This window comes from Citrifermentans bremense (assembly GCF_014218275.1).
Lineage (GTDB): Bacteria > Desulfobacterota > Desulfuromonadia > Geobacterales > Geobacteraceae > Geomonas > Geomonas pelophila.
This window is the reverse complement of record NZ_AP023213.1, coordinates 3,429,656-3,487,176: the sequence shown is the minus strand read 5'-3', so window position 1 is coordinate 3,487,176 and position 57,521 is coordinate 3,429,656. Positions and strand designations below refer to the sequence as shown.

General features: G+C 63.7%; 53 protein-coding genes (2 of these 53 running past the window's edge). 51 read left to right on the top strand and 2 right to left on the bottom strand.

The genetic code is table 11. The annotated features are described in order from the left end of the window. The 34 genes from GEOBRER4_RS15300 to GEOBRER4_RS15135 form a co-directional block, all read left to right on the top strand. Window positions 1-753: the end of an FAD-dependent oxidoreductase gene (locus tag GEOBRER4_RS15300; protein ID WP_185243035.1), read on the top strand. The gene continues 1,092 nt to the left of window position 1, outside the view; only the last 753 of its 1,845 coding nucleotides appear in the window; its start codon lies beyond the left edge, outside the window; it ends in the stop codon at window positions 751-753. A gap of 13 nt (window positions 754-766) precedes the next feature. Next, entirely contained in the window at window positions 767-1,510 is a 744-nt protein-coding gene (locus GEOBRER4_RS15295) for a cytochrome b N-terminal domain-containing protein (protein ID WP_085811805.1), read from the top strand. Window positions 1,511-1,544: 34 nt separating this feature from the next. Beyond that, window positions 1,545-2,066, top strand: a complete 522-nt coding sequence (locus GEOBRER4_RS15290) for a cytochrome b family protein (protein WP_085811806.1) — start codon at window positions 1,545-1,547, stop codon at window positions 2,064-2,066. A gap of 126 nt (window positions 2,067-2,192) precedes the next feature. After that, entirely contained in the window at window positions 2,193-2,696 is a 504-nt protein-coding gene (locus GEOBRER4_RS15285) for a QcrA and Rieske domain-containing protein (protein ID WP_085811807.1), read from the top strand. A 13-nt stretch (window positions 2,697-2,709) separates the two neighbouring features. Next, entirely contained in the window at window positions 2,710-3,648 is a 939-nt protein-coding gene (locus GEOBRER4_RS15280; protein ID WP_185243034.1) for a c-type cytochrome, read from the top strand. Between the two features lie 22 nt (window positions 3,649-3,670). After that, on the top strand, window positions 3,671-4,045 hold the full coding sequence (locus tag GEOBRER4_RS15275; RefSeq protein WP_085811809.1) for a c-type cytochrome: 375 nt from the start codon (window positions 3,671-3,673) through the stop codon (window positions 4,043-4,045). Next, complete coding sequence (locus GEOBRER4_RS15270; RefSeq protein WP_185243033.1) at window positions 4,042-4,461, top strand: twin-arginine translocation pathway signal protein; 420 nt, start codon at window positions 4,042-4,044, stop codon at window positions 4,459-4,461. The genes GEOBRER4_RS15275 and GEOBRER4_RS15270 overlap by 4 nt, the downstream gene beginning before the upstream one ends. 27 nt (window positions 4,462-4,488) lie before the next feature. Then, on the top strand, window positions 4,489-6,078 hold the full coding sequence (locus tag GEOBRER4_RS15265; RefSeq protein WP_185243032.1) for an FAD-binding oxidoreductase: 1,590 nt from the start codon (window positions 4,489-4,491) through the stop codon (window positions 6,076-6,078). Window positions 6,079-6,123: 45 nt separating this feature from the next. Next, complete coding sequence (locus GEOBRER4_RS15260) at window positions 6,124-7,680, top strand: FAD-binding oxidoreductase (RefSeq protein ID WP_185243031.1); 1,557 nt, start codon at window positions 6,124-6,126, stop codon at window positions 7,678-7,680. 31 nt (window positions 7,681-7,711) lie between these two features. Next, window positions 7,712-8,632, top strand: coding sequence for a SphA family protein (locus tag GEOBRER4_RS15255; protein WP_185243030.1), 921 nt, complete (start codon window positions 7,712-7,714; stop codon window positions 8,630-8,632). Between the two features lie 14 nt (window positions 8,633-8,646). Further along, window positions 8,647-9,723 (top strand): butyrate kinase, encoded by a 1,077-nt coding sequence (buk, locus tag GEOBRER4_RS15250; RefSeq protein WP_185243029.1) that lies wholly within the window; start codon window positions 8,647-8,649, stop codon window positions 9,721-9,723. Between the two features lie 94 nt (window positions 9,724-9,817). Continuing rightward, entirely contained in the window at window positions 9,818-10,585 is a 768-nt protein-coding gene (locus GEOBRER4_RS15245; RefSeq protein ID WP_185243028.1) for an SDR family NAD(P)-dependent oxidoreductase, read from the top strand. Window positions 10,586-10,689: 104 nt separating this feature from the next. Beyond that, window positions 10,690-12,417 carry an aldehyde ferredoxin oxidoreductase C-terminal domain-containing protein gene (locus GEOBRER4_RS15240; protein ID WP_185243027.1) on the top strand — a complete coding sequence of 576 codons (1,728 nt, stop codon included), beginning with the start codon at window positions 10,690-10,692 and terminating at the stop codon, window positions 12,415-12,417. Window positions 12,418-12,431: 14 nt separating this feature from the next. Then, window positions 12,432-12,659 (top strand): MoaD/ThiS family protein, encoded by a 228-nt coding sequence (locus tag GEOBRER4_RS15235; protein ID WP_085811817.1) that lies wholly within the window; start codon window positions 12,432-12,434, stop codon window positions 12,657-12,659. Window positions 12,660-12,807: 148 nt separating this feature from the next. Continuing rightward, window positions 12,808-13,704 (top strand): bifunctional enoyl-CoA hydratase/phosphate acetyltransferase, encoded by an 897-nt coding sequence (locus GEOBRER4_RS15230; protein ID WP_185243026.1) that lies wholly within the window; start codon window positions 12,808-12,810, stop codon window positions 13,702-13,704. A gap of 28 nt (window positions 13,705-13,732) precedes the next feature. After that, window positions 13,733-13,900, top strand: coding sequence for a twin-arginine translocase TatA/TatE family subunit (locus GEOBRER4_RS15225; RefSeq protein ID WP_185243025.1), 168 nt, complete (start codon window positions 13,733-13,735; stop codon window positions 13,898-13,900). Beyond that, window positions 13,893-14,315, top strand: a complete 423-nt coding sequence (locus tag GEOBRER4_RS15220) for a MarR family winged helix-turn-helix transcriptional regulator (protein ID WP_085811820.1) — start codon at window positions 13,893-13,895, stop codon at window positions 14,313-14,315. The genes GEOBRER4_RS15225 and GEOBRER4_RS15220 overlap by 8 nt, the downstream gene beginning before the upstream one ends. A 170-nt stretch (window positions 14,316-14,485) precedes the next feature. Beyond that, the gene (locus GEOBRER4_RS15215; protein WP_085811821.1) at window positions 14,486-15,352 is read left to right on the top strand and encodes an FAD binding domain-containing protein; all 867 of its coding nucleotides are present in this window, start codon (window positions 14,486-14,488) and stop codon (window positions 15,350-15,352) included. Between the two features lie 16 nt (window positions 15,353-15,368). Beyond that, window positions 15,369-15,884, top strand: coding sequence for a (2Fe-2S)-binding protein (locus tag GEOBRER4_RS15210; RefSeq protein ID WP_185243024.1), 516 nt, complete (start codon window positions 15,369-15,371; stop codon window positions 15,882-15,884). 10 nt (window positions 15,885-15,894) lie between these two features. Then, window positions 15,895-18,276, top strand: coding sequence for a 4-hydroxybenzoyl-CoA reductase subunit alpha (gene hcrA, locus GEOBRER4_RS15205; RefSeq protein ID WP_185243023.1), 2,382 nt, complete (start codon window positions 15,895-15,897; stop codon window positions 18,274-18,276). Window positions 18,277-18,288: 12 nt separating this feature from the next. Beyond that, window positions 18,289-19,050: an XdhC family protein gene (locus GEOBRER4_RS15200; protein ID WP_185243022.1), complete on the top strand. Its 762-nt coding sequence runs from the start codon at window positions 18,289-18,291 to the stop codon at window positions 19,048-19,050. Beyond that, window positions 19,037-19,864, top strand: a complete 828-nt coding sequence (yqeB, locus tag GEOBRER4_RS15195) for a selenium-dependent molybdenum cofactor biosynthesis protein YqeB (protein WP_185243021.1) — start codon at window positions 19,037-19,039, stop codon at window positions 19,862-19,864. Before GEOBRER4_RS15200 ends, yqeB begins: the two co-directional genes overlap by 14 nt. Before the next feature lie 183 nt (window positions 19,865-20,047). Continuing rightward, window positions 20,048-20,830 carry a selenium cofactor biosynthesis protein YqeC gene (yqeC, locus tag GEOBRER4_RS15190; protein WP_085811826.1) on the top strand — a complete coding sequence of 261 codons (783 nt, stop codon included), beginning with the start codon at window positions 20,048-20,050 and terminating at the stop codon, window positions 20,828-20,830. Further along, on the top strand, window positions 20,827-21,474 hold the full coding sequence (gene mocA, locus GEOBRER4_RS15185) for a molybdenum cofactor cytidylyltransferase (RefSeq protein ID WP_185243020.1): 648 nt from the start codon (window positions 20,827-20,829) through the stop codon (window positions 21,472-21,474). The genes yqeC and mocA overlap by 4 nt, the downstream gene beginning before the upstream one ends. A 93-nt stretch (window positions 21,475-21,567) precedes the next feature. Then, window positions 21,568-22,305 carry a sulfite exporter TauE/SafE family protein gene (locus GEOBRER4_RS15180; RefSeq protein ID WP_185243019.1) on the top strand — a complete coding sequence of 246 codons (738 nt, stop codon included), beginning with the start codon at window positions 21,568-21,570 and terminating at the stop codon, window positions 22,303-22,305. Between the two features lie 145 nt (window positions 22,306-22,450). Next, on the top strand, window positions 22,451-23,524 hold the full coding sequence (gene had / locus GEOBRER4_RS15175; RefSeq protein WP_185243018.1) for a 6-hydroxycyclohex-1-ene-1-carbonyl-CoA dehydrogenase: 1,074 nt from the start codon (window positions 22,451-22,453) through the stop codon (window positions 23,522-23,524). A 9-nt stretch (window positions 23,525-23,533) separates the two neighbouring features. After that, window positions 23,534-24,343 carry a cyclohexa-1,5-dienecarbonyl-CoA hydratase gene (locus GEOBRER4_RS15170; RefSeq protein WP_185243017.1) on the top strand — a complete coding sequence of 270 codons (810 nt, stop codon included), beginning with the start codon at window positions 23,534-23,536 and terminating at the stop codon, window positions 24,341-24,343. A gap of 106 nt (window positions 24,344-24,449) precedes the next feature. Beyond that, window positions 24,450-25,163, top strand: a complete 714-nt coding sequence (fabG, locus tag GEOBRER4_RS15165) for a 3-oxoacyl-ACP reductase FabG (RefSeq protein ID WP_185243016.1) — start codon at window positions 24,450-24,452, stop codon at window positions 25,161-25,163. Between the two features lie 19 nt (window positions 25,164-25,182). Then, a complete protein-coding gene (locus GEOBRER4_RS15160; protein WP_185243015.1) occupies window positions 25,183-26,379 on the top strand; it encodes a thiolase family protein in 1,197 nt (398 codons plus the stop codon). 22 nt (window positions 26,380-26,401) lie between these two features. Further along, entirely contained in the window at window positions 26,402-27,256 is an 855-nt protein-coding gene (locus tag GEOBRER4_RS15155; protein WP_185243014.1) for an amidohydrolase family protein, read from the top strand. A gap of 28 nt (window positions 27,257-27,284) precedes the next feature. Beyond that, window positions 27,285-28,262, top strand: coding sequence for a GTP 3',8-cyclase MoaA (moaA, locus tag GEOBRER4_RS15150; RefSeq protein WP_085811834.1), 978 nt, complete (start codon window positions 27,285-27,287; stop codon window positions 28,260-28,262). Between the two features lie 13 nt (window positions 28,263-28,275). After that, entirely contained in the window at window positions 28,276-29,043 is a 768-nt protein-coding gene (gene fdhD, locus GEOBRER4_RS15145; protein WP_185243013.1) for a formate dehydrogenase accessory sulfurtransferase FdhD, read from the top strand. A 150-nt stretch (window positions 29,044-29,193) separates the two neighbouring features. Then, window positions 29,194-31,011, top strand: coding sequence for a sigma 54-interacting transcriptional regulator (locus GEOBRER4_RS15140; protein WP_404813846.1), 1,818 nt, complete (start codon window positions 29,194-29,196; stop codon window positions 31,009-31,011). 567 nt (window positions 31,012-31,578) lie between these two features. Beyond that, complete coding sequence (locus GEOBRER4_RS15135; RefSeq protein ID WP_185243012.1) at window positions 31,579-32,892, top strand: acetyl-CoA hydrolase/transferase family protein; 1,314 nt, start codon at window positions 31,579-31,581, stop codon at window positions 32,890-32,892. A gap of 316 nt (window positions 32,893-33,208) precedes the next feature. Here GEOBRER4_RS15135 and GEOBRER4_RS15130 read toward each other — a convergent pair whose 3' ends face one another. Both GEOBRER4_RS15130 and GEOBRER4_RS15125 read right to left on the bottom strand, forming a co-directional pair. Beyond that, on the bottom strand, window positions 33,209-33,673 hold the full coding sequence (locus GEOBRER4_RS15130) for an Rrf2 family transcriptional regulator (RefSeq protein ID WP_085811838.1): 465 nt from the start codon (window positions 33,671-33,673) through the stop codon (window positions 33,209-33,211). Window positions 33,674-33,708: 35 nt separating this feature from the next. Continuing rightward, complete coding sequence (locus tag GEOBRER4_RS15125; RefSeq protein ID WP_185243011.1) at window positions 33,709-34,149, bottom strand: GNAT family N-acetyltransferase; 441 nt, start codon at window positions 34,147-34,149, stop codon at window positions 33,709-33,711. A 290-nt stretch (window positions 34,150-34,439) separates the two neighbouring features. Here GEOBRER4_RS15125 and GEOBRER4_RS15120 point away from each other — a divergent pair, with 290 nt between their 5' ends. From GEOBRER4_RS15120 to GEOBRER4_RS15040, 17 genes are all read left to right on the top strand, one after another. Further along, window positions 34,440-34,898 carry an acyl-CoA thioesterase gene (locus GEOBRER4_RS15120; RefSeq protein WP_185243010.1) on the top strand — a complete coding sequence of 153 codons (459 nt, stop codon included), beginning with the start codon at window positions 34,440-34,442 and terminating at the stop codon, window positions 34,896-34,898. A 106-nt stretch (window positions 34,899-35,004) separates the two neighbouring features. Continuing rightward, window positions 35,005-36,150 (top strand): 6-oxocyclohex-1-ene-1-carbonyl-CoA hydratase, encoded by a 1,146-nt coding sequence (gene oah, locus GEOBRER4_RS15115; RefSeq protein ID WP_185243009.1) that lies wholly within the window; start codon window positions 35,005-35,007, stop codon window positions 36,148-36,150. Between the two features lie 141 nt (window positions 36,151-36,291). Beyond that, a complete protein-coding gene (locus GEOBRER4_RS15110; protein ID WP_185243008.1) occupies window positions 36,292-38,313 on the top strand; it encodes an aldehyde ferredoxin oxidoreductase family protein in 2,022 nt (673 codons plus the stop codon). After that, complete coding sequence (locus GEOBRER4_RS15105; protein ID WP_185243007.1) at window positions 38,310-38,843, top strand: 4Fe-4S dicluster domain-containing protein; 534 nt, start codon at window positions 38,310-38,312, stop codon at window positions 38,841-38,843. The genes GEOBRER4_RS15110 and GEOBRER4_RS15105 overlap by 4 nt, the downstream gene beginning before the upstream one ends. A gap of 30 nt (window positions 38,844-38,873) precedes the next feature. Next, complete coding sequence (locus GEOBRER4_RS15100) at window positions 38,874-40,025, top strand: (Fe-S)-binding protein (protein ID WP_085811844.1); 1,152 nt, start codon at window positions 38,874-38,876, stop codon at window positions 40,023-40,025. Window positions 40,026-40,071: 46 nt separating this feature from the next. Further along, window positions 40,072-43,125 (top strand): CoB--CoM heterodisulfide reductase iron-sulfur subunit A family protein, encoded by a 3,054-nt coding sequence (locus GEOBRER4_RS15095; protein WP_185243006.1) that lies wholly within the window; start codon window positions 40,072-40,074, stop codon window positions 43,123-43,125. Window positions 43,126-43,205: 80 nt separating this feature from the next. Continuing rightward, window positions 43,206-43,973 (top strand): hydrogenase iron-sulfur subunit, encoded by a 768-nt coding sequence (locus GEOBRER4_RS15090; RefSeq protein WP_185243005.1) that lies wholly within the window; start codon window positions 43,206-43,208, stop codon window positions 43,971-43,973. 112 nt (window positions 43,974-44,085) lie between these two features. Next, window positions 44,086-44,544 (top strand): complex I 24 kDa subunit family protein, encoded by a 459-nt coding sequence (locus GEOBRER4_RS15085; RefSeq protein WP_015838062.1) that lies wholly within the window; start codon window positions 44,086-44,088, stop codon window positions 44,542-44,544. Window positions 44,545-44,553: 9 nt separating this feature from the next. Continuing rightward, window positions 44,554-46,464 carry an NADH-quinone oxidoreductase subunit NuoF gene (gene nuoF / locus GEOBRER4_RS15080; protein WP_185243004.1) on the top strand — a complete coding sequence of 637 codons (1,911 nt, stop codon included), beginning with the start codon at window positions 44,554-44,556 and terminating at the stop codon, window positions 46,462-46,464. Between the two features lie 160 nt (window positions 46,465-46,624). Continuing rightward, window positions 46,625-47,260 carry a 2Fe-2S iron-sulfur cluster-binding protein gene (locus GEOBRER4_RS15075; RefSeq protein WP_185243003.1) on the top strand — a complete coding sequence of 212 codons (636 nt, stop codon included), beginning with the start codon at window positions 46,625-46,627 and terminating at the stop codon, window positions 47,258-47,260. Window positions 47,261-47,634: 374 nt separating this feature from the next. Further along, window positions 47,635-48,792, top strand: coding sequence for an acyl-CoA dehydrogenase family protein (locus GEOBRER4_RS15070; protein ID WP_185243002.1), 1,158 nt, complete (start codon window positions 47,635-47,637; stop codon window positions 48,790-48,792). 140 nt (window positions 48,793-48,932) lie between these two features. After that, a complete protein-coding gene (locus GEOBRER4_RS15065) occupies window positions 48,933-50,690 on the top strand; it encodes an acyl-CoA carboxylase subunit beta (protein ID WP_185243001.1) in 1,758 nt (585 codons plus the stop codon). 135 nt (window positions 50,691-50,825) lie between these two features. Further along, window positions 50,826-52,901, top strand: coding sequence for a sodium-extruding oxaloacetate decarboxylase subunit alpha (oadA, locus tag GEOBRER4_RS15060; RefSeq protein ID WP_185243000.1), 2,076 nt, complete (start codon window positions 50,826-50,828; stop codon window positions 52,899-52,901). A gap of 276 nt (window positions 52,902-53,177) precedes the next feature. After that, window positions 53,178-55,517 (top strand): NADP-dependent malic enzyme, encoded by a 2,340-nt coding sequence (locus GEOBRER4_RS15055; RefSeq protein ID WP_185242999.1) that lies wholly within the window; start codon window positions 53,178-53,180, stop codon window positions 55,515-55,517. A gap of 13 nt (window positions 55,518-55,530) precedes the next feature. After that, complete coding sequence (locus GEOBRER4_RS15050; RefSeq protein ID WP_226377804.1) at window positions 55,531-56,382, top strand: class I SAM-dependent methyltransferase; 852 nt, start codon at window positions 55,531-55,533, stop codon at window positions 56,380-56,382. Between the two features lie 262 nt (window positions 56,383-56,644). Then, window positions 56,645-57,451 (top strand): enoyl-CoA hydratase-related protein, encoded by an 807-nt coding sequence (locus tag GEOBRER4_RS15045; protein WP_226377803.1) that lies wholly within the window; start codon window positions 56,645-56,647, stop codon window positions 57,449-57,451. After that, window positions 57,448-57,521: the beginning of an amidohydrolase family protein gene (locus tag GEOBRER4_RS15040; RefSeq protein ID WP_185242997.1), read on the top strand. Its footprint extends 823 nt past the window's final position; the window shows 74 of its 897 coding nt (coding positions 1-74); its start codon is at window positions 57,448-57,450; its stop codon lies off the right edge, out of view. Before GEOBRER4_RS15045 ends, GEOBRER4_RS15040 begins: the two co-directional genes overlap by 4 nt.

Below are 57,521 nucleotides of genomic sequence, written 5' to 3'. Positions count from 1 at the left end.
AACCCGAGCTACGTCCCGGACTCGGTGGAGGTGTTCCGGGTGGACTCGGTGATCCTCGCGGTGGGGCAGGCCTCGAACCTCTCCTCCCTGAAGGGGCTTGAGGGGCTGGAGATCACACCCGCCGGGCAGATCAAGGCGGGCGACGACATGTCGACCAGCCTCCCCGGGGTCTTCGCCGGTGGCGACGTGCGCTGGCGCTTCGCCCGAAACGCCACCGAGGCCATCGCCGACGGCCAGAAGGCGGCCCGCTCCATCCACGGCTACCTGCGCGGCGAGTCGCTCAAGGTAAGGCAGAGGGGGTACATGAGGGCGCTGCCGGTCGACTTCCAGAACACCCGCTGCGACACCATCGCCGCCGCCAAGATCCCCAAGAGGGAGGCGGGGGAGAGGGTGAGGACACGGGAGGAGATCACCCTGGGGTTCGAGGAAAAACAGGCCCGCGAGCAGGCGGCCCGCTGCCGGCAGTGCAGCATCCAGACCGTCTTCGACCGCTCCCGCTGCCTTTTGTGCGGCACCTGCGTCGACACCTGCGTGCAGGGGACGCTGAAGCTGGTGCGCCTTGAGGAGATCGAGGGGGACGAAAAGCTCGTGCAACTCACCGAGGCCCTGGAAAAGGGGGCCCCCGCGGCGAAGGCCAGGACCGCGATCATCAAGGACGAGACTAGGTGCGTCTCCTGCGGCATGTGCGCCCGGCGCTGCCCCGGCGGGGCCATCACCATGGCGGAGTTCAACCTGGACGAGGAATGGGAATAAGAGGAGAAAACCTATGAGCGCAACGGTCTACACCATCAGAGATTCCATCAAGAACCTTCCCAAGAACATCAGGACCTCCGTGGTCCGCCCCGTGGAGGGGACACCGGAGCAGGCGCGGGCGGCGGCGGTGTTCGGCAACGTCTTCTTGCACATCCACCCGGCGCGTGTGCACGAAAACTCCCTGCGTTTCGGCTACACGCTGGGGCTGGGGCTGATCTCCTTCTACCTGTTCCTGATCCTGGCCATCTCCGGGACGCTCCTCATGTTCTACTACACCCCGTCCACGCAGCTTGCCTACCACAACATGAAAGACCTGGAGTACGTGGTCTCCTTCGGGGTGATCCTGCGCAACATCCACCGCTGGTCGGCCCACGCCATGGTCGCCTGCGTCTTCCTGCACATGTGCCGGGTCTTCTACACCGGCTCCTACAAGGCGCCGCGGGAGTTCAACTGGGTGGTGGGGGTCTGCCTGCTCCTGATGACCCTCTTTTTGAGCTTCACCGGCTACCTCCTCCCGTGGGACCAGCTCGCCTTCTGGGCCATCACCGTGGGCTCGAACATCGCGGCGTACGCCCCCTGGATCGGGGAGAAGATCCGCTTCGTGATGCTCGGGGGGAACGAGGTGGGGCAGATGGCGCTGATCCGGTTCTACGTGCTGCACGTGGCCCTGCTCCCGGTGCTAGCGCTCATCCTGATGGGGGTCCATTTCTGGAGGATCCGCAAGGACGGCGGCCTCTCCCGCCCGGCGGCCGATTAGCGGCAGCGTTCAACAGATCAAAGGAGGTGCAGCCATGCACGTCGTGAAAAAAGAAGAGATTTTTCCGAGGGACCCCAACAAGACCTATTCGCTGATGGCCATCGTGGAAGGGGACTCGCTCCAGGTGGACAAGGACCCGGGCGACACCGTTTCCAGCTGGCCGCACCTGGTGCTGCGCGAACTGCTCCTGTTCCTGGTGGTGGGGATCGTCATCGTGGGGGTGTCGCTTCTGTTCAACGCGCCGCTCGAGGAGCCGGCCAACGCGCTTCACTCCACCAACCCGGCCAAGGCCCCCTGGTACTTCGTGGGGATCCAGGAACTGGTCAGCTACTCCGCGTTCCTGGGGGGGATCGTGGCTCCGGCGGCCATCGTGCTGTCGCTTTTGTTCCTCCCCTACCTGGACCGCAACCCCGCCGGCGTCGGCGTCTGGTTCGCCAGGGAGCGCAGGGTCGCCACCGCACTTTTCACCGTATTCGTGGTGACGATGCTGGTCCTGACCGTGATCGGGCAGTTCCTGCGCGGGCCGAACTGGACGCTCTACCTCCCCTGGAAGTGACCTGCGTTCCCCCCTTTGCGAAGGGGGGACAGGGGGGATTTGCCTCTCCGCGGTAAAACCAAATCCCCCTAAATCCCCCTTCTCAAAGGGGGACTTCAAAGCGAAAGACAACAAGGAGGATACGTCATGGAACTGAACAACTGTGGGGGCGCGACGACCATGCCCGGCGAGCTGGACGAAGGTCGCAGGAGTTTCGTGAAGAAGGTGACGGCCACCACCCTCGCCCTGGGAGTGGGGGGGATCGCGCTGCAGACCGGGCGGTTTCTGAAGCCCAACGTGCTCTACGAGCCGGCCCGCGCCTTCAAGGTGGGGGACCTCTCCATCTTCCCGATCGGCAGCCGCATCGTCATCGAGGGGCGCGGCGTCGAGATCGTCAGGGAGCGCGACGGCATCCACGCAGTTTCCCTGACCTGCACCCACCTGGGCTGCCTGGTGAAGCAGGTCGAGAACGACCCGGACGTGGCTTACGCCTGCCCCTGCCACGGCTCGACCTTCGCCCACAAGGGGGAGGTGCTGGGCGGGCCGGCCCCCAAGGACCTCCCCTGGTTCGAGATGTACATGGACCACACCGGCGCCCTCGTGGTGGACACCTCCAAGGTGAACCGCGAGCGGACCAAACTCGTCGTCTAAGGAGGACAAGCAGATGGAAAAAGCAGTCATACGTAGGCTCACCACACTCTGCATCGTCTGTGGGCTCGTCTGCCTGGTCCTCCTGGGAGTGGCGGGATTCCGGGATACCAACCGGGAATGGAAGTACTACCAGGAGGATTACCGGCAAAAGCTGTTGGGGAAGGTGGGACGGGACAAGAACCCGGCCATGTACCAGCGCATCGTGCAGATGAAGCCGGAGCTCAAACAGGTGGTGGTGGGCGAATGGCAGACGGTGGATCGCTGCGTCACCTGCCACATCTCCATCGAGGACCCGCTCTTCGCCCAGGCGGCCCAGCCGCTGAAGACCCATCCCCACCCGGAGCTGTTGAAGCAGCACCCGGTGGAGAAGTTCGGTTGCACCATCTGCCACGGGGGACAGGGGCTCGCCACCACCTACTACGGCTCCTCGCATGAAACGATCCACAACTGGCCGGTGACGCTCGTCTCCAAGGGGCTGATGCAGTCGCGCTGCGGCTACTGCCACAAGGACTTCGAGGCGATCAAGGCTGACAAGCTGATCCAGGGGCGCGCCCTTTTCCAGGAGCTGCACTGCGCCGGCTGCCACCAGATCAACGGCCAGGGGGGCGCCGTCGGTCCCGACCTGAGCGGCTTCGCGGACAAGGACCCGAGCAACTTCCCCATGGAGAACCTGAAGGGGAGCCGCTCCAAGCAGAACTGGGTCATCGAGCACTTCAGCGACCCGCAGCGGGTCTCCCCCGGCTCCTCCATGCGCGCCTACGCCATGAGCGAGCGGCAGGTCGAGGCGCTGGCGAGCTACGTGCTGAGCCTGAACCAGAGGGAGTTCACACGGAAGTACACCCCGAAGCTCTCCGCCGGCTTCGTGCCGCCCCGGGTGGACACGGTGCTCCCCGAGCCGGGACTGAACAGCTCGCAGGCGGAACCGGACGTGAAAAAGGAACTGCGCCTTTAAACGGAAGACACAGGAGCCAGACATGAAAAGAACCGTCTTAACCATAGCGGCGGCGCTCACCCTGGGGGCGCTCGCGACGCCGGCACCGGCCGCGCCGGCCCCCCCCAGGATGCCCTACGCCTTCGAGATGTACTGCGTCATGTGCCACCAGCAGGGTGTCCAGATCGGCCCCACCGGCATCTTCGACATGCAGAGTAAAAGCGGCAACCCGCTCCACGAGCAGTACATCCGCAACAACGTCCGCTTCGGGATGAAGGCGATGCCCGCCTTCAGGCTCTCCGAGGTGCCGCCCAAGGAGCTGGACGGATTCGTGGCGTACCTGAAGGATGTCGCCGCCTACCGCAAGACCAACCCGAATTACCGGCCGGCTCCGGCCAAAGGAGGGGCAAAGAAATGACCAGCCAGAACAGAAGGTCCTTTTTCAAGACGGTTTTCGCCGCCGGAGCGGCCATGGCGGTCTCCGGCACCGGCACTCTCGCCGGCCGCGCGCAAGCCGCGCAAGCCTCCGCCATCGACGGCATCTGCCTCTACGCCCCGGGGCTGGCGACGGCCCGCGACTTCGTGGAGGCGATGCGAAAGAGCGCGCCGGGCAACTGGAGCGTGCAGCCGCTCTCAGGCTCTCTCACCGACTGCTATTTCCAGGCGGCGCTTCTTTTCGATGACGCGCGGAGGGGGAAGACCAACACTTTCGTGGGGGTCCTGGACCAGGCGAGCTTCGCCGTCGTGCACGAGGCGATTCTGGATCGCGGGGGGCGCTTCCACTACGTGACTCAAGAGGGGCGGGACCGGGTCACCTTCTCCGCAGAGGTATAGGACGCCAAACCACCAGGAGGTATCAAGATGAGCCGTTTCGTTGCGCTTCCCAAGGGAGTATCGGAAGAAACCTTCGCCAGGGCGATCAAGGAGTACCGCGCGCTTTTGGGCGAGGGGAGGGTGAGGACCGACCCCGCTTCCCTGCAGTCCTATATGAAGATCATGATCCCGGAGTCGGAGGAGCTGCACAAGCCGTCGGCGGCGATCTACCCCAAATCGGTGCAGGAGATCCAGAAGATCGTCGCCATCGCCAACAAGTACAAGACGCCGCTTTGGACCGTCTCCACCGGGAAGAACATGGGGTACGGCACGGCGGCTCCGGCAACCCGCGGCCAGATCGTCCTGGACCTCAAAACCATGAACCGCATCATCCACGTGGACGAGGAGCTGGGGTACTGCCTGGTGGAGCCCGGCGTCACCTACTTCGACCTGCAGCAGCACTTCAAGAAGAACCGGATGAACCTCTGGGTCGACGTCCCGGCGCCGTCGGCGATGGCGAGCCCGGTCGGCAACACCGCGGACCGCGGCGTGGGGTACACCCCCTACGGGGAGCACTTCCTCTTCTCCTGCGGCATGGAGGTGGTGCTCGCCAACGGGGACCTGATCCGGACCGGCACAGGCGGGCTCCAGAACTCGACCTCCTGGCAGACCAACAAGTGGGGCAACGGCCCCTACGTGGACGGCCTCTTTACCCAGTCGAACCTGGGGATCATCACCAAGCTCGGGGTGTGGCTCATGAAGGGCCCCCCGCCGGGAGGGTACTTCCCGTTCCTGATGAAGTTCCCCAAGGTGGAGATGCTCCCGGAGATCATCAAGACCCTGATGCCCCTGCGCATGAACCAGATCATCCCCAACGCCTGCATCGTGGTCAACGCCGGCTGGGAGGCGGCCGGCTACTTCACCTACGACAAGAACGGCAAGGGGACCAACCGGGAGACCTTCTACAAGGGTAAGGACTCGCTCCCCCCCAAGGTCTTCCAGCAGATCATGGACAAGTACGACGTCGGGGCCTGGAACTTCTATGCGGCGCTTTACGGCTCCCCGGAGCAGGTGGCGCTCAACTGGAAGTACGTCTCCGGGGCCTTCAAGCAGAAGTTCGGCAAGGACGTCCGCATCATCACCGAGCGGGAGGCGAAAGACGACCCGATCTTCGAGTACCGCCGGCAGCTGATGATGGGGGGCTCCACCCTCCAGGAGTTCGGCCTCTACAACTGGCGCGGGGGCGGGGGATCGATGTGGTTCGCGCCTGTTGCGGCGGCGCGCCCCTCCGAGTGCGACCAGCAGATGAAGGTGGCGACGGACATCCTCAACAAGTACGGCTTCGACTACGTCGCCGAGTTCATCGTGGGGTGGCGCGACATGCACCACATCATCGACCTGCTCTACGACCGCACCCAGCCCGAGGAGATGAGGCGCGCCTACAAGTGCTTCGACGAGCTCCTCACCGTCTTCACCAAGAACGGCTACGGGACCTACCGCACCAACACCGCGTTCATGCAGAAGGTCTCCCACAGCTACGGAGAGGGGATGCGCGACATCCACCACAAGCTGAAGCGGGCGCTTGACCCCAACAACATCCTGGCGCCGGGCAAGTCCGGGATCAACCTCCAGGCCTAGCGCCGGGACCGGGCAACAGACCACCACAGTCGAGGAGGCATCTAGATGAGCAGCTTTATCGCACTCCCCAAGGGGATAAAGGAAGAGACCTTCGCCAAGGCGATCCGCGAGTACCGCTCCCTTTTGGGAGAGAACCGGGTCCGGACCGACGCGGCGGCCCTGCAGCAATATCTCGCCAACACGGTGGCCCCCAGCGCCGCCCCGAACCGCCCCTCGGCCGTCCTGTATCCTTCGAACGAGAGCGACGTGCAGGGGGTGGTCCGGATCGCCAACCGCTACAAGACCCCGCTTTGGACCTACTACGGCGGGGAGAACCGGGGCTACGGCTCCGCGGCCCCGGCAACAGACGGGCAGATCGTCCTTGACCTGCGCGGCATGAAGAAGGTGCTCGAGGTGGACCGGGAGCTCGGGTACTGCCTGGTCGAGCCGGGCGTCACCTATGACGAGCTGCAGCGCTACCTGGCCAAGAACAGGATCGACCTCTGGCTGGACACGCCGGCCCCGGCGGCGGGGGTGAGCATCGCCGGCAACATCCTGGAGCGCGGCACCGGCTACACCCCGTACAGCGAATCCTTCCTCTTCTCCTGCGGCATGGAGGTGGTGCTGGGTGACGGCAGCCTGATCCGCACCGGCATGGGGGGGATCCCCAGGACCACCAGCTGGCAGGTTTTCAAATGGGGCTTCGGCCCCTACGTGGACGGCCTCTTCTCGCAGGGGAACTCCGGCGTCGTCACCAAGGTGGGGGCCTGGCTCATGCCGCCCCCGCCGCCGGGAGGGTACAAGCCCTTCTGCATCAGGTTCCCCTCGACCGACATGGTTCAGCACATCGTCAAACCGCTCATGTTCCTGCGCGAAACCCAGATAGTCCCCAACGCCTGCGCGCTGGTGAACGCGGGGTGGGAGGCGGCCACGGTGGCCCAGGGGAAGAAGAAGGGGTTCGTGAACGGCGGCAAGGGGACCCTTGCCACCCGCAAGGTGATGGACGGCTATGGCGTCGGGGCCTGGAACCTCTACGGCGCGGTGTACGGCTCCCCCGAGCAGGTGGAGCTGAACTGGAAATACGTCTACGGCACCTTCACCAAGGCCTTCGGCAACAAGATCAAGATCATCACCGAGAAGGAGGCCAAGGGGGACCCCGCTTTCCAGTACCGCGCCCAGCTCATGAAGGGAGGGGTGACCAGTAACGACCCGCTCGACTCCTGGCGCCCCGGCGGCGGCTCCATGCGCTTCCAGCCCACGGCGGCGGCGCGCCCCGGCGAGATCGCCCAGCAGGTGAAGCTGGCCACCGAGATCGTGAACCGGCACGGTTTCGACTACTTAAGCGAGCTGGTCTTTTTCTGGCGCGACGCCCGCCACGTCATCGACCTGCGCTTCAACCGCGCCGATGCCGGCGAGGCCCGGCGGGCGCACCAGTGCTACGACGAGCTGACCAGGTCCTTCACCAAGCGCGGCTGGGGGATCAACCGCACCAACCCCGCCTTCATGGGGCAGGTGGCCGACAGCTACGGCCCGGCGCTGCGGCGCTTCAACAGGACGGTGAAAAAAGCCCTCGACCCGAACAACATCGTGGCCCCGGGCAAGTCGGGTATCACCCTGGCCTGACCCTTACATGCAATAACGACAGGAGGAATCAATGAAGCACGCACGGATCCCGATCTTCGCCCTTTTGCTGGCCGTACTCTTTCTCTGCCGCCCGGCCCAGGCATTCAACAGCAGTTCCTTCAACGGAACCGCCGACTTCTACGCCGGGGCGGCGCCGCCGCCGGGGCTGCACCTGATCGACTACAACGTGTTTCTGGATATCAAGAAGATCGAGAACAAGGGGCAGGGACTCACCGAGGGGGACGGCTCGCTCACCGCCGTCGCCTTCCGTCCCATCTACGTCTCCGACAAGGGGCTCTTCGGGGGGAACTTCCTGATGCACTCCATCATCCCGATCCTCTCCGTAGAGGCGAACGTCACCGCCCAGACCCCGGGCGGCCCGGTCAACGTCGAGGGGCATGACGGCGGGCTCGGTGACGTCTACTTCGGGGTCGGCATGGCCTGGCACACCAAGACCTGGCACTGGCTCACCGTGCTGGACGTGATCACCCCCACCGGCGCTTTCGATGCCAAGAAGCCGATCAACGCCGGCAACAACGCCTTCATCATCGAGCCGGTGGTCGCGGTGACCGGGCTCTTCGACAACGGGATCGAGGCGAGCGCGAAGCTGATGTACTCCTACCACACCAAGAACTCGAAGTACGTCGAGGCCGGGACCGGCCTCAAGGGGTACCAGACCGGGCAGGCGGTCCACATGGACTACATGCTGAACTACGCCGTCGCACCCAGCTTCAAGCTGGGGGTAACGGGGTGGGTCTGGCAGGGGCTTGAGGACGACAAGATAGGCGGGGCCAAGCGCCCCGACACAAAGGACCGCGAATTCTCCATCGGGCCTGCTGCGCGCTACCAGAACGGGAAGTTCGCCCTTTTGGGCAAGTACGTGATCCCTGTGTCGGCCGAGAACCGCATCGAGGCGAACCAGACCTGGATCGACCTGGTCTATTCCTTTTGACAACGGAGCCAACCATGAACAGCGCCAAGAGCATACTGATCATCAACCCCGGCTCCACCTCGACCAAGATCGGGGTGCACCTTAACGGGGAGATGAAGGTGAACCAATCGGTGAAGCATGCGGACGAGGAATTGAGAAAGTTCCCGACCATCTGGCACCAGTACGACTACAGAAAGGACGCCATCCTCGGGGTGCTTTCGGATAACGGGCTCTCCGTCCGGGAGATGAACGCCATCGCCTGCCGCGGCGGCAACGTGAGGCCGCTTCCGGGGGGGACCTACCGGGTCTGCGGCAGGATGATCGAGGACATGAAGAGCGGCGTCTACGGCGCGCACCCCATCAACGTGGGGGGGCTTGTCGCCTACGACCTGGGCAGGGAGTACGACATCCCGGTATTCACCGCCGATCCCCCCATGACCGACGAGCTCTGCACCTCGGCCCGCTACTCCGGGATTCCGCAGATCGTCAGGCAGAGCAGCTTCCACGCGCTGAACCAGAAGGCGACCGCGCGCAAGGTCTCGGCGGAGCTCGGGAAGAGCTACCAGGAGGTGAACCTGATCGTGGTGCATCTTGGGGGGGGCATCTCAGTCGGGGCGCACAAGGAGGGAAAGATCGTCGACGTGAACAACGCGCTCGACGGCGACGGCGCCTTTTCGCCTGAGCGCGCCGGGACGCTGCCGGCCGGGGACCTGGTGAAGCTCTGCTTCAGCGGGGAGTACACAAAAGACGAGATCCTGAAGCTTCTCACCGGGCGGGGCGGGCTCTACGCCTACTTAGGCACCACCAACGCCATAGAGATCGAGAGGCGCATCGCGCAGGGGGACCAAAAGGCCGCCGAGGTTTACGAGGCGATGGCGTTCCAGATTGGGAAGGAAGTGGGCGCCGCCGCGGCGGTCCTGGAAGGGAAGGTGGACGCCATTGCCCTCACCGGGAGCCTCGTTTACTCCAAGGTGCTCCTGGAGAGCCTGCTCAAAAAGATCTCCTTCATCGCCCCGGTGCACCTGAACCCGGGCGAGAACGAGATGGAGGCCCTAGCCGACGCGGTGCTTAGGTATTTCAACAGGGAAGAGGAACTGGCCGTGTACTCGTAGTTTTACCGAGTGCTTGAATAAACGTCCCCTCCCCCGGAGGGGGAGGGAGCTCGACTCAGCAGGAATAAAACCAACCAAAAAAGGAGATACGACCATGGGAAGACTGACCGGGAAAGTTGCCATCATCACGGGTTCTGCACAGGGGATCGGGGCTGCATACGCACAGGGGTTCGCCAAGGAAGGGGCGAAGATCGTGATCGCCGACGTTCTCGACGGACAGAAGGCGGTTGAAGACATCAAGAGGGCGGGGGGCGAGGCGATCTACGTGAAAACCGACGTCACCGACCAGGCGCAGTGCGACGCCATGGCCGCGGCCGCCAAGGAGCGCTTCGGCGGCGTGGACATCCTGGTCAACAACGCCGCCGTCTTCGGCAGCATCGTCATGAAGCCATTCACCGAGTACAGCACCAAGGAGTTCATGAAGGTGCTGGAGATCAACGTGGTCGGGCAGTTCCACTGCATGAAGGCGGTCTTCCCCTTCATGAAGGATAAGGGCGGCAAGATCGTCAACATCGGCTCCTCCTCCATCAACGAGGGGGTCCCCGGGATGCCGCACTACGTCGCCTCCAAGGGGGCCATCATGGCGCTCACCCGCTCCATGGCGCGCGAGATGGGGGACTTCAAGATCAACGTGAACACCATCGCCCCGGGCTTCACCCATTCCGAGGGGGGGAACAACTTCGACAAGAACAAGGCGATGGACATCCCGCCGCTGGAGACGCTGCAGCTGAACGCCCGCTGCATCAAGCGCGAGGCGCTGCCGGAGGACCTGATCGGCCTGGCGCTGTTCCTCTCCACCGACGACTCCGCCTTCATCACCGGGCAGATGATCGTCCACGACGGCGGGCTCTCCTTCCACTAGGAGACCCGGCAGCGGGAGCGCGGGAAGGCGCCTGGGCCTCCCGCGCTCCCGGATCAAGTAGGGCAGCTCCCCCGGGAAAATTCGCAGCAAAGGAGAGGATAACTATGGACAAAATTTTCCGTGTGGATATGTCGGCCCTGAACAGCACGGTCGAGCCGGTTCCGAGCGCGTGGGCGGCGCTGGGGGGGCGCGCTCTCACCTCGGCCATCGTGGCCCAGGAGGTTCCACCCACCTGCCACGCGCTGGGGGCGAACAACAAGCTGGTCTTCGCCCCCGGGATGCTGAGCGGCACCACGGCGGTTAACAGCGGCCGCCTTTCGGCCGGCGCCAAGAGCCCGCTTACCGGGACCATCAAGGAGAGTAACGCCGGCGGCACCGCCGCACAGGTGCTGGCCCGCCTCGGGGTGAAGGCGCTGATCATCGAGGGGATCCCCAAGGGGGACGGCTGGTACGGCCTGCTGGTGAACAAGACGGGGGTTCGCATCGTCGAGGAGAAGGAGCTGATCGGCAAGGGGAACTTCGCGGTCATCGAGGCGCTGGAACAGCGCCTGGGCAAAACCGGCGTCCTCACCATCGGCCCGGCCGGCGAAATGAAGATGCTTTCGGCCAACATCTCGGTGCGGGACGCCGACGGCAAGCTCAGAAGCCACGGCCGCGGCGGGTTGGGGGCGGTGATGGGGTCCAAGAGGATCAAGTTCATCGCTCTCGACGGCGCCGACGCCCCGGCGGTCCCCCTGGCGGATCCGGGGAAGTTCACCGCGGCGGCGCGCACCTTCGCCAAGGCGATCATGAACCATCCGGGGACGGGGCAGGGGCTCCCCACCTACGGCACCGCCGAGATGGTGAACATCGTCAACGCGGCGGGGGGGCTCCCCACCCGTAACTTCCTGCACGGCAAGTACGAGCACAACGAGAAGATCTCCGGCGAGACCCTGCGCGAGACCATCATCGAGCGCGGCGGCAACCCGAGCCACGGCTGCCAGGCCGGCTGCATCATCAAGTGCTCCCAGGTATTCCTGGACAAAAAGGGTAAGTACGTCACCTCCGGCATGGAATACGAGACCATCGAGATCCTGGGCGCCAACGCCATGATCGGCGACCTGGACGTGATCGCCGAGGCGGACCACCTGATGGACGACATCGGCATCGACTCCATCGAGACTTCGGTCGCCATCGGGGTCGCCATGGATGGTGGGGTGCTCCCTTTCGGCGACGGACAGGGTGTGCTGAGGCTTTTGCGAGAGGAACTCCGGCCTGGGACCCCGCTTGGGCGCACCATCGGCAGCGGCGCGGGGAATGTCGGGAAGTTGTACGGAGTGACCCGGGTACCGGTGGTGAAGAATCAGGCGATCCCCGCCTACGATCCCAGGGCCATCAAGGGGATCGGCATCACCTACGCCACCAGCACCATGGGCGCCGACCACACGGCCGGTTACGCGGTAGCCACCAACCTGATGGGTGTGGGGGGAGGTATCGTCGACCCGCTCAAGAAGGACGGACAGGTGGAACTGTCGCGGCACCTGCAGATCGCCACGGTGATGCTCGACTCGGTGGGGCTCTGCCTGTTCATAGGCTTCCCCTCCGCTGACGACCCGACCTGCGTCCCGGCCATCGTGGACATGCTGAACGCCCGCTTCGGACTGGAGCTTACTCCGGAGTGGTTCGGGGGGCTGGGGGTGACGACGCTCAAGACCGAGCGTGCCTTCAACCAGGCCGCCGGCTTCACCAACGAACACGACCGCCTCCCCGAATTCTTCAGGGAGCCCCTGGCCCCAAGCGGCGCAGTCTGGGACTTCACCGGCGAGGAGATCGACCAGTTCTGGAACTTCTAGAGGGGGGGCGAGCCATGATCGAGGTGACGGTGAATCTTTTGGCAACGTTTCGCACCGACCGTTTCAAAGAGGAGCAGCAGCATGTCCCCGAGGGGACCACGGTGGGGAGCATGGTCTCCGCCTTCGGGATCTGCGAGAAGGAGGTGGGGATGGCGCTGGTGAACGGTCGCCACGCCCCCATGGCCCACCCGCTAAGCCACGGCGACGTGTTGCACCTCGCCCCCTGGATCGCGGGGGGGTGACGGGAGGGGTGACGGTGAAGATTGGGGAGCCAGGAAAGAGTTGACAAAGAAACGATGCACGAGACCTTGCGTTCCCCCCCTTTGCAAAGGGGGGACAGGGGGGATTTGCTTCCCCCTTCGCAAAGGGGGACTTTAAAGGAGAAAGACCATGATCAGATGCCTGGAGGACCTCTACGCGGCGGTGAAGGAGAAGGAGGTCAAGTCCATCGCCGTCGCGGTGGCCGAGGACGAGGCGATCATCAAGCTGGTGCAGCAGGCGACGCAAAAGGGTATCGCTCGCTTCATCCTCACCGGCGACGCAGAGCGCATCGCCGAGCTTCTGCGCCAGCAGGGGCTGGAGCCGACCGACTTCGAGATCCACAACGCTAAAAGCCACAAGGAAGCCGCGGAAAAGGCGGTGAGCCTCGTGGTGCAGGGGAAGGCGCACCTGGTGATGAAGGGCGAGCTGCAGACCGCGCTCTTTCTCAAGGCGCTCCTGGACAAGGAGAAGGGCCTCCGTGGCGGCAACCTGATCAGCCAGATCACGGTGACCGAGAAACCGGAAGGGGAGGGGCTTTTGATGTTCACCGACTGCGCCATGAACATCACCCCCACGCTGGAAGAGAAGAAGCAGCTGATCGAGAACGCGGTCGGGCTCGCCATGAGCCTCGGCTACCGGCAGCCGAAGGTGGCGGTGCTCTCCGCGGTGGAGGTGGTGAACCCGAGCATGCCGGACACCATGGACGCCGCGGTGCTTTCCAAGATGGCAGAGCGCGGTCAGATCGGCAACGCCCTGGTGGACGGACCCTTCGCCCTGGACAACGCCATCTCCATCGCCGCGGCGAAGCAGAAGAAGATCGGCGGCCCGGTGGCCGGCCAGGCCGACATCGTGCTGGTCCCGAACCTCCAGGTGGGAAACGCCATCCACAAGGGGCTCACCTACCTCTCGCAGAGGAAGGTCGCCGCCGCGGTGGTGGGGGCGAAGGTCCCGATCGTGATGACCTCCCGGGCCGACACCACCGATACCAAGCTTTATTCGATTGCCATCGCCACCTACGTTTCCTGACGCCAAGGCGCGGGGGAAGGAGAGTCACATGTTCGGATTCGGAGTACCGGAACTGTTGATAGTGCTGGCCATTCTGCTGGTGGTCGTGGGGCCGGCCAAGCTGCCGCAGCTGGGCGGAGCACTGGGGGGCGCCCTGAAGAGCTTCAGGAAGGGAGCGCAACCGGAGGAGCCCAAGGAGATCGACGCCGATGTCTGATCACCTCCCTCTAAACGAGAATATCGTGTTCCTGGTCGCGAAGGCCCACCAGAAGACCCAGGGGGTGCTCAAGGGGCACCTCCAGCCGTTGGGGATCACACCGATGCAGTGCCTGTTCCTGGAGTCGCTCTGGGGCGAGGACGGGCTGAGCGTCGGGGACATTGGACGCCGCATCGCCCTCGATACCGCCACCTTGGCCGGGATCCTGGACCGGCTGGTGAACGGGGGGTGGGTGCTGCGGGAAAGCGACCCGGCGGACGGGCGGGTCGCCAGGGTCTACCTGACCGAGAAGGCGCGGGAGGTGATCCCGCAGCTTTGCAGCGCGGTGCACCGCACCAACGACGCGCTGCTGCACGGCTTCTCGCTGGAGGAGAAGGTACTTTGCAAGCGCTTCCTGCGCTGCATCAAGGGGTGAGCCCGGTTCCTTTTTTGCCGGCATCCCTCGCATGCAAGAGATTATTGGCATCGAGGCAGAGATGTGAAGTCCCCCTTTGCAAAGGGGGGAACGCAATGGCCTCCTTTACTGCTTTGAAAGCAGGGAAGGCCCGAAGATTGCCGGAGAAAATAACATCAAGGAGATCAACCATGTACGTGCCCGATTTCGAGTATCACGCCCCGAATACCGTTGCGGAGGCATGCGCCATCCTGGCGGAACTGGGGGACCGCGCGACCGTGCTCGCCGGGGGGACCGACGTCCTACACAAGATGAAGGTGGGAAAGCTCACCCCGGAGCACCTGGTGTCGCTGAAGAACCTGGACGAGCTGCGCGAGATCCGGGAGGAACCGGGCCGCGTGGTAATCGGCGCCCTGGCGAGCCATAACCAGATCTACAACTCGCGGCTCTTGCAAAGGCGTTACCTGTCGCTCCCGCTGGCCGCCCATACCATGGCCTCGAACCAGATCTGCAACCTGGGGACCGTGGGGGGGAACATCGTGAACGGCGTCCCCTCGGCGGACCTCCCCCCGATCCTGATCGCGCTGGACGCCTCGATCCGCCTCACGAGCGCCAGGGGGGAGCGGACCCTGCCGCTGGAGGATTTTTTCTACGGCTCGGCGCAGACCCGCATCGAGCCGGGTGAGATCCTCACGGAGATCTCGATCCCGGACCAGCAGACGACGGGGAGCACCTACATGAAGTTCGGCCTGCGCCGCTCCGGGGCCCTCGCCGTCGCCGCGGCCGCCGTATCGGTGCAGGTCTCTGGAGACACCCTGCACGGGGTCCGCATCGTGCTCGCCTCCGCCGCCCCCACCGTGCTCAGGGTAACCGCCGCCGAAAGGAGCCTCATCGGGCGCAGGATCGACGACGAACTCCTCACCGAGGCGGGGAACTTCGCGGCACAGGCGAGCCGCCCAAGGGACAGCATCCGCGGGTCCGCCGAGTACAGAAAGAACCTGGTCGGTGTGTTGACGAAACGTGCGCTCAGAAAGGCGATCGAAGAAGGTCACGCCTAGAAAGGAGGAGGGAGAAATGGCTCAGGCAATTACCGACAAGGACGGGGTGAAGCGCTACCTGATCACCCTCAACGTGAACGGCGACGCCCACACCGTCTTGGTGAAGGGAAACGCGATACTTACCAACGTGCTGCGCGACCAACTCGATCTCACCGGGACCAAGAAGGGGTGCGAGCTGGGGGACTGCGGCTCCTGCACCGTGCTTCTGGACGGAAAGCCGGTCGACTCCTGCCTGGTGCTGGCGGTCGAGGCGGACGGCCGCCAGATCACCACTATCGAGGGGGTGGCGGCAAACGGCAGGCTGGACGAGATCCAGCAGTCGATGATCAACCACGCCGCCGTGCAGTGCGGCTACTGCACTCCCGGCATGGTGCTGTCGGCCAAGGCGCTTTTGACCAGGAACCCGAACCCGAGCGAGCAGGAGGTGCGCGAGGCGATCAGCGGCAACCTCTGCCGCTGCACGGGGTACGTTCACATCGTGGAGGCCGTCATGGCCACCGCCCAGGGGCGGGTAACGCCGGACGACCACTAAGGAGAGAGAGATGAGCGACAACCACAGCGTAATAGGCCGCAGCGTCCCCCGCATCGACGGGCCGGAGAAGGTCAGCGGGGCGGCCAAGTACACAGGGGACCTGAAGTTCCCCAACATGCTTTACGGGAAGATCCTCACGAGCCCCCACGCCCACGCCCGGATCTTATCCATCGACACCTCCGAGGCGGAGCGTCTTCCCGGGGTGAAGGCGGTTATCACCCACAAGGACGTGCCGACCTTGAAGTACGGCCTGAGCCCGGCCCGCTGGGACGAGAGCATCTTCTGCAGCGACAAGGTCCGTTTCGTCGGCGACAAGGTGGCGGCCGTGGCCTGCCTGGACGAGGACACCTGCTACAAGGCGCTGAAGCTGATCAAGGTGGAGTACGAGGTGCTCCCAGCCGTGCTCGACTTTTTGCACGCCATGGACGAGGGGCAGCCGCAGGTGCACGAGGAGTACGCGAGGAATATCAACACCGAGATCCACCAGGAGTTCGGTGACGTGGAGAAGGCGCTCGCCGAGGCGCACCACGTGCGCACCGACACCTTCGTGGGGCAGAGGACCTACCAGTCACCCATCGAGCCGCACTCCGCCATCTCCATGTGGGACGGCGGCAAGCTCACCATCTACTCAAGCACCCAGTCGCCGCACTACTTCCAGCACTACATCGCCCGCGAGTTCGACATGCCGATGGGGGACGTGCGCATCATCAAGCCGTACCTGGGGGGGGGCTTCGGCGGGAAGCTTGAGCCCACCGGTCTAGAGTTCGCCGGGGCGGTGCTGGCGAAGCTCACCGGCCGGCCGGTGAGGACCTTCTACGACCGCGCCGAGATGTTCGCCCACAACCGCGGGCGTCACGCCCAGTACATGGAGATCACCACCGGCGTGGACAAAAACGGGAAGATCCTCGCCGCCAAGGCGAACTTCCTCATGGACGGCGGCGCCTACACGAGCCTCGGCATCGCCAGCGCCTACTACGCCGGTGCGCTTTTGCCGCTCACCTACGAGTTCGACAACTACCAGTTCGACATGTTCCGGGTCTACACCAACCTCCCCGCCTGCGGCGCCCAGCGCGGCCACGGCGCACCGCAGCCGAAATACGCCTTCGAGAGCCACCTGGACAACGTGGCGGCGGACCTGGGGATCGACCCGATGGACATCAGGATCATCAACGCCCGGCGCCCGAACACGGTCACCCCCAACGACTTCCGGGTCAACTCCTGCAAGATCAAGGAGTGTCTGGAGCGGGTGCGGGTGATGTCGGACTGGGATGAGAAGAAGAAAAACCTCCCGCTGGGAAGGGGGATCGGCGTCGCCACCGGCAGCTTCGTCACCGGCGCGGGGTATCCCATCTACCGCACCGACCTGCCGCATGCCGCCGCCTTCATCAAGGTCTGCGAGGACGGCACCGCCGCCACCCTCTACACCGGCTCGGTGGACATAGGGCAGGGGTCGGACACGGTGCTCTGCCAGATGGCGGCCGAGGCGATGGGGTATCGCTACGAGCAGATGAAGATCGTCGCCGCCGACACCGAGATCACCCCGCTCGACTTCGGCGCCTACGCGAGCCGCCAGACCTACATGTCCGGCGCGGCGGTGAAGCAGGCGGGCGAGGAGGTGAAGCGGCAGGTCCTGGAGATGGCGTCCGTCATGCTGGGGCTCCCGGCGGAAGATCTCGACTGCGCCGACGGGCAGATCTTCTCCAAGTCCCGCCCCGGCAAGAGCCTCAGCTTCGAGGAGGTGGCCAGGAAGCACTTCGTCCTCCGCGGACCGCTGCTCGGGCGCGGCTCCTACACGCCGCCGAAACTCGGGGGGAACTTCAAAGGAGCCGCCGTCGGCACCTCGCCCGCCTACAGCTTCGGGGCCCAGGTGGGGGAGGTGGCGATCGACGAGGAGACCGGCGAGATCACCGTCGTCGGGATCTGGGACGTGCACGACTGCGGCAAGGTGATCAACCCGCGCCTTCTGCACGGCCAGGTGCATGGCGCCCTCTACATGGGGATGGGGGAGGCGGTCTGGGAGGAGGTCCTTTTCGACGACAAGGGGCGGATCAAGAACGCCGAGCTCGCCAACTACCGTCTCCTCACCGCGGTGGACATGCCCCCCATCACCTCCGAGGTGGTGGACAGCTACGAGCCGTCCGGACCCTGGGGGGTGAAGGAGGTGGGGGAAGGGGCCACCAACCCGACCTTGGGGATGTTCTCCAACGCCATCTTCGACGCCATGGGGGTGCGGGTGAATTCGCTGCCGCTTAGCTACGAGAAGGTGTGGCGCGCCCTGAAGGAAAAGCGCGAGCGGGAGGAGGACGAAGCCCGGCGCAAGCCGGAAGCGAGGCGGGCGGAGGCTCCGCTGGAAACGGACGGCGCCATGCCGGTGTACGCGAACCCAAGCTGAGAGGGAGGTCATATGTGGGACTGGGTGGGAAAACTTGAGGAACTCAGGCGTCGTGACCAGCTTGCGGTGCTGGTCACGGTGACCAAAAGCACGGGATCGACCCCCGGCAAGAAAGGGGCGAAGATGATCGTTCTCCCTGACGGGAACTTCTACGGGACGGTGGGGGGAGGGGTGCCTGAGCACTTCGCACTGGAGGATGCGAGGAAGTGCTTCGAGCTGATGCAGGGCGCCACTTCCACCGTGCCACTTGAGCAGCGGGGGGAGTTCCCCGCCTGCGGCGGGACCATGGAGCTCTACATGGAACTCGTGAACGACAACCCGCGCCTGTACCTGTTCGGCGCGGGGCATATCGCCCAGTCGCTGTGCCAGGTGCTGGACGGCACCCACTTTCGGGTCCACCTGGTCGACGAAAGGAGCGAGTGGATCAATTCGCCCGCGCTCCCCGCAGCCGTAATCAGGCACCAGCGCCACTACAGCGACTTCATTCGCGAGGCCAACTGGTGCGATGAAAGGACTTACGCCACCATCCTCACCTACAACGGGGCGGTGGACCAGCAGGTGCTGGCCGAGGTGCTGCCGAAACCGGCGCGCTTCATCGGCATGGTGGGGAGCAAGTCCAAGTGGGGCAAGATCCAGAAGAACCTGGAGGGGCTGGGGCACGACCTCTCCAGGGTGCGCTGTCCGGTCGGGCACGACAACGGCGGCAACTCCCCGCGCGAGATCGCGGTGAGCATCGCAAGCCAGCTATTCGCCACCAGCCATGGCCGCGAATAGCGCCAGGGACAGGCGATTAGTGGAGCGGGTGGTGGTGATCCGCGGGGCGGGGGAGCAGGCAAGCGGCATCGCCTGCCGCCTCTACCGGGCCAACTTCCGCCGCATCCTGATGCTGGAGACCGCATCTCCCCTCGCGGTGCGCCGGCTGGTCTCCTTCTGCGAGGCGGTGCACGATGGGGAGATGACGGTGGAAGGGATCACCGCGGTGCGGGCCGGCCGGGTTGAGGAGGTCGCTGCGATCTGGGGTGCCGGGGGCATCGCGGTCCTGGTGGACCCGGAGGCGGCAAGCCTTCCCCTGGTGCAGCCCGACCTTTTTTTGGACGCGACGCTCGCCAAGCGCAACTTGGGGACCTCCATTGGGGACGCTCCGCTGGTGATAGGCCTCGGGCCTGGCTTTACCGCCGGGGTGGATTGCCACCAAGTGATCGAGACCAACCGTGGTCATGACCTGGGGAGGGTGATCGATGCGGGCGAGGCTGAGGCCGATACCGGCATTCCCGGGGCCATCGGCGGCTATACCAGCGAACGGGTCCTGCGCGCGCCGGTTGCCGGCCGTTTCGAGAGCGACCGGATGATAGGCGACCTGGTTTTTGCGGGGGAGCCGGTAGGGCGGGTCGGGGCGGTCGAGGTGAGGGCGGCGATCGACGGCGTCTTGCGCGGGATGATCAGGCCCGGTGCTGTGGTGAAGGCGGGGCTCAAGATCGGGGACGTCGATCCGCGCTCCCGGAAGGATTACTGCTCCACGGTGTCTGAGAAGGCCCGGGCGCTGGGCGGCGCGGTCATCGAGGCGCTGCTTGCCCGCTACAACAGTTAGCAGGAGTTGTATGTCCGCGAAGCGGGGAGCCAAGGTGTATCTGCCCACCAAGCGCTGCACGAGACCTAACGTCCCCCCCTTTGTGAAGGGGGGGCAGGGGGGATTTGCTTCACGTTTTTACGAACAGATCTCTCGCATGCGAGGCAGTTTTCAGGCGACCTGGAGTGGAGTAAAGGAGGAGGCATGCAAGGGATAGAAGAAGTGATCTGCTCCGCACCCGGCGGGGTCTTGAGCCTTACCGGGGCAGGCGGCAAGACGAGCCTCATGTTCCATCTGGCCCGCGTTCTGTCCCAGGCGGGGAAAAGGGTGCTGGTGACCACCACCACCAAGATCCTTCCGCCCACTGCCAGGCAGGGGGGCACCGTGCTGGTCGATGCGGACCCGGAGGTGATCGCGGGGTGGGCCTCCTTGCGCTGCGGCAACGAGCCGGTCGCCGCGGTGTCGCGGCGCGACCCGGAATCGGGGAAGCTGATCGGGTACCCGCCGGAGGCAATCGCATCCTTCCAGCGCTGCGGCTGTTTCGACTGGATCGTGGTCGAGGCCGACGGGTCGGCCCGGCGCCCGCTCAAGGCCCATGCGCCCCACGAACCGGTGATCCCCTCCTGCAGCACGGTGGTCGTGGCCGTCGCGGGGCTGGAGGTGATGGGGCAGCCGCTGACCGAGGAGTGGGTGTTCCGTCCAGAGCTCGCCGCCCCTCTCATGGGGCTTGCCATTGGCGAGACCGTGGGCGCTGCCGCTTTGGCACGTCTCATCGCCCATCCCGGCGGCCTTTTCACCGGCGCCCCCGCAGGCGCGCGGCGTTTCCTTTTCCTTAACAAGGCGGATACCCCGCAGCGTTTGTCCCGTGCGGCGGAAATCGCTGCCGCCGTGAAAGAGGAGGCGCCTTTCGTCGCCGAAGCGCTACTCGTGGGGCAGGCCCTGAACGGCGTCGCCCTGCATGCCCATTACCCCCTGGGGGCGCCATGAAACGGGTCGCCGGAATCATCCTCGCCGCGGGGGAGGGAACCCGCATGGGAAGGACCAAGCAGCTGCTCCCCTTCGGGGGTAAGAGCATGCTGGAGTGGGTGGTGGATAGCGCGCTTGCCGCGTCGCTGCATCGGGTCGTGGTGGTGGTGGGGCATCAGGCGGAGCGGATCGTTCCCCTTCTGGAGGGGCGCCCCGTGGAAGTGGCGCTGAACCAGGAATACCGGCGGGGGCAAAGCTCGTCGCTCAAATGCGGGCTGAGGCTCCTGGGGGCGGAAAGCGATGCGGCCCTGTTTCTGTTGGGGGATCAGCCGCTGATCACGCCGGCCCTGATGGATACCCTGGTCCGCTCCTACCAGGCCGCGCCGGCGCCGATCGTGATGCCCGTGTACCGGGGGAGGCGCGGCAACCCGGTGCTCTTCGACCGAGAGACGTTCCCGGACATCGACAATCTCGACGCCGACTGCGGCGCCCGGCCGCTCTTCCAGCAGTACCAGGAGCGCCTGTTGCCGGTCCCGGTCGAGGACGCCGCCATCCACTTCGACATAGACACCGCCGCCGATTACCGGCGGCTGCTGGAGCTGGGAATGGGTGGCCAAGCTCTTCTCAGCTCGGTCCAGCTTCCCCCTTTCGCAAAGGGGTATTGAGGGGGATTTGGAACTCCGGGAAGAAACTTCTCAAAGCGATAAATGCCGCAACACTTTTTTATCCTTCAACAACAGCAGAGAAAGGATCCAGTCATGAACACAGAGACCTACCTCATTCTCTTCAGCGCCATCCTGACCGTTGCCGTCCTCTACTCCTGCGTCGGCCACGGCGGCGCCTCCGGCTACATCGCGGTGCTTGCCCTGTTCAGCGTGGTGCCCGAGGTTTTCAAGCCGACGGCCTTGCTGCTGAACATAATGGTGGCTTCGGTGGCCGCCTACTCCTTCCGGCGCGCCGGCCATTTCTCCTGGGGGCTCTTCTGGCCCTTTGCCGCTACCTCCATACCCTTCAGCTTCCTGGGTGGATACCTGAGCCTGCCGCAGCATCTCTACCGCCCGCTGGTCGGGGTGGTCCTCCTGGCCTCCGCGTGCCGGCTCCTGGTCCACAAGGAACCGGAGGCGGCCTCGCTGCGGCGCCCGCCGCTTGTCGCCTCGCTTTTATTGGGCGCCGTGCTGGGGCTTCTCTCCGGGCTCACCGGGGTGGGAGGGGGGATCTTCTTGAGCCCCCTATTGATGCTGCTCCGCTGGGGGCGGGCGAGGGAGGTCTCCGGGGTGGCCGCCCTCTTCATCCTGGTCAACTCCTGCGCCGGGCTTCTGGGGCACGCGAGCAGCCTGCAGCTGGTCCCCGGCTTCGCCCCCCTTCTGGCGGTGGCGGCGCTTCTGGGAGGGTGCGTCGGCTCCTTCCTGGGGAGCAGCTTCCTGCCGGTGCGGAAGGTCGTCAAGGCGCTCTCGGTGGTCTTGACTGTAGCGGGGGTAAAGATGCTGCTGGTTTGAGGTGAGACAAAAAACTGTTTTATTTCTTCCTTTCAACAAAAGATATCCGCTTGACAGCAAAATAAGCATTGTGGTACTTATTTACCATAACGCGATTTGCCACCGGAAACGATTCGATAAAACCACTCAAGAAGGAGGAAGCTTTATGTCCAAGTCAGCGTATCGCTGGTCCATGACCGCCGTCGGTGAGCCGATGCAAAAGGGTGAGTTCGCCCCTACGCCGGGCGCGGGAGAAGTCGTCGTCGAGGTCGCGGGTTGTGGCGTCTGCCACACCGACCTTGGTTTCTATTACAGCGGTGTCCGTTTCAACCACCCCGCTCCGCTCACGCTGGGGCATGAAATCAGCGGCCGCGTGATCTCAGCGGGCGAGGGGGCCGGCCAGTGGGTTGGCAAGGCGGTGCTGATTCCGGCGGTCATCCCCTGCGGCGAGTGCGACCTCTGCCTCTCCAGCCACGGCACCATCTGCCGCGCGCAGCAGATGCCCGGCAACGACATCCACGGCGGCTTCGCCTCCCATATCGTCGTCCCGGCGAAGACGCTCTGCCCGGTGGACGAGAAGCGCCTTGCCGCGGCTGGTCTTGAGCTTGCCGACATCTCCGTCGTGGCCGATGCGGTTACCACCCCGTACCAGGCTGCGGTGCAGGCCGAGGTCCAGCCCGGCGACGTCGCCATCGTCATCGGCGTGGGCGGTGTAGGCGGCTACGCGGTGCAGGTGGCCAACGCCCTGGGCGCCACCGTCATCGCCATCGACGTGGACCCGGTGAAGCTGGAAAACGTGGCCAAGCACGGCGCGGCCCTCACCCTCAATTCCCGCGAGATCGCCGGCAAAGAGCTGAAGAAGGCGATCAACGAGTTCGTTAAAGCGAAAGGGCTCAAGCAGACCTGCTGGAAGATCTTCGAATGCTCCGGCAGCGCCCCCGGCCAGGACACCGCCTTTGGCCTCCTCACCTACGGTGCCACCCTCTCCGTAGTCGGCTTCACCATGGACAAGATCGAGCTGCGCCTTTCCAACCTGATGGCGTTCCACGCCAGGGCCCTGGGGAACTGGGGCTGCCTGACCGAGCTCTACCCGGCGGCCCTCGACCTCGTGCTCGACGGCAAGGTCGCCCTGACGCCGTTCATCGAGAAGCATCCCCTGGACAACATCAACCAGGTGTTTGCCTCCGCACATGCTCACCAGCTCACCAGGCGCGCCATCCTCGTGCCGGGCCTTTCCTAGGAGGACGACATGAGCCAAGCCGCAGCTACCACAGTCCAGCAAAGTGCCGCCGCCGACTCGCCGCTCAAGGTTTCGCTTGAGCGCGACGGCCGCCTGCTGAAACTCACCCTTGCCCGTCCCAAGGCCAACATAGTCGACGCGGCCATGATCGCGGCGCTCTTGCAGGCGATGGAGCGGCACCTGAAAGAACCCCGCCTGAGGGGGGTGCTGCTCACCGCGGAGGGGCCGCATTTCAGCTTCGGAGCCAGCGTGGACGAGCATCTTCCCGACTCCTGCGCCCAGATGCTGAAGTCGCTGCACGAGCTGGTGCTGAGGCTCGTCGAGAGCCCGGTCCCGGTGCTGGTCGCGGTCCGCGGCCAGTGTCTTGGGGGCGGCCTGGAGGTGGTCGCCGCCTGCAACCTGATCTTCGCCGCACCCAACGCGCAGCTGGGTCAGCCTGAGATAAAGCTCGCCGTCTTCGCACCTGCCGCCTCCTGCCTCCTACCTGAGCGGATCGGGCAGGCCCAGGCGGAGGACCTCCTCTTCTCCGGACGCAGCGTGAGCGCAGAAGAGGCGCTCAACATGGGGCTGGTATCGGTGATCGCCGAGGACCCGGACCAGGCCGCTCTCGACTACTTCGACAAGCACCTGGCCCCTGTTTCCGCCAGCACCCTGCGCTATGCGGTGCGCGCGGCGCGGCAGGACACGGCTCTTCGGATCAGGGCCAAGATTGCCTTCGTAGAGAAGCTCTACCTCGATGAGATGATGAAGACTCACGACTCGGTGGAAGGCCTCACCGCCTTCATCGAAAAGCGGCAGCCCACCTGGCTGGACCGCTAGTCATAGGAACTCGCCTCCCGACCCCGGGAGTAAGGGGGGCTGCCGTTCTTTCACCTGCGGCAGCCCCCCAGAGTCCAACCCATATTTTGAGCCGACAGGGGGGCATATGAGCAGCTTTCTCAACTTCAACGGACGCACCGCGGTGGTCACCGGCGGCGCGCGCGGCCTGGGCCTTGCCATCACCCGCGCGCTTTTAAGGCATGGCGCACGCGTGCATGTCTTCGACGTGGCGCCTGGCGAGGGGGCGGATGACTACCAGTTCCACAAGGTGGACATCACCGACCCTGCGAGCGTGGCGGCCGCGGTCGCAGCCATCGGCGAGCCGGTGACCCTCCTGGTGAACAACGCGGGGATCACCCGCGACCGCAGCGTCTTCAAGATGTCGGACGACGAGTGGAGTTCGGTACTTGGGGTGAACCTCACCGGCGCCTTCAACATGGCGCGGGCGCTGGCTCCGGGGATGAGGGACGCAGGCTACGGCCGCATCGTCAACATCACCTCGATAAACGGCATCCGCGGCAAGTTCGGCCAGGCCAACTATTCCGCCTCCAAGGCGGGGCTCATCGGCCTCACCAAGACGCTCGCGCGCGAGCTGGGACCCAAGGGGGTAACGGTGAACGCGGTGGCGCCGGGCATGGTCTTGACCGACATGGCGCTGGCGCTTCCCGAGGAGATCCTGGACCGGGCGAAGAACGAGTGCCTGCTCCCCGAACTGGCGAAACCCGAGGACATCGCCAACGCGGTCACCTTCCTCCTCTCGGACGCGGCGGGGAAGATCACCGGAGAGGTGATCCGGGTCGACTCGGGCCAGTACATCTAAAACGATCATGGAGGTTGCAATGCGAGAAGCGGTTATCATCGATGCGGTGCGGACGCCGGTGGGGAAATTCGGCGGCGCCCTGAAGGACGTGCGCCCGGACGACCTGGCGGCACTGTGCATCATGGAGCTGGTGCAGCGGAACAAGCTCGACCCCGGGCTCATCGAGGACGTTATTCTCGGGTGCACCAACCAGGCCGGTGAGGACAACCGCAACGTGGCGCGCATGGCGGCGCTCCTGGCGGGGCTCCCGCACTCGGTGGCGGGGCATACGGTGAACCGCCTCTGCGGCTCCGGGCTTAACGCCATCAACAGCGCGGCCCAGGCCATCAAGGTGGGGGAGGGGAAGATCTTCATCGCAGGCGGCACCGAGTCCATGACCCGCGCCCCCTTCGTCTTCGCCAAGGCCGATTCCCCCTTCTCGCGCGACATCAAGGTATTCGACTCCACCATCGGGTGGCGCTTCACCAACCCCCGGATGACCGAGCCCTACGCCAAGGAGGGGATGGGGGACACCGCCGAGAACGTGGCGCACAGCTACGGCATCACCCGCGAGCAGCAGGACGCGTTCGCGCTGGCGACCCAGAGGAAATGGGGCGAGGCCCAGGCCGCGGGGAAGTTCGAGGACGAAATGGTCCCGGTCGTCATCCCGCAGAAGAAGGGGGAGCCCAAGGTCGTGGACCGGGACGAGTTCCCGCGCCCGGACGTGACGCTGGAGCAGCTCGGCAAACTTCCGCCTGCCTTCCAGAAGGACGGCAGCGTCACCGCCGGTAATTCCAGCGGCATCAACGACGGCGCCGCCGCCGTGCTCCTGATGGAAGGGGGGATCGCCAGGGAGCTTGGTTACCGGCCGCTGGCGCGCGTTCTCTCCAGCGCCGTCGCCGGCTGCGACCCCTCGTTCATGGGGCTCGGCCCGATTCCGGCCATCAGGAAGGCGCTGGAACGGGCGGGGCTCACCATCGGCGACATCGACCTCTTTGAGCTGAACGAGGCCTTCGCGGCGCAGGCCATACCTTGCATCAACGAGCTGGGGATCGACCCGGCCAAGGTAAACGTGAACGGCGGCTCCATCGCCATAGGCCATCCTTTAGGCTCAAGCGGCGCCCGCATCACGGCGACCCTGGTGCACGAGATGCGGCGGCGCAACGCCCGATACGGCGTGATCTCGCTCTGCATCGGGCTCGGGCAGGGGATCGCCACCGTGGTGGAGAGGGTCTGAAAGGGATGTAAGAGGGGGGAGTATGCCGGCCAAGCATGAGGAGAATCCGAAAACCCTGCGCATCGACTTCCACGTGCACATGGCGGACTACGGCTACATGCACCCCTGGGTCACCGAGTGGATCCGGAAGAGCAACCCGGCCGGGTTCGACGAGTACGCCAGGCGCTACAGCGATCCCGGCGCCTTCGAGGAGCTTCTCGCCGCGGAAGGGGTCGACTACGCCTGCGTTCTCGCCGAGCTGAGCCACGTCACCACCGGCTCGTGCAGCAACGAGCAGGTGCGCGAGTTCTGCCGGGGGAGGTCGCGGCTGATCCCCTTTTGCGACCTGAACCCTTCCCTCTACACGGATCTTAACGACAGCCTCAGGCGCAAGGTGGAAGAGGAGGGGTTCAGGGGGGTGAAGCTTTATCCCACCTACCAGCACTACTACCTGAACGACCCGCGCCTCTACCCGCTGTACCAGGCGGCGCAGGAGCTGGGCATCCCGGTCCTGATCCATACCGGCTCCTCGGTCTTCAAGGGGGCGAGGATCAAGTACGGGGACCCAATCTACCTGGACGACGTCGCCAACGACTTCCCGCGCCTCAACCTGGTAATGGCGCACTCCGGGCGCGGTTTCTGGTACGACCGCGCCTTCTTCCTCTCCAAGCTGCACCGGAACCTCTACATGGAGCTTTCCGGACTTCCTCCGGCGAAGCTTTTGACCTACTTCCCCGAGCTCACCAAACACAGCGACAAGGTCATCTTCGGCAGCGACTGGCCCGGGATGAGCCGGATCCGGCATAACATGGACGCCATCGCCGCGCTCCCCTTCAGCTCAGAAGGCGTAAGCGCGGTATTGGGCGGCAACGCGGCAAGGCTTTTGAACCTGGGGTGACCGCCGCCTCGCGGCAAAGGAGGAGATCGTGTCGCTCATCGACGCTTATGGCAGACGTATCAACTACCTCCGGCTTTCCGTGACCGACCGGTGCAACCTCCGCTGCAGCTACTGCATGCCGGCTAAGGGGGTGGAGCTCCTGCCGCAGGACCGGGTGCTTTCCTACGAGGAGCTTCTGCGGGTCGCGACGCAAGCGGTCGCCGCAGGGATCGAGAAGATCCGGGTGACCGGCGGCGAGCCCCTGGTGAGAAAGGGGATCATCCCGTTCCTGGAGCGCCTGGCGCGGATACCGGGGCTCGAGGAACTGGTGCTGACCACCAACGGCACGCTCCTCAAGGGGATGGCCCGGGGACTGAAGGACGCCGGGGTGCAGCGGCTGAACATCAGCCTCGACTCCCTCGACCCGGCGACCTTCGCCCGTATCACTCGGGGTGGCGATCTAAAAGCGGCGCTTGCGGGGATTGAGGCGGCCGAGCGGGCGGGCTTTCCGCCGCACAAGATAAACGTGGTGCTGATGCGCGGGGTGAACGACCACGAGATCCTCGATTTCGTGCGGCTCACCCTGGAGCGTCCCTACGCTGTCAGGTTCATCGAGTACATGCCCACCTGCCAGACGACCGACTGGCGTTCGCTCTGCATTCCGGGAAGCGAGGTGCTGGAGCGGATCGCTGAGCGTTTCCTGATCGAGAAGCTGGAGCGAAACGAGCGCTCCGGACCGGCCAAGAACTTCAGGGTTCAGGGCGCAGTCGGCTCGCTCGGGGTCATCACCCCGATGACCGGCCACTTCTGCGACGCCTGCAACCGGCTCAGGGTGACCGCCTCCGGCACGGCCAAGGGGTGCCTCTTGGCGGGGAAGGGGGTGGATCTGAGACCGCTTCTTGCCTCGGGCGACGACGCCCTGCTGCGCGACGGTATCCGCAGCATCGTCCTCGACAAGCCGGGCAGGCACAGGTTCGACGAGAAATCCGGCGCCGCCGCGTTCGTCATGTCAGGGGTAGGGGGATAAAAAGGGAGGGGGCATGGCTTCTGTTTACCGCTACGAAAAAGGAACCGTTTCCGCAGACGAGAGGGAAGTCGTGGCCGAAGTGCCGGTGGTCCTGCACGTGAACGGCCGCGAACTCGCCACCCTGATCGCTTCCCCCCACGAGCTCCGCTTCCTGGTGGCCGGGTTTCTCAGGCTGCAGGGGCTCGTGGACCGGGTCGAGGATTTCAACGCGCTCTCGGTCTGCGACGATCACGGCATCGCCAGCGCCCAGGTGAAGAAGGAACTCCCGGAAAAGCTCAAGCCCGTCCTTACCTCCGGCTGCGGCACCGGTATCAGCTTCTCCATCCCCCAGGTCGATTCCGCGCAGCGCGCCGGGGGATCGGGCCGAACCTGGGCCCCAGCCGCCGTCTTCTCGATGATGGACGCGCTGACCCGGAAGGCGCAGGGGTACCGGACCCACGGCGGCATGCACTCGGCCGCGGTAGGCGACGGCAACGTCCTCCTATATTCCGAGGATCTCGGGCGCCACAACACCATCGACCGCATCGCGGGGGAGGCGCTATTGAAAGGAATAGACCTCTCCGGGATGATGCTGGTCACCTCGGGACGCGTCTCCACCGAGCTTGTCGCCAAGGCGGCGCTTTTGGGGATAGAGGTCGTCGCCTCGCGCACCTCCCCGACCGATACGGCGGTGAGAATGGCCGCCGAAGCCGGGATCACCATGATCGGCTACGTGCGGGCGGACCGCTTCGACATATACAGCCATCCGGACCGGCTCGGCCTGGCAGGGGCGGGTAGCTGACCCCGGCTGTGATGGATGTGTTGACGGGAATAGCAGATTTCATGTATACAAAAAGCTCTTAATGGCCTAAAAACCAGACCGTTTCCAGTCTCCCTCCTCCCATCACGGGGGACCACTGCACCTACCGCAAGGCGACGGGAGACTAGGTCTTTGGCAGTAGTCACAGCAAAACAGAGAAAGAAGGCGCTTATGGTGCAGGTCGCTGAAATAACGGAGCTCGATGGGAGAACCGGCTGCGGCAACGCTTCCGGAATCGTGAGGCTGGACGCCGACCTCGGCATCTCCTACCTCGACGCGGCCGCCGCCGATCTCATCGGCATGCCCGTGGAGAGCCTCCTGGGGCGCAGGCTCGACGAGGTGGCGGATCTCTCCGAGCTCAGCACCCTGATGAAAAGCGGCACCGTCTTCAACAACCAGGCGCTGCAGGTGGGCAAGAGGCGCCTGGCCTGCGACTTCCTCCCATCCATGGAGTCCGACCAGCTGGTGGGGGGTATTTTGTCCGTCCTGCGGCTCCTCCCGGAACAGCTCTCCGATCCCTCCATCGATTTGAAGGCCCTCTTGCAGTCGGGGAGCACCTCCCTCGATCTCAACTACGACGGCATCGTAATCGTGGACCGGGAAGGGGTGGTGGTCATGGTGAACCAGGCCTTCGCTGACATCCTCGACACCACCCCCCACGCCATCATCGGCAAGCATGTCAGCGAAGCCTACCCCAACTCCCAGTCCTCTAAACTGCCCGCGGTGATGGAAAGCGCCACCCCCCAAATCGGCATCACCCATTACCTGAACGGCAAGCAGGTCTACGCCTCGCTCTACCCTATCGTCAAGGATGGCCAGGTCATCGGGGGGGTCGGCAAGATCCTGTTCAAGGACATCCGCGAGATCACCCTGATCGCGAACCGGCTGCAGGGCGCTTCCGAGACGCGCGCGGCGGCCGGGAGCGTGGCGCGTAAGGAATCGATGTCGCGCTACGACGTGAACAGCATCGTCGGGCAGAGCAAGAAGATGCAGGACCTGAAGGAGTCTTTGCTGCGGGTGGCCTCCAAGAACTCGAACATCCTTCTTCTGGGGGAGAGCGGGACCGGGAAGGAGCTTTTCGCCCACGCTATCCATGCCGCCAGCAACCGCCGCTACGCCCAGTTCGTCAAGGTCAACTGCGCCGCGATCCCCGAGCATCTGCTGGAATCCGAACTGTTCGGCTACGCCGAGGGGGCCTTCACCGGGGCCAGGAAAGGGGGGCAGCTGGGGAAATTCGAGCAGGCGCACCTGGGGACCATCTTCCTGGACGAAATCGGCGACATGCCGCTTTACATGCAGGCAAAGATGCTGCGGGTCCTGCAGGAGAGGGAGCTGACGCCGCTGGGGAGCAACGCGCCGAAAACGGTCGACGTGAGGGTGGTCGCCGCGACCAACAGCAATCTGGAGGCCCTGGTGCGGGAGGGTAAGTTCCGGCAGGACCTCTACTATCGCCTCAAGGTGGTGACGCTTTGCATCCCCGCGCTCAGGGAGCGCAAGGAGGACATCCGCGCCCTCAGCATAAATTTCATCCAGCAGTTCAACGAGGAGTTCGGGCTGGAGGTCCAGGGACTGAGCCTGGAGGCCCGCGACGTCGTCATGCACTACGACTGGCCGGGAAACGTGAGGGAACTGCGCAACGTGATAGAGAGCGCCTTCAACGTGGTGACCGGTCCTCTCATCCTCAAGGACCACCTACCGGAGCAGCTCTCCAGGATGCTCGGGGACGGCAACGCCGGCATCCCGCACGATATCGGCCCCTATCTGCGCGCAAGGCTTGGGAGCAAGCCGCTTCCCGCCATCGTCGAGGAGTTCGAGAAGCTGCTGGTGGAGGCCGCGATCCAGTTTTGCAACGGCAACAAGCTGCAGGCCGCAGACCTCCTCGGCATCTCCAGGCAATGGCTGTACAAGAAGCTGCAGAAGAAGCATCACGACGACGCGTCCGACCACTGAGTCCAGTGATCGTTCGCCCCCGCACCGCCCCCTTGTCAGCAGGTCTCCGCTGTTCGCACTAAATGGATCAGGCCGTTTCCTGCTCTCCCTATCCCGGCCCCTGCCCCCCCACCCATAACTCCCGCCCGCAGGGAAAGGTGGGATTCCACTATCTATCATCTGCGACTAACGACGTTATTTCTCGCCGCAGGCATTACGGATTTTCCGATCTCACCTCGCCCCCCCGAAACTCCAGTTTTTGTTGTGCATTAACGTGATTTTTTCCGTGTAAACGATTTGTATACAATAACCAGGTGCTGTTTACAGCTGTAAGTATCGGAAATTGCGTGGGCAGGTAATAAGTGTCGCCTGTTGGCGTCAACAATCGTTTACAGCGGGGACGTCTTTGTTTTCAACCAATCCGCAATTAGACGAACATCGTTTTGCTGGTTTTACGCGCCTTTGTCAGTTTTGTTTTTGTTTCATTCAGGAAAACCATATTTTGGTATCCAAGTTGCTATTAACCTCCTCCAGAAGCCGCCTGCGGGCCAGGCCGCACACAACAACCACAAACAGGAGGAAGCACCCGTGAATACCATCGCCCTTGCAAAAAGCAACTTCGAACAGGAATACCGGCAAAAACTCTGCTCGGCTGCCGAAGCTGCCACCATTGTCAAATCGGGAGATCACCTCTGCTTTCCACTGGGCGTAGGCGAGCCGACCTTGTTCGTCAAGGCGCTCGCGGCACGAAAGCGTGAGCTCGAGGGGGTGGTGGTCAACCAGCAGCATCATCTCTGCCCTGACTACTTCACCGAGGACTCGACCCCGCACATCAAGGTCAACGCATGGTTCACCAGCCACGTCTCCCGCGAGGCGGTGCAGAAGGGGTGGGCGGACTTCGTCCCGAACCACTTCCACGAGGTGCCCAAGTTGCTGCGCGAGTACTGGCCGGTCGACGTTGCCGGAACCGTGGTCTCCCCGATGGACGAGTACGGTTACTTCACCTGCAGCCTGTCGGTAGGCTACACCATGGAGGCGGTGAAGAAGGCGGAGAAGGTGGTGGTGCAGGTCAATCCGCACGCGCCGCGCACCCACGGCAACTGCCATATCCACATCTCCGAGGTGGACCACATCATCGAGTGCCACGAGCCGCTCAAGGAGCTGGAGATTCCCAAAATCTCCCCGGTCGAGGAGGCCATCGGCGGGTACCTCGCCGAGATGGTCCCCGACGGCTCCTGCCTGCAGCTTGGCTGGGGAGGCATCCCCAACGCGGTCACCCGCGCGCTTTTGAGCAAGAAGGATCTCGGCGTGCACACCGAGCTCATGTCCGACGGGATCGTGGACCTGATGCTGGCCGGCGCGGTCAACAACTCCAGAAAGACCATCCACCGCGGCAAGGCCCTGGCTACCTTTGCGCTCGGGACCAAGCGCCTGTTCGACTTCATGCACGAAAACCCGATGATCGAGATGCACCCGGTCGACTACGTGAACGACCCGGCCGTGATAGGGAGCATCGACAACGTGGTCGCCATCAACGCCACCATCCAGGTCGACCTCTTAGGGCAGTGCTGCTCCGAATCGTTCGGTCACCTGCAGTGGAGCGGGACCGGCGGGCAGGCGGACTTCGCCCGCGGCGCCAACAGGTCGCGCGGCGGCAAAGCCTTCATCACCACAGCCTCCACCGCGAAAAACGGCGCCATCTCCTGTATCGTGCCGACGCTCACCGCGGGAGCGTCGGTCACCACCAGCAAGAACGACGTGGACCACGTGGTGACCGAGTTCGGCGTCGCCAAGCTCAGGGGGCAGACGGCGAAGCAGCGCGCCATGAACCTGATCAACGTGGCGCACCCGGACTTCCGCGGCGAACTGATGGAAGCGGCAAGAAGGATGAACAGGATCTAGCAAACCTGGTTCATCAGAGGCAAATCCCCCCTGTCCCCCCTTTGCAAAGGGGGGGACGCGAGGTCTCGTGCAGAGCTGTGGGCAGAGGTACCCTTATGCGAAGCTGGAGCTTGGGAACCAGGAAAAGCCGGAGCTTGGGAACCGAAAAACAGAGTCCCCGCCCCCGGAGGGGGAGGGGCAGGGAGGGGGACGGCGCCGTCCTCCCCCCTCCGGGGGAAGGAGAGCGGGGAGCTGGAGGGAACTTATGAGGCAGCCAGACCTGCGCCGACAATTGATGGGGTCGGATGAGAGCGGTCGAGGGGGCGGGAAGCCCCGCTCAACCTGCAGCCGTTTTGGAGGCCCTGCCCGGCGGGCTTGCCTCCGCCGCTCCCTCGCCGGTCGCCCGCGTGTTCTTCAGCACCGTGGCCAGGGTTATGGTGTCGAGGATGGCGCGGGTGACCGTGTCGATCTCGTTGGTCACGCTGTGCAGCTCCGAGACCACCGGCTCCGCCGCCTTGTTCCAGTGGGGGAGGTCGAGTTCGCTCTCCAGGGTCTCGAAGAGCTGGATGATGTCCAGCAAGGTGGTGCGGTTCACGTTGCCGGCGAAGCGGTAGCCGCCCCCTACGCCGCGCATCGCCTGGACCACACCCTGGTGCACGAGGTTGCGCATCACCTTGGCCAGGTGGTGCGAAGAGATGCCGTACTTGTCGGCGATGTCGGAGGTGGAAAGCTGCCGCTCAGGGTCGCTGGCCAGCTCCAGGACTGAGATAAGCGCGAAAAGGCTTGCCTTGTTTAGCTTCATGATCGTCTCGCTCCAATGCAGGCGCCGGGGCGCCGTCAGTCGATTCGTTTTTCCAGCTCGACGTAGCGCCCGGTCCGCATCCCCATGCCGCGGAAGAATGAGAGGGTGAGCTTGTTGTCGATGTCCACCATGGTGCGCACCGTGTCCACGCCGGCCTTTTTCAGGCGCTGGCAGATCTCGGTGAACATCCTGGTGCCGATCCCGCCTTCGCGGGTGGTATGGGACACCCTGAGGGCGAACACCCAGCCGCAGGGGGGGGAGCCGAACTCCCAGGCACGGACCTCGCCGATGATGAAGCCAACCGGCGACTTCCCTTCTTGCGCGACAAGGAAGACCCGGTCCGGACGTCCAGCCACCACGTAATGCTGGAAGATGCTCTGCCAGTACCCCGTCTTGTCCTCGTTGGGCGTCCGGTCCAAAGCGATGATGGCTTCCAAGTCGCTTGGAATGGCGTCCCTGATGGTTATCTTGCTCATTTCTCGACTCGCTCGCGATTGCCGTGCGCCGCAAGGCGCTCCCCCCGGCCGGGGAGGCGGCTGATCGCTGTTGGGATTGGTCCCCGCTCTTGGGGGAGTGGAAATTGGTAATTTAGTACCATGAAGGCAGGAAGTTCGCAAGCGTTACCTGGGAAATATCTTGCATATGTTATTTTTTCTTGACCCTAATTCGGCATAGTGATACCAATTTAACGCAATTGAAACGTTGTTCTGATAAATGTCGAGGCGGCTGCCGGTTGAGCCGGGGGCGAGGAAAAGGCGGGGTGGTCATGGAACAGTTTCGATACTATCTCAGGGTCCGCTACTACGAGTGCGACGCGCAGAAGGTGGTCTACAACGCGAACTACGCCAACTACGCGGGTTTGGCTACCACGGAATTCCTGAGGACGCTCGCGGGGTGGGACCTGTTGCAGGGAGACCTCGATTTCATGCTGGTGAGCCAGAACGTGCAGTGGCGCTCCCCGGCGCGCTTCGACGAGGTCCTGGAGATATCGGTGGCGGTGAAGGAGGTGGGAAACAGTTCGCTCACCATCGTCACCGACTTCAGGAGCGCCGGAAAAGACGCGGTGATCGCCTCGGCCGAGACGGTCCGGGTGCTGGTCGACGCCAAAACCCTGCAAAAGGTGGAGATCCCGCCGGAGCTGCGCCGTGCCTTCGAGAAGGGCGCCCCCGGCGTCGTGATGGACCACGCTGGTTACCTGCAGCTGGACGATTTTGTATTTTCCTAAAACAGCAGTTTTTTTCTTGACAGAAAAGTGGTATTAAAGTACTTATTTACTCAAATAGAAATCTGACGCGCAACTCAAACCATACAAAGAAGTTAAGGGGGAAGCCGTGGCAACTACCGACGAGATCATCAAGAGAACCGCACCGTCCCATCTGATCGATCACAACCTGATCGACCGCGAGGTGGAGAGCCTGTGCGACGGGATGGTGAAGTACGAGAAGCGTCCCGCGAAGAGAAAGGACGGAAGCCGGGTGCAGGGGCTGTACAACGCCTGGATCATCTTCAACAACCCCAAGCAGTTCAACTCCTATACCACCGACATGGTGAAGGCGACCATCCTGGCCTTCCGCCGCGCTTCCGTCGACCGCGAGGTAAGCGCCGTGGTCTTTACCGGCGTGGGGGAGAAGGCATTTTGCACCGGCGGCAATACCAAGGAGTACGCCGAGTACTACGCGGGCAACCCGCAGGAGTACCGCCAGTACATGAGGCTCTTCAACGACATGGTTTCCGCCATCCTTGGGTGCGACAAGCCGGTCGTCTGCAGGGTCAACGGGATGAGGATCGGTGGCGGTCAGGAGATCGGCATGGCCTGCGACTTCTCCGTCGCGCACGATCTTGCCAACTTCGGCCAGGCCGGCCCCAAGCACGGCTCCGCGGCCATCGGCGGCGCCACCGATTTTCTCCCGGTCATGATCGGCTGCGAGCAGGCCATGGTCTCCGGCACGCTTTGCGAGCCGTTCTCCGCCCACAAGGCGGCGCGTCTGGGGATCATCGCCGACGTGGTTCCGGCGCTCAAGATCGACGGCAAGTTCGTCCCGAACCCCACCGTCGTCACCGACAAGTTCATCGACGAGTACGGCCGCGTCATCCACGGCGAGTTCAGGACCGGGACCCAGTTCAAGGAAGGTCTGGCGCTGATCAAGGAAGGGGAGATCGACCTCTCCATGCTGGACCAGAAGGTGGAGGAGCTCTGCGCCAAGCTGATCGACACCTTCCCCGAGTGCATGACCAAGAGCCTGGAAGAACTGAGGAAGCCGAAGTTGAACGCCTGGAACGCCAACAAGGAGAACTCCAGGGCGTGGCTCGCGCTCAACATGATGAACGAGGCGCGCACCGGCTTCAGGGCCTTCAACGAGGGGACCAAGGAGACCGGCCGCGAGATCGAATTCGTGAAGCTGCGCCAGGGACTCGCCGTCGGGACCCCGTGGACCGAGGAGCTCGTGGAAAGCCTGATGCCGGGAGCGCAGAGGTAAGGCGGATCAAGATGTGCCGCGGCGGTGCGCGAGCTCTCCGCGGCACGCTTCAAAATGGTAAAAAAGTACTTTTATGCCGCAAACGGCATCGGTCCCGATCGTCGGAGCCCGAACTCAAGGTAACCACCAAGGGGTAACTATATGAGGTATGCAGAGACAGGATACGTGCTGGAAGTCGACCTGACCAAGGGGAACATCGAGAGGGTGGCGACCGATCCCAAGGACACCGAGCTTTACTTGGGCGGCTTAGGGACCAACGCCAAGCTTCTGTGGGACCGCGTCCCGGCTGACGTCGACGCCTTTTCTCCGGACAACCTTCTTATTTTCGCCGCCGGCCTTCTGTGCGGAACGCCGGCCACCGGGTGCAACCGCACCATAGTCTCCACCATCTCTCCGCAGACTAAGCTCATGGCCTTCTCGATGATGGGAGGTTTCTGGGCGCCGGAATTGAAGTACGCGGGGTACGACAAGGTGGTCCTGCGCGGCAAGTCGCAAAGCCTCGTCTATCTCTACATCAACAACGACAAGGTTGAGATCCGCGACGCCTCGCACCTGAAAGGGAAGGGGGCCATCGAGACCGCCGAGCTCATCAAGAAGGAGCTGAACGAGCCGAGAGCACAGGTCGCGGCCATCGGCCTCGCCGGCGAGAACCGGGTCTTCTACGCATCCATCGAGCAGGGTAGATCCTCCGCCTCCCGCGGCGGCATCGGAGCCGTGATGGGGGACAAGGGGGTCAAGGCGGTTGTTGTTCGCGGCACCAAGGACCTCTGCGTCGCCAAGCCTAAGGAGTTCAACGACCTCTGCGGCGAGGTGCTCGACTACATCAAGCACCGCGAGGACAACCCGATCCCCGACGTGATGCCGATCCTGGCAGGGCTTGGCAGCCCGCAGGAGATGAAGGTCCACGACGAGAAGTGGCACACCGAGAACTTCAACTGGGGCAACGCCCGCACCCGCCGCAAGGACTTCTGGACCGAGGAGGTTGACCACGCCTGGGCCGAGACCATGGAAAAGGCGAGGACCCGCCTCATCAGCTGCTTCAACTGTCCCATGAAGTGCGGCGCCACCATCTCCATGGAGGGGCTCCCCACCTACATGATGAAGTGCTTCACCAAGCTCACCTACACCATGGCGGCCTTCTCCGACCTCGACTTCGGCCTGAGGATGGCGCAGAAGGCGACCGAGTACGGCCTGGACGGCTTCTCCACCCCGCAGGTCATGGCCTTCGCGCTGGAGCTTTTGGAGAAGGGGATCCTGAAACAAAGCGACTTCCCCGGGATGCCCGAGGACAACGAGGCGAAGTTCTTCTACCTGCTGGACATGATCGTCAACCGCGACGGCATCGGCGACATCCTGGCCGAGGGTACCTACTGGGCCGCGAGGAAGATCGGCAACGGCGCCGAGGAGTTCGCCCACAACAACATCAAGAAGCACGAGCAGCTCCCCTTGAAGCTCTCCATGCTGAACCCCATCTACTACCTGATGTACTGCACCGGGGAGAAGATCAACATCACCCAGATCGAGGGGCAGTTCCCGCAGGCGCCGTACCCGAAAGTCGAGCAGCGCGAGGAGTTCGTCAAGGACTGGATCCAGGTTCCCGACGACAAGTTCAAGGACATCTTCCTGCAGTGGGAGCCGCGCGGCGAGAAGTCGATGCCCAACTTCCCGACCGTGGACATGTGCTGCGACATCGTGGACTGGCAGGAGATGATGCACTACATCGACGACGCGCTGGGGCAGTGCGCGGGGCTATCCTCCTTCCCGCTCAAGCCTCCGTACCACATCCACAACTACCCGAAGTTCATCTCCGCCGGCGCCGGCATCGAGATGGACAAGGAGAAGCTCATGAAGGCCGCCAAGCGCTACCGCACGCTGGTTAGGGCCATCAACATCCGCCGCGGCATGAGAAGGGTCGACGAGCAGCCGCCGGCGAACCACTGGAAGAACAGGTTCCCGGAGCTGGAGAAGGAGCTTCTCGATTCCTACTACAAGTTGAAGGGGTGGAACGACGACGGCATCCCGACCAAGGAGACCCTGGAGGAGTTGGGGCTTGGCTACGTGGCGAGGGAGTTCGAAAGGACCGGCGTCTATGACGGAAAGCCCGCCGTAACCGCCGCGGCCACGCAGCAGGAGACACTTTTAAGTGGAGGGGTACAGCCGTGAGCGAGACCAGGAAAAGAACCATCAAAACGATAAACATCGACGCCGACAAGTGCAACGGCTGCCGCGCCTGCGAGGTGATCTGCTCCTCCTTCCACGCCATGCCGCCCTACAGCAGCAACAACCCGGCCCGCTCCAGGGTCCGCGTGGTGCGCGACCCGCTTCGCGACATCTACATCCCGCTCTACGCGGGCGACTACACCGAGAGCGAGTGCATGGGGCGCGACAAGTTCGTGATCGACGGCAAGGAATACGACGAGTGCGGCTTCTGCCGCACCTCCTGCCCCTCGCGCGACCTCTTCCGCGAGCCGGACTCAGGCCTTCCCTTGAAGTGCGACCTCTGCGACGGCGAGCCGGAACCGCTCTGCGTCAAATGGTGCCTGGTCGGGGCGCTGTCGGTGACCGAGCGCGAGATCGAGGAACCGAGTGACGAGCAGAAGCACAACGAGCTGGAGGTAGGTCTCCAATCCCTGATGAAGAGGTTCGGGACCGAGAAGCTCCTCGATACGGTGGGCCAGATCACCAAAGGCTAACGAAGCTAACAACAAAGGACGGGTGCTATCGTGGAAACCGTGACTCCATTCAAAGAGATAATCGATGTCATCAAGGACAAGGGCGGCGATTCGCTCAAATACTGCTACCAGTGCGGTCTTTGCGACTCGGTCTGCCCCTGGAACCGGGTGCGGCAGTTCAGCATGCGCAAGGTGGTCAGGCAGGGGGTCTTCGGCCTCACCGAGATCGAGCAGGAAGAGATCTGGCGCTGCAGCACCTGCGGCACCTGTCCCAGCCGCTGCCCCAGGGGGGTGAACCAGATAGAGGCGGGGGTGGCGCTGAGGACCATGGGGGCGGAGTACGACGTCTACCCCGGCCACGTAAGCACCATCAGGAACGTGGTGGCGAGCCTCACCAGCGAGGGGAACTCCATCGGCGGCGAGCGCGCGAAAAGGGGGGACTGGGCCAAGGAGCTGCAGGTGAAGCCGTACGCGGAGGGGATGGAAGCCCTCTACTTCACCGGCTGCTACCTAAGCTACGACCCCAGGATGAGGAGGGTGGCCCAGGCCACCGCGACGATACTCAACAAGGCGGGGGTGAAGTTCGGCATCCTCGGCGACAAGGAGAGCTGCTGCGGGGAAAGCATCAGAAAGACCGGCAACGAGGAGCTCTTCAAGAAGCTCGCCAAGGAGAACATCAGGAACTTCATCGACCACGGCGTGAAGAAGGTGATCGTCTCCTCTCCCCACTGCTACCACACCTTCAAGAACGAGTACCCCGAGTTCATGGTGAACTTCGAGGTGGTCTTCATCTCCCAGTTGATCGAGCAGCTTATCAACGAGGGGAGGCTCGAGATCAAGGGGGAGTTCGCCAAGAAGGTCACCTATCACGACCCCTGCTACCTGGGGCGCCACAACGGCGTCTACGACGAACCGAGGAACGTGCTGAAAAAGGTGCCCGGCCTCGAGTTCACCGAGATGGCCGAAAACCGCGAACAGTCGCTTTGCTGCGGCGGTGGCGGCGGCAGGATCTGGATGGAGACCCCGAAGGAGGAGCGCTTCGCCGACTTGAGGCTCAGGCAGGCGGTCCAGGCTGGGGCCGAGGTGCTCGCCACCTCCTGCCCCTACTGCATCACCAACTTCACCGACTCGAGCCTCGACCTGGCCGATCACGAGAAGGTGGAGGTGAAGGACCTGACCGAGATCATCGCCGAGGTGATCTGACCACCGTGGCTTGCATCCAACGAACTCTAGTCGAAGGAAAACTTCTATGAATACCGCAGAGAGAAATATTGGTGACGTACTCATTGTCGGTGGAGGGATCAGCGGTATTCAGGCCGCGCTGGATCTCGCCAATTCCGGGTTCAGGGTCTTCCTGGTGGACAAGTCCCCCGCGCTTGGGGGGAAGATGTCCCAGCTGGACAAGACCTTCCCCACCAACGACTGCTCCATGTGCATCGAGAGCCCGAAGTTCATCGAGTGCTCCCGAAACCCCAACATCGAGATCATCACCTACACCGAGGTGGATCGCGTGGAAGGGGAGGCCGGGGACTTCAAGGTGACCCTCACCAAGAAGCCCAGGTACATCTCGGAGGAGAAGTGCACCGGGTGCAACATCTGCGTGGACTACTGCCCGGTGAAGATCCCGGACCCGTTCAACCAGAACCTCTCCGAGAACAAGGCGGTCCACATCTACTTCTCCCAGGCGGTGCCGCTGGTCACCTACGTCGACCCGGAAACCTGCCTCTACCTGAAGGAAGGTAAGTGCCAGATCTGCGTCGGCGCCTGCAAGACCAACGCGATCGACCTGCACCAGAAGCCGGAGACCTTCCAGATCGAGGTGGGCGCCATCATCCTCTCCCCCGGCTATTCCACCTTCGACCCGAAGCTTAGGGCCGACTTCGGCTACGGCAAGATGCAGAACGTGGTGACGAGCCTCGACTTCGAGCGCATCCTCTGCGCCACCGGCCCCTACGAGGGGGAGGTGCTGCGCCCCTCGGACAGAAAGCACCCGCACAAGATCGCCTGGATCCAGTGCGTCGGCTCGCGCCAGGTGACCCCGGGCGGCAACAACTACTGCTCCGCCGTCTGCTGCGCCTACTCGCAAAAGCAGGTGATCCTCGCGAAAGACCACAGCCCGACCCTTGAGGCCACCATCTTCCACAACGACGTCCGCGCCTACGGCAAGGACTTCGAGAGGTTCCACCAAAGGGCCGAGAAGCTCCCGGACGTCCGCTTCATCAGGAGCTACGTCACGGTGGGGAGGGAGATCGAGAGCACCAAGAACGTCACCATCCGCTACTCCACCGTCGACCAGGGGGTCAAGGAGGAGGAATTCGACATGGTGGTCCTCTCGGTGGGGTTGAACCCCCCGAAGGACGTCGAGGCGCTGGCTGCCAAGTTCGGCATCGAGCTCACCGACCAGAAGTTCTGCAAGAACAACCCCTACAACCCGATCGAGACCTCGAAGAAGGGGATCTTCGTCTCCGGCGCCTTCCAGGGCCCACTGGACATCCCCGAGTCGGTCCTGACCGCCAGCGGCGCCGACGCCCTCTGCGGACAGCTTCTCTCCTACCGGCGCCACAAGCTGGAGCGGGAGAGGGTCTACCCCGACGAGAAGGACGTCTCCAAGGAGGAGCTGAAGATCGGGGTGGTGGTCTGCTACTGCGGCGCCAACATCGGCCGCGTGGTCAACATCCCGGAGGTGATCGAGTACGCGGCGACGCTCCCGAACGTCTCCTGGGCCGGCGAGAACCTCTTCGCCTGCTCCACGGAAAACGCGAAGCAGATCTCGGATGCCATCGTCGCCAAGGGGCTGAACCGCGTGGTGCTCGCGGCCTGCACGCCGAGGACCCACGAGCCGCTCTTCAGGGACACCTGCCGCGAGGCGGGGCTGAACCAGTACTTCTTCGAGTTCGCCAACATCCGCGAGCACTGCTCCTGGGTCCACTCCCGCGAGAAGGAGAACGCGACCGAAAAGGCGAAGGAGATCGTCAGGATGGCGGTGGCCCGCGCCGCGCACCTGGAGCCCTTGCAGGAATTCCAGCTCCCGGTGGACCACACGGCGCTCGTCGTGGGCGGTGGGGTGGCCGGCATGACCGCCGCGCTCAACATGGCGGAGCAGGGCTTCGAGATCTACCTCGTCGAGAAGGACGACGACCTGGGGGGGATGGCGAGACGGCTCCACTACACCCTGGAGGGGACCGAGGTACAGCCCTTCCTGGAGGACCTGGTCAAGAAGGTGTACCGGCACCCGTCGATCCACGTCTGGACCGACTCCACCATCCTGGACGTCACGGGATACGTGGGTAACTTCACGACGCAGGTGGAAAGCCAGGGGAGGGTGCGCGAGGTGAAGCACGGGGTATCGCTTCTCGCCACCGGCGCCGCCGAGTACAAGCCGACCGAGTACCTCTGCGGCGAGAACGAGAACGTCCTGACCCAGCTGGAGCTGGAAGGGGAGATCGTCGCGGAAAGCGAAAGGGTGAAGGCGGCCCAGAGTGTCGTGATGATCCAGTGCGTAGGGTGCCGCCAGACCGACCGGAACTACTGCAGCCGGGTCTGCTGCAGCCAGGCGATCAAGAACGCCCTTAAGCTGAAAAAGATCAACCCCGAGATCGAGGTGCAGGTCATCTTCCGCGACATGCGCACCTACGGCCTGAAAGAGGTCTACTACCGGCAGGCCTGCGAGCAGAACGTGAAATTCATCCGCTACGAGGCGGACAAAAAGCCGGTGGTCGAGGCGCAAGGGGCGGGCTTCAAGGTCACCGTGCCCGACCCGGTCCTGGGGCAGCTGATGGAGCTCGAGGCGGACCTGGTGGTCTTGGCGGCGGCGGTGATACCGTCGGAGGCAAGCCAGGAGGCGGGGAAGCTCTTCAAGGTCTCCAACAACCCGGACGGCTTCTTCCAGGAGGCCCACGTGAAACTGAGGCCAGTGGATTTCAGCGCGGACGGCGTCTTCCTTTGCGGCACGGCCCACTATCCGAAGCACCTGACCGAGACCATCAGCCAGGCTTACGGGGCCGCGGGACGCGCGGTGGGGATCCTCTCCAAGGAGACGGTGACCGCATCGGGTTCGGTCTGCGACGTGAACGAGAATAACTGCGTATCCTGCGGGGCCTGCATCACCGCCTGCAAGTACGGGGCGATCAGCTTCGCGGACACCCCGAAGGGGAAAAAGGCCCGGGTGGAACCGATCCTTTGCAAAGGGGACGGCCTGTGCAACGCCAAGTGCCCGACCCAGGCGATCTACCTGAAGCACTACACCGACGACGCGATATTCGCCCAGATCGACGCGGCGCTTCCGCCCCTTCGTGGGGAATGAAAACCGGCGACAAGCCCCCCCGGCCGGCTGCGCCGGGGGGTAAACAAAGCCAGGAGAGATGCCTGGAAAGGAGGTAGACAATGACAACCGGAAAAGAGCATAAGCCCAGGGTCGTCGGTTTCCTGTGCACTTGGTGAGCGTACGGCGCTGCCGACCTGGCTGGAGTTTCCAGACTGCAATATACGACAGAGACGAAGATCATCAGGGTGATGTGCACCGGCAGGGTTGACCTGGCTTTCATCCTCAGGGCGTTCAGGCAAGGCGCCGACGGGGTGTTCATCGGGGGATGCTGGCCCGGCGAATGCCACTACGTCACCGAGGGTAACTACGACGTACTGAAGAACGTGCATATCGCCAAGAAGATGCTGCAAAGGATCGGCATCAACCCGGACCGCCTGAGGCTCGAGTGGATCTCGGCCTCGGAGGGGATGCGCTACGCCGAGGTGATGAACGAGTTCGGCAAGAACCTGAAGGAACTGGGCGCCTTGGGCAAGGGAGAGGGGATCGAGGAGCGCTCCCTGAAGCTCAGGATGGAAGCGGCCTACAACCTGGTCCCCTACGTGAAGCTGGTGGAGAGGGAGAGGATCAGGCAGCGCTTCAAGACCGAGGAGGAGTACGAGGCCTACTTCGCCAGCGAGGAGCTGGAGTCGCTCTTCGACGACCTGGTGACGGACAACCTGGCCGTGAGCCAGATGACGCTCCTTTTGAAGGAGAAGCCGCTTTCAACCGCCGAGATCGCCTCGGCGCTCAATCTCTCCGCGGCCGACGTCAACAGGCACATCAAGACATCGAGCAGGAAAGGGCTGGTCAAGTACGACGAGGATTTGAAGGCGTACGCGCTGGCTTAAGTAAGGAACGGGAGGGGGACAGGCACCTTCGGAGCCTGTCCCCCCATCCGGCCCCGAGAGCAGAAGGATTTTGGTAGCGGAAATAGCAACCCTTTAAGGAAGGACGGCCACCATGTGCATGGATATCGCGAAGATAGACAACATCATAGACAAGCATAACGCGGAGCAGAGCTCGCTGATCCAGATCCTTCTGGACATCCAGAGCGAGCACAACTGGCTCCCCAAGCAGGCACTGGACCGCGTCGGCGAGAGGCTGGACGTGCCGATGAGCCGGATCCAGCACATCACCACCTTCTACAAGGCCTTCAGCCAGGTTCCCAAGGGGCGCCACCAGATCCATGTCTGCATGGGCACCGCCTGCCACGTCCGTGGCGCGCAAAGGGTCCTGGACACCATCTCCGACGCGATCGGGATCAAGGCCGGCGAGACCGATGCGGAGCTTAAGTTCAGCCTCGAAACCGTGAACTGCCTGGGATGCTGCGCGCTGGGGCCGGTCATGGTGATCGACGGTGAGTATCATGGCAACGTGGCGCCTGCGCAGTCGGCGGAAGTGCTGAAAAACTACGAGTAAGGGATTCTTATGCCAAGGATAAATTCGCCCGCAGAATTGGAAGAATTCAGGAGAGCCATCCTGTCCAAACGGGATGACAAGAGGCCCTGCATCACGCTCTGCTCCGGCAGCGCCTGCCATGCCACGGGGAGCGAGAAGGTTGCCGACGCGATCATGGCCGAGTTGGAGAGCCACGGCCTCAAGGATCAGGTCGACGTCAGGAGGACCGGCTGCCACGGCTTCTGCGAGCAGGGACCGATCCTCGTGGTCTACCCCGAAGGGATCAGCTACCTGAAGGTGAAGCCGGAGGACGTCTGCGAGATCGTCTCCCATACCTTCAAGGAGAAGAAGCTGGTCGAGCGCCTGCTCTACGTGGACCCGAACACCGGGGACAAGTCGAGCCACGAGCACGACATCCCCTTCTACAAGAACCAGCAGCGCCTGATCCTGGGGCTCAACACCAAGATCGACCCGAAGAGCCTGGAGGATTACCTGGCCGTCGGCGGCTACCAGGCCATGGCCAAGGCGCTCCTGCAGATGACCCCGGAGCAGGTGATCGGCGAGGTCAAGCAGGCGAAGCTCAGGGGACGCGGCGGCGCCGGCTTCCCCTCCGGGACCAAGTGGGAGTTCGCCCGCAACGCGCCGGGGGACCAGAAGTACGTCGTGGTCAACTGCGACGAGGGGGACCCGGGGGCCTACATGGACCGCGCCCTCATGGAAGGTAACCCCTTTACCGTGCTCGAAGGGCTCCTGATCGGCGCCTACGCCATCGGCGCGAGCGAGGGTTACATCTACGTCCGGCAGGAATACCCGCTCGCCGTCGACAACCTGACCGTCGCCATCAGGGAGGCGGAGGAACACGGCTTCCTGGGGAAAAACATCCTCGGCTCCGGATTCGACTTCACCGTCAAGGTGCACCGCGGCGCGGGGGCCTTCATCTGCGGCGAGGAGACCTCCCTTCTCCAGTCGCTGGAAGGAAAGCCCGGCGAGCCCAAACCGAGGCCGCCTTTCCCGGCGGTCCGCGGCCTCTGGGGCAAACCGACCAACATCAACAACGTGGAGACCTGGGCCAACATCCCGGTGATCATCAACAAGGGGGCCGAGTACTTCAGTTCCATCGGGACCGAGAGCAGCAAGGGGACCAAGGTCTTCTCCCTGGTGGGGAAGGTCAACAACACCGGTCTCGTCGAGGTCCCCATGGGGATGCCGCTTCGCGACATCATCTTCAAGATCGGCGGCGGGGTCCCCAACGGCAAGAAGTTCAAGGCCGTGCAGACCGGCGGCCCTTCCGGCGGCTGCATTCCCGAGGAATACCTGGACGTCAAGGTCGACTTCGACGAGTTGATGAAGATGGGCGCCATGATGGGGTCGGGCGGCATGATCGTCATGGACGAGGACACCTGCCTCGTCGACATCGCCCGGTACTTCCTGGAGTTCTTGAGCGACGAGTCCTGCGGCAAGTGCGTCCCCTGCCGTGAAGGCATACGCCAGATGCTCAAGGTGATGACCGCCATCACCCAGGGCAAGGGTAAGGAAGGGGACATCGAACTCCTGGAGAACATGGCGATGGCGACGCAAGGGGCGGCGCTCTGCGCCCTCGGCAAGACCGCTCCCAACCCGGTCCTCTCGACCCTCAAGTACTTCCGTCACGAGTACGAGGCCCACATCAAGGAGAAGAGGTGCCCGGCGCTTTCCTGCAAGGAGCTGATCGCCTTCCACATCGAGCCGGCGAAGTGCAAAGGGTGCGGCAGCTGTCTCAGGAAGTGCCCCGCCAACGCCATCGAGGGTGGCAAGAAGACCATCCACGTCATCGACCAGGAGAAGTGCACCAAGTGCGGCACCTGTATCGAAGCCTGCCCGGCGGCTTTCCAGGCCATAAGCAAGCTTTCCGGAGTGCCGGTGCCGGAGCCGCCCGCGCCGTCGGCGCGGGCCTTGGCCTAACTGGACAACTTTGCAGCCACTCCCTTTTTTCCTCCCTCTCCCTTTGGGAGAGGGGCGGGGTGAGGGAGTCCGTACCAGGCACAATCCAAGCTTCGTGGCAGCGCCCTCACCCCCAGCCCCTCTCCCGAGGGGCGAGGGGGGCGCCTGAAAGGAATACAACATGAGCGAAATCGTCCTGCAGATAGATGGAAAAGAGGTCAAGGCCCAGGAGGGGATGACCATAGTTGAGGCGGCGAAAACGGTAGGGATCGAGATCCCCACCCTGTGCCACCACGAGAAGCTCGAGCCGTACGGCGCCTGCCGTATCTGCACCGTCGAGGCCGAAAGCAACGGCAGGAAAACCCTGGTCGCCGGCTGCCTCTACCCGGTCGAGAGCGGCATGGTGGTGCAGACCAAGACCGAGAAGCTCCACTCGATACGCAAGGTGCTGGTGGAGCAGATGCTGGCCCACGCGCCCGACGCCCCGCAGCTGGTCGAGTTGGCCAAGGAGTACGGGGCCGACAAGGACCGCTTCGACAAGGACCCCTCTTTCTGCATTCTGTGCGGGCTCTGCGTCAGGTACTGCGCCGAGGTGAAGCAAAAGCACGCCATAGGGTACATGGACCGCGGCCCCAGGCGCGAGATCAGCTTCATCCCTGACGTTGCGGCCAAGGAGTGCTGGGACTGCAAGGAATGCTTCCCGCTCTGTCCCACCTCCGCGCTCCAGGCGGCCTACGTGCTGACCGAGGCGCTCCTCCCCGAGCAGCCGGAAGAAGAGGCGGACTGCTCCTGCAGTTCAGGGTGCTGCGGCGGCTAGTCGAGGAAACTCTGTCCACTCTCCTCCCTCCGGGGATGAGGAAAAGAGTCCCGCTTCAGGGGAGGGAACTGGAAAAAAGTTCTTTCTCCAGGGAAGTTGGGGAGACCAAAAAGCGGGTGCCGGCTTTCCATCGGGCAGCCCACAGGTGCTGCAAACGGATGCGAGTGGATTGCGGGCACTTCGCGGAAAAGGCCCGGGGGCTATCCCTGGGCCTTTTCTCCTGCTGCGCTGCTTGACCCACGCTTGAAGTACATGATTAGAACCAAGTTTCATAAATTGGTACTCCACTGCCATTTAGTGCTTGACAGCAAATTGGTATTTTAGTACTAAATTACACAAGCTGATGCGAAACAAAATAACTCAGGAGGTGGCCGATGAGGTTCGGGCTAACGGATGAACAGAAGATGATGCAGGATATGGCGAGGGATTTCGCGCAGAAGGAAATCCTGCCCACGCTCAAGGAAGACGAGATAAACCACACCTTCCGCCCCGAACTGGTCAAGAAGATGGCCGGTCTGGGCTTTTTCGGCTGCGCCCTTCCTGAGGAATACGGCGGCAACGGCTGCGGCTTCCTGGAGTCCGTCATCCTGGCCGAGCAGTTGGCCACCGTAAGCGGCTCGTCGAGGCTGCCGCTGAACATGCAGAACATAGGTCCCTCCTTGACGGTCAACAAGTTCGGCACCAAGGAGCAGAAAGAGCGCTTCATCCCGGACTGGGTCAGCGCCGAGTCCTTCGGCTTCTTCGCCATCACCGAGCCCAACTCCGGCTCAGACGTCGTGAGCATGGGGACCACCGCCACCGACCGCGGCGACCATTGGGAGATCAACGGCCAGAAGATGTGGATCTCCAACGCCCACGTGGGTGACTGGGGGCTTCTCTATGCCGTCACCGACCGCGCCGCCAAGCATAAGGGGATGACCTGCTTCATCATCAACCTCAAGGGGAACGAGGGGATCATCACCGCCGCCATCGAGTCCAAGGTAGGGCTTCACTGCGCCCCGACCGGCGAGATCTCCTTCAACCAGGCGAAGATCCCCAAGGACGCGGTCCTGGGCGAGGTAGGGCAGGGTTTCCAGATCTGCATGTGGCAGCTGAACAACACCCGCATCAGCTGTGCGGCCGGAGCGCTCGGTATCGGAGCCGGCGCCATCGAGGCAGCCATCGGCTACGCCAACGAGAGGACCCAGTTCGGCAAGAAGATCGGCTCGTACCAGATGATCCAGGCCTCCATCGCCGAGATGGTTGCCGAGCACGAGGCGGCTCGTCTTCTGGTGTACCAGGCCGCCTGGCTCAAGGACCAGGGGCTTCCCAACCAGTACCAGACCTCGATGGCGAAGCTCTTTGCCTCCGAAGCAGCGGTCCACGCGGCGACCGAGACCATGAAGATCTTCGGGAGCTACGGCTTCTCCACCGAGTACCCGGCCGAGCGCTGGCTGCGCGACTCCATGTCGCTTAGGACCGTTGAAGGGACCAGCAACATCCAGAAGACCATCATCGCCGGCTTCGCCCTGGGCGACGCGGTGAATCGCTAGACAAGGGGTGCTGCAATGTCCCCTCCCCCCTCCGGGGGGAGGAGCACTCTAATCGAAATGACCGCCTGGTGCAGCGTGTGAACGCCATGCGAAGCCTTGGCTGTCGATCGTCTGATCCCATTCAATGAAAGGAACCCACCATGGCACGAAAGCAAACACCGCTACGCCCGTATTTCGAGAAGATGGCCGACATAGGCAAGGCGCTGAGCGATGCGGAAGTGAAACGCTCGCAGGAAAACGTGGAGCTCGTCAAGGAGCAGGTGCAGCTCATCGAGAAGGAGACCGAGCGGGTCAAAAACGCCGGCATCCCGGCCAAGAAGGTCCATGATCGCGGCGGCATGACCATCTACGACCGCCTCGAGTACCTGATCGACGCCGGGACCTGGGCGCCGCTGCACACGCTCTACAACCCCAAGGAGAACGAGGAAGGTTGCACCGGCGTCGTCAACGGTATCGGGCGTATCGAAGGGAGATGGGCGGTCATCATCGGTTTCGACAACAAGGTCATGGCGGGCGCCTGGATCGCCGGGCAGTCGGAGAACATCCTCATGGTCACCGACATGGCCAAGCGCTTGAACGTCCCGCTGGTCTGGCTCACCAACTGCTCCGGCGTGAAGCTCATGGAGCAGGAGACCGTCTACGCCGGCCGCCGCTCCAGCGGCGCTCCCTTCTACCGCCACGCCGACCTGAACCACCTCGGCATTCCCATCCTGAACGGCATCTACGGCACCAACCCCGCCGGCGGCGGCTATCAGGGGATCAGCCCGACCATCCTTTTAGCCCATGACGGCGCCAACATCGCCGTAGGGGGTGCGGGCATCGTCGGCGGCATGAACCCCAAGGGTCACATAGATGTCGAGGCAGCGCAGGCGCTGATCGACGCCACCCGCAACTTCAAAGCGAAAGATCCCGGCCGCGTCGAGACCCACTTCGACCAGACCGCCTACTTCCGCGAGGTCCACGACACGGAGACCGGCGTCCTCGACGGCATCAAGGATTACATGCGCATGATGCCCGCCTACGACCCGGCCATGTTCCGCGTCGCCGCCCCCGCGCCCCCGCGCTTCCCGGTCGAGGATCTCAACATGATCCTCCCGGCGAACCAGAAGCGCCCCTACGACGCCATCCAGATCCTCGCGCGCCTTACCGACAACAGCGAGTTCATGGAATACCGCCCCGATTACGGCCGCGAGGTCTACACCGGCATCGCCAAGGTCGACGGCTTCCCGGTCGCCTTCATCGGCAACCGCCAGGGTGTCTTCCCGGGCTACCCCGAGTACGCCAAGGGAAGCTACCCCGCCGTTGGCGGCAAGCACTACCGCGAGGGGCTCATCAAGCAGGCCGAGTTCGTGACGCTGTGCGGCCGCGACAACCTTCCCATCGTCTGGCTACAGGACACAACAGGCATCGACGTGGGGGATCTCGCCGAGGAAGCCGAGCTCCTGGCCCTGGGGCAGTCGCTGGTTTACTCCATCGAGCAGACCGACCTCTCCATGATGTGCGTCGTGCTCAGGAAGGGGACCGCCGCGGCCCATTACATCATGTGCGGCCCGCAGGCGAACAACAACAACGCCTTCACCCTGGGAACCCCGCTCACCGAGATCTACGTGATGCACGGCGAGACCGCGGCCGCCGCCTCCTACGCCCGCCGCCTGGTGAAGGAGCAGGATTCCGGCAACGACCTGGCACCGGTAATCGGCAAGATGAACCAGATGATCCAGGACTACCAGGAGAAGTCGCGCCCGGCCTACTGCGCCACCAGCGGATTCGTGGACGAGATCGTCACGCTTCCCGACCTGCGCAAGTACATCCAGGCCTTCGCCGGCGCGAATTATCAGAACCCGAAGTCGATCACCCCGGTGCACCAGATGCTCCTCCCGAGGATCATCAGGGGATAGCAATTAAGTTCCCCTCCCCCGGAGGGGGAGGGGAAGGGAGGGGGACAGGGACGGCTATATGTTCCCCCCTCCCGAGCTCCCCTCCAGGGGGAGGAGCAAAGACACAATCAACTCACAATCGCGAGGGGTTAAAAAATGGCCAAGACAACGAAACCGTTAGGGATCACCGAAGTCGTCCTCAGGGACGCCCACCAGTCCTTGTTCGCGACCCGCCTGCGCCTGGACGACATGCTTCCCATCGCCGCCAAGCTGGACCAGGTCGGCTACTGGTCCATCGAGATGTGGGGGGGCGCGACCTTCGACTCCTGCATCCGCTTCCTGGGCGAGGACCCCTGGGAGCGCCTGCGCGAGCTGAAGAAGGCGATGCCCAACACGCCGCAGCAGATGCTGTTCAGGGGGCAGAACATCCTCGGCTACCGCCACTACGCGGACGACGTGGTCGAGAAGTTCGTGGAGCGCTCCGCGGCCAACGGCATCGACGTCTTCCGTGTCTTCGACGCCATGAACGACCCCCGCAACCTGGACACCGCCATCAAGGCGGTGATCAAGCAGGGCAAACATGCGCAGGGGACGCTCTCCTACACGGTGAGCCCGGTGGATACCATCCCCAAGTGGGTGGCGCTCGCCAAGCGCATCGAGGACATGGGGGCGCACTCGCTCTGCATCAAGGACATGGCGGGGCTCATGGCCCCCTACGCCGCCTATGACCTGGTGAAGGCGCTCAAGAAGGGGATCTCCATCCCGATCCACATGCAGTGCCATGCCACCACCGGCATGTCCACCGCGGCCTACGTGAAGGCGATCGAGGCGGGTGTCGAGAACGTCGATACCTCCATCTCCTCGATGAGCATGACCTACGGCCATTCGCCCACCGAGACGCTGGCCGCCATCTTCGCCGACACCGACAAGGCGACCGGCCTCGATACGGTGCTTTTGCAGGAAATCGCCGACTACTTCACCGTGGTGCGCAAGAAGTACGCGAAGTTCGAGGGCTCCCTCAAAGGGGTCGACGCCCGCATCATCACGGCGCAGGTCCCCGGCGGCATGCTCACCAACATGGAGAGCCAGCTCAAAGAGCAAAACGCCGGGCACAAGATGGACCTGGTGCTGGCCGAGATCCCGAAAGTCCGCGAGGACCTGGGGATGATCCCGCTGGTCACCCCGACCTCGCAGATCGTCGGCACCCAGGCGGTCATCAACGTCCTGACCGGCGAGCGCTACAAGTCGATGACCAAGGAGACCGCCGCCGTCCTCAAAGGGGAGTACGGAGCGACCTCTGCCCCGGTCAACAAGGAGCTGCAGCGGAAGGTTTTGGCCGGCGCCGACCCGATCACCTGCCGCCCGGCGGACCTCCTCACCGCGGAGATGGACAAGCTCACCGAGGAGCTGCGCGGCCTCTCCAAGGAGAAACACCTGAAGTTCGGCGACCACGAGGTGGAGGACGTGCTCACCTACGCGCTGTTCCAGCAGGTGGGGCTCAAGTTCCTGGAGCACCGCGACAACCCGGGCATGTTCGAGCCGGTACCCTCCGCCGAGGAAGCGGCGCCCAAGAAAGCGGCAGCAGCGCCTGAACTCTCCGGTGGCGACACCTACACCGTCACCGGCGGCGGCCAGACCTTCGTGGTCCAGGTGGCCAAGGCAACCGGCGCCGCCGCTGCGGCGGCTGCGGCAGCCTCGGCGGTTGGCGGAGCCGCACCGGCGCAGGCTTCCGCTGCAGCCGCAGGCAAGACCATCGTTTCGCCTTTGGCGGGCAACGTCTGGAAAATCGAGTGCGAGCCGGGCCAGCAGGTGCAGGAAGGCGATCTGCTCCTGATCCTGGAGGCGATGAAGATGGAGAACGAGATCTTCGCCGACCGTGACGGCGTAGTCAGCGCCATTCACATCGAGGAAGGTACCGCCGTCGACATCGGCGCGGCGCTCGTGACCATAGCCGGCGAGGGCGATGCCGCGGCCTGTGCATGCGCCCCGGCCGCCGCGGCCACAGCCGCCGGCCCGGCGGAGGGAGGGGTGATGGCGCCCCTGGCCGGCAACGTCTGGAAGATAGAAGTCAACGAGGGGCAGGCGGTGCAGGCAGGCGATCTGCTCCTGATCCTCGAAGCGATGAAGATGGAGAACGAGATCTTCGCCGAAAAGGACGGGGTTGTAAGCCGGATCATGATCCAGGAAGGAAACGCCGTAGATATCGGCCAGCTTCTTTTGACCGTCGAGTAATGCGCACCTGCCACTCCCCCCTTTTTGTGGGAAGTGGCCACTCGCGTTCCCCCGTTGCCACTCCCCCGCAGTTGGTGGATGGTTGGAGTTGCCCACGGCGATGCACGAGCAGTCGGGTTCCCCCCTTCGCAAAGGGGGACTTATAGCAGTGCCAATCGTCACCAATCTGTCAATTGTCAATTGCCATAACTTGGCTCTGCCGACTGTCGAGTGAAACACCGTAAGCGTTGTCAATTGTCAATTATCAATTGTCAATTGCCTCTAAAAGGATCCCATATGAAGAAGATGTCCGATGCACTGGAATACCATGCCACTGGCCGCAAGGGGAAGATCGAGGTAATCGCCACCAAGCCGTGCCAGACCGCCCAGGACCTGTCGCTCGCCTACTCCCCCGGGGTCGCCGAGCCCTGCCTCGCCATCGAGCAGAACCCCGAGGACGCCTACAAGTACACCGCCAAGGGTAACCTGGTTGCCGTGGTCTCCAACGGCACCGCGGTCCTCGGCCTCGGCAACATCGGCGCGCTCGCGGGCAAGCCGGTCATGGAAGGGAAGGGGGTCCTCTTCAAGCGCTTCGCAGACGTCGACGTCTTCGACATCGAGCTCAACAGCGAGGATCCGGACGAGATCATCAGGGCGTGTCAGCTCCTGGAGCCCACCTTCGGCGGCATCAACCTTGAGGACATCAAGGCGCCGGAGTGCTTCTACATTGAAGAAGAGCTGAAGAAGACCATGAACATCCCGGTTTTCCACGACGACCAGCACGGAACGGCGATCATCTCGGCGGCCGGCCTCATCAACGCATTGGAGCTCGTCGACAAGAAGATAGAGGACGTGAAGATCGTGGTGAACGGCGCCGGCGCCTCGGCTAACGCCTGTGCCAACCTCGCCATCTCCCTGGGCATCAAGCTGGAAAACCTGATCATGTGCGACACCAAGGGGGTCATCTACAAGGGCCGGGTCGAGGGGATGAACAAGTACAAAGAGCGCTTCGCCGCCGATACCCACCTGCGCACGCTGGAAGAGGCGGTGGTCGGAGCCGACGTCTTGTACGGACTCTCGGCCAAAGGCGCCTTCACCCCTGAGATGATCCGCAGCATGGCGCCGAACCCCATCATCTTCGCCATGGCGAACCCCGACCCGGAGATCACCCCGGAAGAGGCGCACGCGGTCCGCGGCGACGTGCTCATCGCAACCGGGCGCTCGGACTACCCGAACCAGGTCAACAACGTGCTGGGTTTCCCCTTCATCTTCCGCGGCGCGCTCGACGTCCGGGCCACCACCATCAACGAGGAGATGAAAAAGGCGGCGGTCTTCGCCCTGGCGGAACTAGCCCGCGAGGAATGCCCTGACTCCGTCTGCCGCGCCTACGGCGACGTCAAGTTCAGCTTCGGCCGCGACTACATCATCCCCAAACCGTTCGATCCCCGGGCCCTTTTGCGGGTCGCCCCGGCAATAGCCAAGGCGGCAATGGAAACGGGCGTCGCGCGCCAGCCCATCGCGGACATGAACAAGTACGTGGAGCACCTGGAGTCGCTGCAGGGAAAATCCAAGGAAACGCTGCGCCAGATCATCAACAAGGCGAAATGCGACCCGAAGACGGTGGTTTTCCCCGAGGGCGAGAACGACAAAGTGCTGCGCGCAGCCCAGATGCTGGTCGAGCAGGGAATCGCGCGCCCCATCCTTCTCGGCAACGAAGACAAGATCCGCTGCACCCTGAAATCGCTCGACATCGACCTGAACGGCGGCGTTACCATCATCGACCCCGCCAACTCGGAGCACTCCGAATCCTACGCCAACGAACTCTTCCTGCTCAGGCAGAGAAAGGGGCTCACCCTCTCCGAGGCCCGCAGGCTCATCAGCCGCAAGTCGCGCACCCATTTCGGCTGCATGATGGTGCGCCGCGGCCACGCGGACGCGCTTTTGGCCGGGGTCGACGCCAACTACGCCGACACCATCCGCCCCGCGCTGCAGGTGATCGGCAAGCAGGATGGACTCTCCAGCGTACACGGCCTCTACATGATGGTCTTCAAGAAGGACATCTTCTTCCTGGCCGACACCACCGTCTGCATCGATCCCGATGCGGGCGAGCTCGCCGAGACGGCGATCCTCTCCGCGGAGAAGGCGGCCATGCTCGGCATCGACCCGAGCGTCGCCATGCTCTCCATGTCCAACTTCGGCTCGGTGCGGCATCCGCAGGCCGACCGGGTGAGAAGCGCCGTTGAGATTGTGAAGCAGAGGGCGCCCGGGCTCGACATCGACGGGGAGATGCAGGCGGACACCGCCGTGGTCTCCGAGCTGCTGCAGGCGAATTTCCCCTTCACCACGCTCAAAAAAGCTGCTAATGTCCTGGTCTTCCCGGACCTCACCTCGGGGAACATCTGCTACAAGCTGCTGCGGCAGTTGGGCGGTGCGGACGCCATCGGACCGATCCTCATGGGGATGAACAAGCCTGTGCATATCCTGCAGCAGGGGGACGACGTCATGGACATCGTCAACATGGCGGCCATCGCCGTCGTGGACGCGCAGAACTGCGGCAAGTCGGCAACAGCGGCCGACGCGCCGGGAAAGAAGGCCAGCCGCCCGGCCGCGTTCGCGGGCGCTTTCGCCGGAGCCTGAGGAGGCGTCCCTGATGCCCGCACACGAGCCGATCACAACTGCAGCCGTCGCCGGCCACTACCGATCCCCGGACCTGGAATCGCGCGTGTTTGCGGCGCTGGTCGCGGCGGGGAAGAACCCGGACCAGTTGAGGCCGGAAGATCTCGCCGCGATCGACGAATTCCACGTGCGGGGGGCGGCTGCCACCCAGGAGCTCGCCGCGGCGCTCGATCCCGCGCCGGGACTGCTGGTTTTGGACCTCGGCTGCGGGCTGGGAGGCGCGTCGCGCTACCTGGCGCGTCTTCTGGACTGCCACGTCATCGGCGTTGACCAAAGCTCCGATTACTGCCACGCGGCGAGGAAGCTCTCCGAGCACCTTGGCATGAGTGACAGGGTCGCCTACCTCCAGGCCGACGCGCTGAAGCTCCCTTTTGCCGACGCCGCCTTCGACCTGGTCTGGATCCAGCACCTGTCCATGAACATCGAGGACAAGCCAGGGCTCTACCGCGAGATCCGGCGCGTGCTGAAACCTGGCGGCAGGCTCGCCTGCTACGAGATCCTCTCGGGGCCGGGAGGGGAAGTCCATTTTCCGGTGCCGTGGGCAAGGGACCCGTCGGCGAGCTTCCTGGCAAGCCAGGATGAGCTGCGCCGCCTCCTCGCCGAGGAAGGATTCCAGACATTGTTCTGGCAGGACGTGACCAAAGACGGGCTCGACTGGTTTCGCCGCAGACAGCAGAAGAGCCGCGAGGGACGGGACAACCCCTTCGGGCTGCACCTGCTTCTTGGCGAGGGATTTCCGAAGATGGCCGGAAACCAGCTCCGCAACCTGGAAGAGGGGAGGATCACCCTGGTAGAGGCCGTATTCCAGGCGCCAGGAGAGAATTGATAGTACACGGGATGTCCATTGATCGCCCGCGCAGCCTTCTCCCCGCTCTCCTTCCCCCGGAGGGGGGAGGTCGGGAGGGGGGGCGCAACGGGCGGCGTTACCACCCGATTCCCCCTCCCTGCCCCTCCCCCTCCAGGGGAGGGGACGAAAAAATGGAAGCTCACATCGGGGGATTTAGCTTCAACCGCAGGTCAGGAGGTTCACCATGAAAAGTCGAGCCAGGAATTTGTCGCTGATACCGAATCCAAAGGAGGGTCCGGTCATGCCAAAGCTCAAAGATTGCACCCTGACCCTGGAGGATAGGGTCGCAGTACTTACCTTCCAGCGTGACGACGTCCGCAACGCCCTGACCGGAACCGCGCTTGCCGAAGACATCATTACCACCGTCAACTGGGTAAACAGCGAGGACCGGGTATCCGTGCTGGTCCTGACCGGCGCGGGGTCCGCCTTCTCCTCCGGCGGCAACGTGAAGGAGATGCAGTCCCAAAGCGGCATCTTCGGCGGCTCCCCGGTGCAGGTCCAGGACAAGTACCGGCGCGGCATCCAGCAGATCCCCCTCGTGCTGCACAAGGCCGAGATCCCTGTCATCGCCGCAGTGAACGGTCCGGCCATCGGGGCCGGATTCGACCTCGCCAATATGTGCGACATCCGCCTCGCCTCCACCCGCGCCAAGGTGGGGGAGACCTTCATCAACCTGGGCATCACCCCCGGAGACGGGGGCGCGTGGTTCATGCAGAGGCTGATGGGGTACCAAAGGGCCGCGGAGCTCACCTTCACCGGCCGTGTCGTTGAGGCCGCAGAGGCGCTCAAGCTCGGCATCTTCCTGGAGGTTATGGAGCCGGAAGAGCTGATGCCGCGCACCATGGAGCTCGCGCGCCAGATCGCCTCCAAGCCGCCGGTGACCCTGAGGCTCACCAAGCGCATGATGAAGCTGGCCCAGAGAAGCGACCTCCCCGATTTCCTCGACCTCTGCGCCTGCTTCCAGTCCTTTGCGCACCACACCGATGACCACGTCGAGGCGGTGAACGCCTTCCTCGAAAAAAGAGATCCGCACTACAAGGGGGAATGAAGCTTTTGACCTTACCGGGAGTTGAACAGGGGAGCGCTCCGGCCCAGGCGGCCGGCTTCATCGACGTGCA

Bases quoted from the DNA above. Each gene is read 5' to 3' on its own strand.
- GEOBRER4_RS15295 (WP_085811805.1), top strand. From the start codon at position 767: ATGAGCGCAACGGTCTACACCATCAGAGATTCCATCAAGAACCTTCCC.
- GEOBRER4_RS15290 (WP_085811806.1), top strand. From the start codon at position 1,545: ATGCACGTCGTGAAAAAAGAAGAGATTTTTCCGAGGGACCCCAACAAG.
- GEOBRER4_RS15285 (WP_085811807.1), top strand. From the start codon at position 2,193: ATGGAACTGAACAACTGTGGGGGCGCGACGACCATGCCCGGCGAGCTG.
- GEOBRER4_RS15280 (WP_185243034.1), top strand. From the start codon at position 2,710: ATGGAAAAAGCAGTCATACGTAGGCTCACCACACTCTGCATCGTCTGT.
- GEOBRER4_RS15275 (WP_085811809.1), top strand. From the start codon at position 3,671: ATGAAAAGAACCGTCTTAACCATAGCGGCGGCGCTCACCCTGGGGGCG.
- GEOBRER4_RS15270 (WP_185243033.1), top strand. From the start codon at position 4,042: ATGACCAGCCAGAACAGAAGGTCCTTTTTCAAGACGGTTTTCGCCGCC.
- GEOBRER4_RS15265 (WP_185243032.1), top strand. From the start codon at position 4,489: ATGAGCCGTTTCGTTGCGCTTCCCAAGGGAGTATCGGAAGAAACCTTC.
- GEOBRER4_RS15260 (WP_185243031.1), top strand. From the start codon at position 6,124: ATGAGCAGCTTTATCGCACTCCCCAAGGGGATAAAGGAAGAGACCTTC.
- GEOBRER4_RS15255 (WP_185243030.1), top strand. From the start codon at position 7,712: ATGAAGCACGCACGGATCCCGATCTTCGCCCTTTTGCTGGCCGTACTC.
- buk (WP_185243029.1), top strand. From the start codon at position 8,647: ATGAACAGCGCCAAGAGCATACTGATCATCAACCCCGGCTCCACCTCG.
- GEOBRER4_RS15245 (WP_185243028.1), top strand. From the start codon at position 9,818: ATGGGAAGACTGACCGGGAAAGTTGCCATCATCACGGGTTCTGCACAG.
- GEOBRER4_RS15240 (WP_185243027.1), top strand. From the start codon at position 10,690: ATGGACAAAATTTTCCGTGTGGATATGTCGGCCCTGAACAGCACGGTC.
- GEOBRER4_RS15235 (WP_085811817.1), top strand. From the start codon at position 12,432: ATGATCGAGGTGACGGTGAATCTTTTGGCAACGTTTCGCACCGACCGT.
- GEOBRER4_RS15230 (WP_185243026.1), top strand. From the start codon at position 12,808: ATGATCAGATGCCTGGAGGACCTCTACGCGGCGGTGAAGGAGAAGGAG.
- GEOBRER4_RS15225 (WP_185243025.1), top strand. From the start codon at position 13,733: ATGTTCGGATTCGGAGTACCGGAACTGTTGATAGTGCTGGCCATTCTG.
- GEOBRER4_RS15220 (WP_085811820.1), top strand. From the start codon at position 13,893: ATGTCTGATCACCTCCCTCTAAACGAGAATATCGTGTTCCTGGTCGCG.
- GEOBRER4_RS15215 (WP_085811821.1), top strand. From the start codon at position 14,486: ATGTACGTGCCCGATTTCGAGTATCACGCCCCGAATACCGTTGCGGAG.
- GEOBRER4_RS15210 (WP_185243024.1), top strand. From the start codon at position 15,369: ATGGCTCAGGCAATTACCGACAAGGACGGGGTGAAGCGCTACCTGATC.
- hcrA (WP_185243023.1), top strand. From the start codon at position 15,895: ATGAGCGACAACCACAGCGTAATAGGCCGCAGCGTCCCCCGCATCGAC.
- GEOBRER4_RS15200 (WP_185243022.1), top strand. From the start codon at position 18,289: ATGTGGGACTGGGTGGGAAAACTTGAGGAACTCAGGCGTCGTGACCAG.
- yqeB (WP_185243021.1), top strand. From the start codon at position 19,037: ATGGCCGCGAATAGCGCCAGGGACAGGCGATTAGTGGAGCGGGTGGTG.
- yqeC (WP_085811826.1), top strand. From the start codon at position 20,048: ATGCAAGGGATAGAAGAAGTGATCTGCTCCGCACCCGGCGGGGTCTTG.
- mocA (WP_185243020.1), top strand. From the start codon at position 20,827: ATGAAACGGGTCGCCGGAATCATCCTCGCCGCGGGGGAGGGAACCCGC.
- GEOBRER4_RS15180 (WP_185243019.1), top strand. From the start codon at position 21,568: ATGAACACAGAGACCTACCTCATTCTCTTCAGCGCCATCCTGACCGTT.
- had (WP_185243018.1), top strand. From the start codon at position 22,451: ATGTCCAAGTCAGCGTATCGCTGGTCCATGACCGCCGTCGGTGAGCCG.
- GEOBRER4_RS15170 (WP_185243017.1), top strand. From the start codon at position 23,534: ATGAGCCAAGCCGCAGCTACCACAGTCCAGCAAAGTGCCGCCGCCGAC.
- fabG (WP_185243016.1), top strand. From the start codon at position 24,450: ATGAGCAGCTTTCTCAACTTCAACGGACGCACCGCGGTGGTCACCGGC.
- GEOBRER4_RS15160 (WP_185243015.1), top strand. From the start codon at position 25,183: ATGCGAGAAGCGGTTATCATCGATGCGGTGCGGACGCCGGTGGGGAAA.
- GEOBRER4_RS15155 (WP_185243014.1), top strand. From the start codon at position 26,402: ATGCCGGCCAAGCATGAGGAGAATCCGAAAACCCTGCGCATCGACTTC.
- fdhD (WP_185243013.1), top strand. From the start codon at position 28,276: ATGGCTTCTGTTTACCGCTACGAAAAAGGAACCGTTTCCGCAGACGAG.
- GEOBRER4_RS15130 (WP_085811838.1), bottom strand. From the start codon at position 33,673: ATGAAGCTAAACAAGGCAAGCCTTTTCGCGCTTATCTCAGTCCTGGAG.
- GEOBRER4_RS15125 (WP_185243011.1), bottom strand. From the start codon at position 34,149: ATGAGCAAGATAACCATCAGGGACGCCATTCCAAGCGACTTGGAAGCC.
- GEOBRER4_RS15120 (WP_185243010.1), top strand. From the start codon at position 34,440: ATGGAACAGTTTCGATACTATCTCAGGGTCCGCTACTACGAGTGCGAC.
- GEOBRER4_RS15110 (WP_185243008.1), top strand. From the start codon at position 36,292: ATGAGGTATGCAGAGACAGGATACGTGCTGGAAGTCGACCTGACCAAG.
- GEOBRER4_RS15095 (WP_185243006.1), top strand. From the start codon at position 40,072: ATGAATACCGCAGAGAGAAATATTGGTGACGTACTCATTGTCGGTGGA.
- GEOBRER4_RS15085 (WP_015838062.1), top strand. From the start codon at position 44,086: ATGTGCATGGATATCGCGAAGATAGACAACATCATAGACAAGCATAAC.
- nuoF (WP_185243004.1), top strand. From the start codon at position 44,554: ATGCCAAGGATAAATTCGCCCGCAGAATTGGAAGAATTCAGGAGAGCC.
- GEOBRER4_RS15075 (WP_185243003.1), top strand. From the start codon at position 46,625: ATGAGCGAAATCGTCCTGCAGATAGATGGAAAAGAGGTCAAGGCCCAG.
- GEOBRER4_RS15070 (WP_185243002.1), top strand. From the start codon at position 47,635: ATGAGGTTCGGGCTAACGGATGAACAGAAGATGATGCAGGATATGGCG.
- GEOBRER4_RS15065 (WP_185243001.1), top strand. From the start codon at position 48,933: ATGGCACGAAAGCAAACACCGCTACGCCCGTATTTCGAGAAGATGGCC.
- oadA (WP_185243000.1), top strand. From the start codon at position 50,826: ATGGCCAAGACAACGAAACCGTTAGGGATCACCGAAGTCGTCCTCAGG.
- GEOBRER4_RS15055 (WP_185242999.1), top strand. From the start codon at position 53,178: ATGAAGAAGATGTCCGATGCACTGGAATACCATGCCACTGGCCGCAAG.
- GEOBRER4_RS15050 (WP_226377804.1), top strand. From the start codon at position 55,531: ATGCCCGCACACGAGCCGATCACAACTGCAGCCGTCGCCGGCCACTAC.
- GEOBRER4_RS15045 (WP_226377803.1), top strand. From the start codon at position 56,645: ATGCCAAAGCTCAAAGATTGCACCCTGACCCTGGAGGATAGGGTCGCA.